41 protein-coding genes and 1 pseudogene (1 of these 42 only partly in view) are annotated in these 49024 nt (G+C 70.7%); 27 read left to right on the top strand and 15 right to left on the bottom strand.

Going from position 1 to position 49024, the window contains the following annotated elements:
• Together H4281_RS46660 and H4281_RS34035 are read right to left on the bottom strand one after the other, a co-directional pair.
• Window positions 1-137, bottom strand: a pseudogene (locus H4281_RS46660) (flavodoxin-dependent (E)-4-hydroxy-3-methylbut-2-enyl-diphosphate synthase); the annotation flags it as partial.
• The gene (locus H4281_RS34035) at window positions 134-1894 is read right to left on the bottom strand and encodes a 1-deoxy-D-xylulose-5-phosphate synthase (RefSeq protein WP_182894940.1); all 1761 of its coding nucleotides are present in this window, start codon (window positions 1892-1894) and stop codon (window positions 134-136) included. The pseudogene H4281_RS46660 and the gene H4281_RS34035, both read right to left, overlap by 4 nt.
• 216 nt (window positions 1895-2110) lie before the next feature.
• Here H4281_RS34035 and H4281_RS34030 point away from each other — a divergent pair, with 216 nt between their 5' ends.
• Both H4281_RS34030 and H4281_RS34025 read left to right on the top strand, forming a co-directional pair.
• Entirely contained in the window at window positions 2111-3148 is a 1038-nt protein-coding gene (locus tag H4281_RS34030; RefSeq protein ID WP_182894939.1) for a polyprenyl synthetase family protein, read from the top strand.
• Window positions 3139-5613, top strand: a complete 2475-nt coding sequence (locus H4281_RS34025; protein ID WP_182894938.1) for a hydroxymethylglutaryl-CoA lyase-like TIM-barrel protein — start codon at window positions 3139-3141, stop codon at window positions 5611-5613. The genes H4281_RS34030 and H4281_RS34025 overlap by 10 nt, the downstream gene beginning before the upstream one ends.
• Window positions 5614-5759: 146 nt before the next feature.
• Here H4281_RS34025 and H4281_RS34020 read toward each other — a convergent pair whose 3' ends face one another.
• Both H4281_RS34020 and H4281_RS34015 read right to left on the bottom strand, forming a co-directional pair.
• Window positions 5760-6311, bottom strand: coding sequence for a hypothetical protein (locus tag H4281_RS34020; protein WP_182894937.1), 552 nt, complete (start codon window positions 6309-6311; stop codon window positions 5760-5762).
• 109 nt (window positions 6312-6420) lie between these two features.
• The gene (locus tag H4281_RS34015) at window positions 6421-7593 is read right to left on the bottom strand and encodes a cytochrome P450 (protein ID WP_182894936.1); all 1173 of its coding nucleotides are present in this window, start codon (window positions 7591-7593) and stop codon (window positions 6421-6423) included.
• A 213-nt stretch (window positions 7594-7806) separates the two neighbouring features.
• On the opposite strand from H4281_RS34015, the gene H4281_RS46655 reads away from it, so the two are divergent.
• The 3 genes from H4281_RS46655 to H4281_RS34000 all read left to right on the top strand — a co-directional run bounded on the left by H4281_RS46655 (window position 7807) and on the right by H4281_RS34000 (window position 11672).
• The gene (locus H4281_RS46655) at window positions 7807-8829 is read left to right on the top strand and encodes a ketoacyl-ACP synthase III family protein (protein ID WP_182894935.1); all 1023 of its coding nucleotides are present in this window, start codon (window positions 7807-7809) and stop codon (window positions 8827-8829) included.
• Between the two features lie 2 nt (window positions 8830-8831).
• On the top strand, window positions 8832-9749 hold the full coding sequence (locus tag H4281_RS45870; RefSeq protein WP_237599384.1) for a helix-turn-helix domain-containing protein: 918 nt from the start codon (window positions 8832-8834) through the stop codon (window positions 9747-9749).
• A 132-nt stretch (window positions 9750-9881) separates the two neighbouring features.
• The gene (locus tag H4281_RS34000) at window positions 9882-11672 is read left to right on the top strand and encodes a dihydroxy-acid dehydratase domain-containing protein (protein ID WP_237599385.1); all 1791 of its coding nucleotides are present in this window, start codon (window positions 9882-9884) and stop codon (window positions 11670-11672) included.
• A gap of 12 nt (window positions 11673-11684) precedes the next feature.
• On the opposite strand, the gene H4281_RS33995 is transcribed toward H4281_RS34000, so the two are convergent.
• Both H4281_RS33995 and H4281_RS33990 read right to left on the bottom strand, forming a co-directional pair.
• Window positions 11685-12230 carry a DUF2165 domain-containing protein gene (locus H4281_RS33995; protein WP_182894934.1) on the bottom strand — a complete coding sequence of 182 codons (546 nt, stop codon included), beginning with the start codon at window positions 12228-12230 and terminating at the stop codon, window positions 11685-11687.
• Between the two features lie 157 nt (window positions 12231-12387).
• Complete coding sequence (locus H4281_RS33990; protein ID WP_237599387.1) at window positions 12388-13149, bottom strand: hypothetical protein; 762 nt, start codon at window positions 13147-13149, stop codon at window positions 12388-12390.
• 284 nt (window positions 13150-13433) lie between these two features.
• On the opposite strand from H4281_RS33990, the gene H4281_RS33985 reads away from it, so the two are divergent.
• Window positions 13434-14159 (top strand): alpha/beta fold hydrolase, encoded by a 726-nt coding sequence (locus H4281_RS33985; RefSeq protein ID WP_182894933.1) that lies wholly within the window; start codon window positions 13434-13436, stop codon window positions 14157-14159.
• Between the two features lie 475 nt (window positions 14160-14634).
• The gene (locus H4281_RS33980) at window positions 14635-16089 is read left to right on the top strand and encodes a trypsin-like serine protease (protein ID WP_376771987.1); all 1455 of its coding nucleotides are present in this window, start codon (window positions 14635-14637) and stop codon (window positions 16087-16089) included.
• A gap of 48 nt (window positions 16090-16137) precedes the next feature.
• Here the strand turns inward: H4281_RS33980 and H4281_RS33975 are convergent, their stop codons facing one another.
• The gene (locus H4281_RS33975) at window positions 16138-17673 is read right to left on the bottom strand and encodes a S8 family peptidase (RefSeq protein WP_182894932.1); all 1536 of its coding nucleotides are present in this window, start codon (window positions 17671-17673) and stop codon (window positions 16138-16140) included.
• A gap of 255 nt (window positions 17674-17928) precedes the next feature.
• Here H4281_RS33975 and H4281_RS33970 point away from each other — a divergent pair, with 255 nt between their 5' ends.
• A complete protein-coding gene (locus H4281_RS33970) occupies window positions 17929-20793 on the top strand; it encodes an ATP-binding protein (RefSeq protein WP_220508215.1) in 2865 nt (954 codons plus the stop codon).
• Window positions 20794-20956: 163 nt separating this feature from the next.
• On the opposite strand, the gene H4281_RS33965 is transcribed toward H4281_RS33970, so the two are convergent.
• Window positions 20957-21352: a peptidase inhibitor family I36 protein gene (locus H4281_RS33965; protein ID WP_182894931.1), complete on the bottom strand. Its 396-nt coding sequence runs from the start codon at window positions 21350-21352 to the stop codon at window positions 20957-20959.
• 558 nt (window positions 21353-21910) lie between these two features.
• Between H4281_RS33965 and H4281_RS33960 the strand changes: the two genes are divergently transcribed.
• Entirely contained in the window at window positions 21911-22420 is a 510-nt protein-coding gene (locus tag H4281_RS33960) for a hypothetical protein (protein WP_182894930.1), read from the top strand.
• 18 nt (window positions 22421-22438) lie between these two features.
• On the top strand, window positions 22439-23476 hold the full coding sequence (locus tag H4281_RS33955; RefSeq protein ID WP_182894929.1) for an outer membrane protein assembly factor BamB family protein: 1038 nt from the start codon (window positions 22439-22441) through the stop codon (window positions 23474-23476).
• On the opposite strand, the gene H4281_RS33950 is transcribed toward H4281_RS33955, so the two are convergent.
• Window positions 23409-24599 (bottom strand): hypothetical protein, encoded by a 1191-nt coding sequence (locus H4281_RS33950; protein ID WP_182894928.1) that lies wholly within the window; start codon window positions 24597-24599, stop codon window positions 23409-23411. The two genes, H4281_RS33955 and H4281_RS33950, sit on opposite strands and share 68 nt — an antisense overlap.
• 98 nt (window positions 24600-24697) lie before the next feature.
• Window positions 24698-25183 (bottom strand): GbsR/MarR family transcriptional regulator, encoded by a 486-nt coding sequence (locus H4281_RS33945; protein WP_182894927.1) that lies wholly within the window; start codon window positions 25181-25183, stop codon window positions 24698-24700.
• Window positions 25184-25287: 104 nt separating this feature from the next.
• Between H4281_RS33945 and H4281_RS33940 the strand changes: the two genes are divergently transcribed.
• Window positions 25288-26841, top strand: a complete 1554-nt coding sequence (locus tag H4281_RS33940) for a GMC family oxidoreductase (protein ID WP_182894926.1) — start codon at window positions 25288-25290, stop codon at window positions 26839-26841.
• Window positions 26838-27770, top strand: coding sequence for an aldehyde dehydrogenase family protein (locus H4281_RS33935; protein WP_182894968.1), 933 nt, complete (start codon window positions 26838-26840; stop codon window positions 27768-27770). The genes H4281_RS33940 and H4281_RS33935 overlap by 4 nt, the downstream gene beginning before the upstream one ends.
• Before the next feature lie 78 nt (window positions 27771-27848).
• Here H4281_RS33935 and H4281_RS33930 read toward each other — a convergent pair whose 3' ends face one another.
• Window positions 27849-28562 carry an ankyrin repeat domain-containing protein gene (locus H4281_RS33930; protein ID WP_182894925.1) on the bottom strand — a complete coding sequence of 238 codons (714 nt, stop codon included), beginning with the start codon at window positions 28560-28562 and terminating at the stop codon, window positions 27849-27851.
• A gap of 398 nt (window positions 28563-28960) precedes the next feature.
• Between H4281_RS33930 and H4281_RS33925 the strand changes: the two genes are divergently transcribed.
• Together H4281_RS33925 and H4281_RS33920 are read left to right on the top strand one after the other, a co-directional pair.
• The gene (locus H4281_RS33925) at window positions 28961-29944 is read left to right on the top strand and encodes a S1 family peptidase (protein WP_182894924.1); all 984 of its coding nucleotides are present in this window, start codon (window positions 28961-28963) and stop codon (window positions 29942-29944) included.
• Between the two features lie 238 nt (window positions 29945-30182).
• The gene (locus H4281_RS33920) at window positions 30183-30461 is read left to right on the top strand and encodes a hypothetical protein (RefSeq protein ID WP_182894923.1); all 279 of its coding nucleotides are present in this window, start codon (window positions 30183-30185) and stop codon (window positions 30459-30461) included.
• 116 nt (window positions 30462-30577) lie between these two features.
• On the opposite strand, the gene H4281_RS33915 is transcribed toward H4281_RS33920, so the two are convergent.
• The gene (locus H4281_RS33915) at window positions 30578-31588 is read right to left on the bottom strand and encodes a LysR family transcriptional regulator (protein ID WP_312872232.1); all 1011 of its coding nucleotides are present in this window, start codon (window positions 31586-31588) and stop codon (window positions 30578-30580) included.
• Between the two features lie 7 nt (window positions 31589-31595).
• On the opposite strand from H4281_RS33915, the gene H4281_RS33910 reads away from it, so the two are divergent.
• The 5 genes from H4281_RS33910 to H4281_RS33890 all read left to right on the top strand — a co-directional run bounded on the left by H4281_RS33910 (window position 31596) and on the right by H4281_RS33890 (window position 37413).
• Complete coding sequence (locus tag H4281_RS33910) at window positions 31596-32363, top strand: enoyl-CoA hydratase/isomerase family protein (RefSeq protein WP_182894922.1); 768 nt, start codon at window positions 31596-31598, stop codon at window positions 32361-32363.
• A gap of 10 nt (window positions 32364-32373) precedes the next feature.
• Window positions 32374-33927: an acetate--CoA ligase gene (locus H4281_RS33905; protein WP_182894921.1), complete on the top strand. Its 1554-nt coding sequence runs from the start codon at window positions 32374-32376 to the stop codon at window positions 33925-33927.
• Between the two features lie 13 nt (window positions 33928-33940).
• Window positions 33941-35242 carry an MFS transporter gene (locus tag H4281_RS33900; RefSeq protein ID WP_182894920.1) on the top strand — a complete coding sequence of 434 codons (1302 nt, stop codon included), beginning with the start codon at window positions 33941-33943 and terminating at the stop codon, window positions 35240-35242.
• Between the two features lie 96 nt (window positions 35243-35338).
• The gene (locus H4281_RS33895; protein WP_182894919.1) at window positions 35339-36031 is read left to right on the top strand and encodes a helix-turn-helix transcriptional regulator; all 693 of its coding nucleotides are present in this window, start codon (window positions 35339-35341) and stop codon (window positions 36029-36031) included.
• 68 nt (window positions 36032-36099) lie between these two features.
• Window positions 36100-37413 (top strand): amidase family protein, encoded by a 1314-nt coding sequence (locus tag H4281_RS33890; RefSeq protein ID WP_182894918.1) that lies wholly within the window; start codon window positions 36100-36102, stop codon window positions 37411-37413.
• Between the two features lie 12 nt (window positions 37414-37425).
• Here H4281_RS33890 and H4281_RS33885 read toward each other — a convergent pair whose 3' ends face one another.
• Together H4281_RS33885 and H4281_RS33880 are read right to left on the bottom strand one after the other, a co-directional pair.
• Window positions 37426-38424 (bottom strand): serine hydrolase domain-containing protein, encoded by a 999-nt coding sequence (locus tag H4281_RS33885; RefSeq protein ID WP_182894917.1) that lies wholly within the window; start codon window positions 38422-38424, stop codon window positions 37426-37428.
• Window positions 38414-39223: an IclR family transcriptional regulator gene (locus H4281_RS33880; RefSeq protein ID WP_182894916.1), complete on the bottom strand. Its 810-nt coding sequence runs from the start codon at window positions 39221-39223 to the stop codon at window positions 38414-38416. The genes H4281_RS33885 and H4281_RS33880 overlap by 11 nt, the downstream gene beginning before the upstream one ends.
• Before the next feature lie 70 nt (window positions 39224-39293).
• Here H4281_RS33880 and H4281_RS33875 point away from each other — a divergent pair, with 70 nt between their 5' ends.
• The 5 genes from H4281_RS33875 to H4281_RS33855 are packed head-to-tail and all read left to right on the top strand — an operon-like array spanning window position 39294 to window position 44275.
• Complete coding sequence (locus H4281_RS33875) at window positions 39294-40838, top strand: ABC transporter substrate-binding protein (RefSeq protein ID WP_312872231.1); 1545 nt, start codon at window positions 39294-39296, stop codon at window positions 40836-40838.
• Window positions 40835-41806: an ABC transporter permease gene (locus H4281_RS33870; protein WP_182894914.1), complete on the top strand. Its 972-nt coding sequence runs from the start codon at window positions 40835-40837 to the stop codon at window positions 41804-41806. The genes H4281_RS33875 and H4281_RS33870 overlap by 4 nt, the downstream gene beginning before the upstream one ends.
• Window positions 41803-42687, top strand: coding sequence for an ABC transporter permease (locus H4281_RS33865; protein WP_182894913.1), 885 nt, complete (start codon window positions 41803-41805; stop codon window positions 42685-42687). The genes H4281_RS33870 and H4281_RS33865 overlap by 4 nt, the downstream gene beginning before the upstream one ends.
• On the top strand, window positions 42684-43481 hold the full coding sequence (locus tag H4281_RS33860; protein WP_182894912.1) for an ATP-binding cassette domain-containing protein: 798 nt from the start codon (window positions 42684-42686) through the stop codon (window positions 43479-43481). The genes H4281_RS33865 and H4281_RS33860 overlap by 4 nt, the downstream gene beginning before the upstream one ends.
• The gene (locus tag H4281_RS33855) at window positions 43478-44275 is read left to right on the top strand and encodes an ATP-binding cassette domain-containing protein (RefSeq protein ID WP_182894911.1); all 798 of its coding nucleotides are present in this window, start codon (window positions 43478-43480) and stop codon (window positions 44273-44275) included. Before H4281_RS33860 ends, H4281_RS33855 begins: the two co-directional genes overlap by 4 nt.
• Before the next feature lie 2 nt (window positions 44276-44277).
• Here H4281_RS33855 and H4281_RS33850 read toward each other — a convergent pair whose 3' ends face one another.
• Window positions 44278-45207: an ROK family protein gene (locus H4281_RS33850; RefSeq protein WP_220508213.1), complete on the bottom strand. Its 930-nt coding sequence runs from the start codon at window positions 45205-45207 to the stop codon at window positions 44278-44280.
• Window positions 45208-45248: 41 nt separating this feature from the next.
• Between H4281_RS33850 and H4281_RS33845 the strand changes: the two genes are divergently transcribed.
• From H4281_RS33845 to H4281_RS33835, 3 genes are all read left to right on the top strand, one after another.
• Complete coding sequence (locus tag H4281_RS33845) at window positions 45249-46001, top strand: creatininase family protein (protein ID WP_182894910.1); 753 nt, start codon at window positions 45249-45251, stop codon at window positions 45999-46001.
• Window positions 45998-47125 (top strand): mandelate racemase/muconate lactonizing enzyme family protein, encoded by a 1128-nt coding sequence (locus H4281_RS33840; RefSeq protein WP_182894909.1) that lies wholly within the window; start codon window positions 45998-46000, stop codon window positions 47123-47125. The genes H4281_RS33845 and H4281_RS33840 overlap by 4 nt, the downstream gene beginning before the upstream one ends.
• Window positions 47126-48127: 1002 nt before the next feature.
• Window positions 48128-49024, top strand: partial view of a CaiB/BaiF CoA transferase family protein gene (locus H4281_RS33835; RefSeq protein WP_182894908.1) — the 5' portion only. The gene runs 324 nt beyond the window's last position; the window shows 897 of its 1221 coding nt (coding positions 1-897); its start codon is at window positions 48128-48130; its stop codon lies beyond the right edge, outside the window.

Raw genomic sequence — 49024 nt, 5'->3', positions numbered from 1 at the left:
GGCGTCGTGGTCATCGACTGCACCGAGATCGGGTGGTCGCTGCCGACTCCCACCGACCCCACCATCAGCTGGCGGGTCTTGCGACGCTCGGCGAGAACGGGCGGGGGCAGAGCGGGCATGCCCAATGCGACGGTCACTCGGACAGTCCTTTCTCGACAGTGCGGCGGCATGCCTCGACGATGGCATCCGCGGTGAGCCCCAGTGCGGTCAGCAGCCGGGTCCGTTTGGCGGGTTCGAGGAACTGCTGGGGAATCCCCAGCCCGGTCACCGGAACATCCGAACCGGCGTCCTGAAGTGCCTGTGCCAGCAGGGTTCCCGGCCCGCCCGCGCGACCGCAGTCCGCGGCCACCACGACCGCGCGATGCGCCCGCGCCAGCGCGACCAGGGCCTCGGGCACCGGCTGGATCCAGCGCGGATCCGCCACGGTCGCGCCGATGCCGAGCTCGGCCAGCCGCGCCCCGGCCTCCACCGCGGGCCCGGCGAGCGGGCCGATGCCGACCACCAGCACGTCCTCGCGGACGCCGCGGCTGAGCACGTCGACCGGCCCGTGCCGTTCGATCGCCTCGATGTCCGGACCCACCGCGCCCTTAGGGAACCGCACCACGGTCGGCGCGTCCGCCACCTCGATCGCCTCCCGCAGCTGGGTGCGCAGCTGCGCGGCGTCCCGGGGAGCGGCCACCCGGAGACCGGGAACCGCTTGCAGCAGCGTCAAATCCCACATGCCGTTGTGGCTCGCCCCGTCGTCGCCGGTCACCCCCGCGCGGTCCAGCACGAAGGTCGCGCCCGCGCCGTGCAGGGCGACGTCCATCAGCACCTGGTCGAAACAGCGGTTCAGGAACGTGGCGTACACCGCCACCACCGGATGCAGGCCGCCGTAAGCCAGCCCGGCCGCTGCCGCCGCCGCGTGCTGCTCGGCGATCCCGACGTCGAAGCACCGGCCGGGGTATTGCTCGGCGAAGGGAGCGAGCCCGGTCGGCCCCCGCATGGCGGCGGTGACGGCGACGACGTCCTCGCGCTCGTTGCCCACCTTGATCATTTCGTCGCTGAACACCGAGGTCCACGACGGGGGAGAGGCGGGAGCCGCCCCGGTGCCGGGATCGAACGGCCCGATCGCGTGGTGCCGGTCGACCGGGTCCTTTTCGGACGGTGCGTACCCGGCGCCCTTGCGGGTCACGCAATGCACCACCACCGGCCGGTTCCGGCCCCGGGCTTCCCGCAACGCGGTCTCCGTCGCGGCGATGTCGTGCCCGTCCACCGGGCCGAGATAGTCCATGCCCAGCGCGGAGAAAACGCCGCCGTCGCCGGGACCGCGCCGCAATGCCGCGAGATGACGGCCGAGCCCGCCGACGGTCGGGTCGTACGCGCGGCCGTTGTCGTTCAGCACCACCACGACCGGTCGCTGGGCGCCGGCGATGTTGTTCAGCGCTTCCCAGGCCATTCCGCCGGTCAACGCGCCGTCGCCGACCACGGCGACCACGGCGCGATCCGCGATGTGCCTTACCTCGTAAGCCCTGGCGAGACCGTCCGCCCAGGAAAGCGCGGCGGACGCGTGGGAATTCTCGATGACGTCGTGGCCGGATTCGCGGCGGCTCGGATAGCCGGACAGCCCGCCCTCGGCCCGCAGCCCGGCGAATCCGTCCTGACGGCCGGTGAGCATTTTGTGCACGTAGCACTGGTGCCCGACGTCCCACAGCAGCGTGTCGCACGGCGAATCGAAAACCCGGTGCAGGGCGAGCGTCAGTTCGACGACCCCGAGATTAGGCCCGAGATGCCCGCCGGTCCTGGCGACCGCGGAGACCAGGAACTCGCGGATTTCCCCGGCGAGCGCGCCGAGTTCCGTTCCGGACAGCCCGTCGAGATCGCGCGGTCCCCGAATTCTCTCCAGCAAAGCCATGCGTCGTCCTCCTCGAGACGACCGGCAACGTACGGCGCCGTCCCGGCGGGCGACAAGGCTCCGGAGAGGCCCGCTCAACGTATCCGCAACACCGTTCCGCCGCGCTGTTGAAGCCTTGTTGATCCGGCATTGAGGACGGCCCCGAGGCCTTGTCCGCGGGCGCGCGGGCTCCCTACCGTCGGCGAGCACGGGGGAAATCGTCGGAATGGGACGGTCATGGAAAGCACATACAGCACCGGGAAACGGGATTTCGGCACGGCCATCCTGGACCGTTCCGACCGCATCGACCACCTGGTTTCGCTGGTCGGCAAACAACTGGAGAACAGCTGGGACGCCGAAGGCGCGCATCTCGCCCGGATCTGCCACTACGCCTTGGTGCCCGGCGGGAAACTGTTCCGGCCGCTGCTGCTGCTCGAATCGGCGGGTGCGGTCGGCGCGGACGTCGAGCAGGTGGTGCCCGCGGCGGCAGGCGCGGAAGCGGGCCACGTGGCGAGCCTGATCCACGACGACATCATCGACGGCGACGCGATGCGCCGCGGCCGCCCGTCGGTGCACGCGGCTTACGGCCGCGACGACGCGATCGTGGCCGGCGACGCGCTGATCTTCTATTTGTTCGCCGCACTCGGCGAATGCGGGCAGCGCGGGGTGCCGGACGAACGCGTCGCGCGCGCGATGACCGCGGTGGCCGCGGCCGGGATCGACCTGTGCCGCGGGCAGAGCATGGAAGCCGAGCTGTGCGAGGGCTACGTCTGCGACGTACCGTCCTATTTGGAAATGATCCGGCTGAAGACGTCGGCGTTGTTCCGCGCGGCGTGTGCCAGCGGCGCGATCCTCGGCGGCGGCCCGCCGGAATGGTGCACCGCGCTCGCCGGCTACGGCGAACTGCTCGGCTCGGCTTTCCAGATCCACGACGACCTCCTCGCCTACACGAGCGACGGCGACGCCATGGGCAAAGCGGTCACCAGCGACATCGCCAACCAGCGCTTGACCCTGCCGTTCCTGCTCGCCCGCGAACTCGGCGGCGAGGCAGTGTCCGCGGAACTCGACCGCCAGCTGCGCGGCACCGGCGACCCGGCCGCGCGCCTGGCCGCGGTTTCCGCGCTGGTGCGCGAAGCGGGCGGAGTGGAGGCGGCTGCCGACGCCGCCCGCGGATATGCCGTCCGCGCCACCGAAGTCCTCGACGTGCTGCCCGGCACTCCGAGCAAGGAAACGCTGTCCTACTTCGCCCAGGCGACTGTGAACCGATGCGGCTGAAAGAGATTCTCTTCGCGCACGTCGAGACGTGGCGGCCGTACACCGCTTGTTACGTCGGCCTGGTGGGACTGGCCGGCGCCGCACTGGCCGATCCGGGCGCGTCGCCGGTGCGGTTGCTGTGCGCCTGGGCGGTGCCGACGGTGGGCTGGCTGGCCGGGCTGTACGGCGGCGACTACTTCGACCGGAACCTGGACGCGACCGCGAAACCGCATCGGCCCATCCCGTCCGGCCGGATGCGCCCCGGCACCGCGCTGGGCATGCTGATCGGGCTGACCGCCGCGGGCGGGATCATCGGGCTCGCGGTGAACTGGCGGACGCTAGGCCTGGTCCTCGTCGCGTTGCTGCTCGGCATCGCCTACAGCAGCTTCTTCAAAGGCCGCGGACTGGCCGGAAACGCGGTGCGAGGGCTCATTTCGGCCTTCGCCTGCCTGTTCGGGGCAATGACCGTAGCCGACCTCCCAGCGGCTGCGGTCCTCCCGCTGGCGGCGGCTTTCTGGTTGCACGACACCGGATCCAACCTGGTCGGCGCGCTGCGCGACGTCGACGGCGACCGCGAAGGCGGCTACGCGACCCTGCCGGTCCGGCACGGGCTGACCGTCGGCGTCCGGGTAGCCACCGGCACGATCCTGGTCGCTTATCTGTGTGCGGTCGCGCAGTTCGCGGTCTCGTCCGTGACTGTTGCCGCGCTCGTCGTGTTCGCCGCGGCCGCCGCAGCCGCGGTATCCGCTCTCGCTCCATTGTGGACCCGAGAGGTGACCCGGCTGCGGGCGTACCGGGCGCATACCGTGCTGGTGCTCGAACGGGTCCTGCTGGCGGGCGCGTTCGTGACACTGGGCTGCGGTCTCGCGGTCGGTGTCCCGATCACCTTGGTCGCACTGGGCTGCGCCTGGGGCAGTCAGCGGATTCTGCGGGCGCGGCACGAACTGGGCAGCGCCGCGGAGTCCACTGTGGATGCCGAAGCGGTATTGGCTTTCGTGGACCAGCAGTTGGCCGAGCTGACCGCCCGCGGAACCGGAATGCGCGCACTGAACGGCTGGGCGCGGCTGATCGAGGTGCGGCTGTCCGAACCGGACCTCGTGATCGTGTTGTGCACTGCGGACAACGCCGTACGACGGCTCTGCACCGACGAGGCCGAGCCGGAGCTGCCCCGGCTGACGATCACCACCACCGGTGCCGTGTTCGCGGCGATTTTCCTCGACGGAACCAGCAATCCCCGACGCGCGTACCTGACCCGTGCGTTGCGGATGGACGCGCCAGCCCGCGACATGATGCTGCTCAACCAGCTGTTCAACGAATTCCGCGGACCGCGCGGGCGAGCCGTCGCCGTGCCGCGGGAACCGCTGCGCACCGGGCGGCTGCCGGAACGCGTGGTCGTCAGCGACACCACGCTGCGCGACGGCGAGCAGATGCCCGGGGTGGCGTTCCGCCCGGACCAGAAACTCGAACTGGCCAGCCGGCTGGCGGCACTGGGCATCCCGATGATCGAAGCGGGCTTCCCGGTGGTGTCCGAAGAGGAGAGTGCCGCGATCCGCGCCATCGTGGACGCCGAGCTGGACACCGTGATCCAGGTGATCGCCCGCCCCGCCGACGCCGACGTGGACGCCGCGCTGCACAGCGGGGCACACAGCGTCGCGGTCTTCATCGGCACGTCGGAATCGCATTTGCGGCACAAACTGCGCATCGACCTGGACGAGCTGAAACGGCGGGTGGACCGCGCGGTGCGCCGGGTCAAGGCGGCCGGACGGCAGGCGGTGTTCGCCGCCGAAGACGCCACCCGCACTGACCCGGACGTCCTCACCGCGGTGTACGAGGCGGCCGCCGACGCCGGCGCGGACGCGCTGGGTCTCGCGGACACGGCGGGCATCGCGCAGCCGTGGACGATGCGGGAGCTGGTCGAACGGGTCGGCGAGAGCTGCCCGCTGCCGCTGGCCGTGCACTGTCACAACGACCTCGGCCTGGCCACCGCGAACTCGCTCGCGGGCCTGCTCGGCGGCGCGTCCGGGGTGCAGTGCTCGGTGCTGGGCATCGGCGAACGGGCCGGGAACGCCCCGCTGGAACAGGTCGTCATCGCGCTGGAAGCGGCGATGGGGCACTCGACTGGCCTAAACCTCCCGCTGCTGGAACCGCTGGCGCGGCACGTCGCCGGGCTGATCGGCGACCGCGTGCCCGCGTACGCCCCGGTCGTCGGCGCGCACGCGTTCGTGCACGAAAGCGGCCTCCACGTGGACGGAATCTCCCGCGACCCCAGCACTTACGAGCCGTACCCGCCGGAACTGGTGGGCAGGCAGCGCCGGATCGTGCTGGGCAAGCACTCCGGCCGCTCGGCCGTGACGGCGGTCGCCGCCGAACGCGGCCTCGCGGTCGACGCCGCCGACATCGACGCGGTGCTGGCGGAACTCAAACGCGGCGCGGTCGGCACGGACCGGGTGGCCGAGCTGCTTGCCCGCGCCCGCCCAGTGGCCTGAGGCCAACCCGCCGCGAGCTCGCCGTCGCGCCGCGGCGCGGAGCGAAAAATTAGTGAGGGCTGAGGGAATCAGATTCGCTCAGCCCTCACGTACGTCACCCGGAACCACGTGGCTGGGGCCGGGTGCCGAGCCAGGAGTTCCCGCGCTCAGCCAGCGTGCCGGACCCGGTCGGAAGACTTGCCCTTCTTGGCGTCCTTCTTCGGCGACAGGCTCAGGTTGAGCCCCATCCGGCGGGCGCGGGGGAGGACCACCGAGGCCTCGCCGAGGAAGGTGAGGCCGAGCAGGATGCCCACCAGGTCGGTGCCGCCCGCGATGTCCGCGTGCCAGTGCTGGGCCAGCAGGACCATGCCGACGCGCAGCGGGATCAGCGAAAGCCAGATGGTCACGGTGAGCCAGTTGTACTTCTGGTGCGGGAGGCCGTCCTGCTCGTAGAGCCGGATGGTGGCGCCGCGGCCGAGGCCCTCGCCGTAGGAGGCGAGCACGAAGACGCCGAACAGCTCCCAGTCCAGCGTGCTCGCCTTGGCGACGTCGCCCGCGGCCATGTAGATGCCGATCGCGAAGCAGACCACCGGGAGTATCAGCAGCCGTTTCGTGGACATCGGCGTCCCGCGCAGCCTGCGGATGATCGACCAGACGATGTAGGCGCCGCCGGCCACGAGGGCCACGATGTTCGAGATCTTGTCCAACGTTTCCCACATCGCGCAATCCGTTCCTCGGGATGGGCACCACGGTAGGCAGCGCACCCCCGGGCGGGCATCCACCCGGGGGTGCAAAGGAGGGTGGAATCCTCGGGTCGGCCGGCCCGGCTCACCAGCCGACGGCGAGTTCGGTCACCCCGCCGGTGACCGAGTCGGCGCGGCGCCGCGGCGCGTCCCCGTCCTCGGCGAGGTGCAGTCCGGGAAACCGTTTCGCCAGCGCGCCGAACACGGCCCGCAGCTCGATCCGGGCGAGCGTGTTGCCCACGCAGTAGCGCATCCCGTGCCCGAAGCCGAGGTGCGGATTGGGCGAGCGGGCGATGTCGAATTCGTCCGGCCGCTCGAACACCCGCGGATCCCGGTTCGCCGCGTGGTAGGCGAGCAGCACCGCGTCGCCGGAGGCGATGGTCGCGCCGCCCGCCGTCAGGTCCTCGGCCGCGTACCGCACCGAGCCCCCGGTGTCCTGGATGTTCGTCACGACCATCCGCAGGACCTCTTCCACCGCTCCGGCGACCAGCCCGGGATCGGCGGTCAGCTTCGCCCACTGCGCGGGGTTGCGGGCGAACAGCACGGTGCCGAGGTCGATCCGGCTCATCGTGGTCTCGTACCCGGCGAACAGCAGCGCGGCCGCGAGCCGGGCCGCTTCCGGCAGCTCCACCCCGCCGGCCGCGGCCAGGTCGGAGAAGACGTCCTCGCTCGGCTCGCGCTTCTTCCGCTCCAGCAGTTCGGCCATGTAGACGCCGAACTCGATCTGCGCCGCGCGGCCCGCTTCCGGATCGCCGGTGCCCGACAGCCGCGACGTCCACGACCGGAACAGCTCGTAATCCTCGTGCGGCGCCCCGACCAGCGTGCAGATGACCATCGCGGGCAGCCGCTGGGACAGCCCGGCGTGCAGGTCGGCGGGCGGCCCGGGGAGTTCGTCCAGCAGCGCGTCGACCCGTTCCTCGACGCTTTCCTGAAGGGCCAGCATCCGCTTCGCGGAAAACGCGGGCGTGAGCAGCTTGCGCATGCGGCGGTGCCGCTCCAGTTCGCCGTCGAACTCCTCGGTCGGACCGCCCTGCACCACCGAATCGTTGATCCGCGCGGCCGATTCGGGCGTCCGGTGGCCGCGCCGCAGCACCGTGCTGGAGGCGAGGTCCCGCACGAGGTCGTATCCGCACACGAGCCAGGCCTCGTCCCCGGCGGGCGTGCGGACCTTCGTCAGCGGCTCTTCCTCGAGCAGGCGGTAGTACCGCGGGGCCAGCCTGGACAGGTCCTCGCTCGGCGGAAACGGCAATTCGTACACGGAACCTCCCGGTCGCCCACGGCAGTGGGAACTGCGGACGGGCCCGGAAATCCGGCCCCGTGCTCCCTCCTACCAGCCGGTCCGGTCGGCGCACAGCCACCGCGGCCGGAGCGTCCACACTGGCTCAACGCCGCCCCAATCACCGCGCCGTACGGTCGGTTCGTCCAAGCGTGGCGCGGGGTCCGGCCCTGCGCCGGGGAAGGGAGCGACCCGGTGATTTCGTGCCCCCTGTACGTCGCGGGCGTCGGCACCTGCCTGCCGGACCGCGAAACGGCCGAGGAGGCCGTCGCGGCGAACCGGTACGACGCCGAGTCGGCACAGACGGACGGCGTGCTCTCCGCGTGCGTCGAAACCGAGCGGTACCCGGCGGAAATGGCCGCGATCGCCGGACGGGGCGCGCTGGCCATGGCAGCCGGCCGCGACTTCGGCACGGTCCGCGCGGTGTTCCACTCCTACGTCGACTACCAAGGCGCGCACTACTGGCAGGCCGCGCCGTATGTCGCCCTGCACACCGTCGGCCGGGACGTCCCGTCGTTCGACGTGGTCCAGGAATGCAACGGCGCGATGGGCGCGCTCGAACTGGGCCGCCGCTTCGTGACCGGCCCGGACGACGCGGTGCTGGTGACCACCGGCGACCGTTTCGACAGCCCGTGGGTCCGCCGCTGGTACGGCGACCAGTCAGTGCTCGCCGACGGCGGAAGCGCCCTGCTGCTGAGCGGTTCCGGCGGATTCGCCCGGATCCTGTCGCTCTCGACGATGGCCGACAACTCCCTCGAAGGCGAAGCCCGCGGCGGCGGATTCGCCGGCGCGCAGCAACCGCCGGTCGACTTCGACGCGATGCGCAAACAGTTCCACGCCAAGGACTTGCCGATGCTGGAGCACTACGGCCGGATGGCCAAGCTGTTCGGCGCGTCCCTGCATCGCGTCCTCGACGAGGCAGGCGTCACCGCGGCGGACTTGGCGTTCGCGATCCCGGTGGTGACCACCGCCGCCCGCGCCGCCGACATCGCCGACCGGTTCCTCGGCATCCCGCTGGACCGCACCAACTGGGAGTTCGGCCGCACCACCGGCCACCTCGGCACCGGCGACCAGTTCGCCGGCCTGCACCACCTGATCAGCACCGGCCGGGCCCGCAAAGGCGACCGCATCCTCCTCCTCGGCGGCGGGACCGGCTACACCATCACCTCGGCTGTCCTGGAGATGGTGGAAGACAGCCCGGACCCCGAACGGGCCTGACCATGCCCGACGAGTCCCGGCTGCTGGGCACGGCTCGCTGCGCGGGAGAGCCGCGTGGTCCCGCTGACGCGGGCCGCCCGGCCGAGCCGACCCGTGACGCCAGCAGGGTCCGCTCGGCTTCCGGAAGCCGCCCGGACGACCGGATCCGCCGGTCCGGCGGGGGTCGCTCAGCAGTCTCGGCCCGCCCGGCTGCTCCGGCCCGTCCTGCTGAGCCGAACCGCCCGTCCGATCGGACCGACCCGGTCAGCGCAGGACTGACCGCGCTTCCCCTGCTCTACTCCCGCTGCGAGGCCGCCCTGCAGCCCGGGCGGACCGGCGGGGCGGTGCGCGAGCATCCCGGCCGGCGGGGGACCGGCCTTCCGTTCCGGGAGGCCGCCTTCGACGCCCGCTCCCGGATTCTCGGGGTGCTCGCCTCCTGGGCGGGACTGGTGGCCGCCGAACGGCACGTCCCGGCGCCTCGGCGGAACGTGCCGGAGCTGGTCCGGTTTCTCGCCGCGCACCGGGACTGGCTGGCCGGGCATCCAGGCGGCGCGGACTTCCTCGACGAGCTCTCCGACCTCGTCTCCTCCGCGACCGCGGCCCTGGACGACCCGCGCCCCGCCGTCCCGGTCGGGAGCTGCCCGGTCGGCGGCTGCCGCGCCCCGGTGCACCTGCGGCCCGCCACCGCCACGGTCGCCTGCGAGGCCGGGCACGACCTGCCCCCGGCGGACTGGCTGGACGTCCGCACCCGCGACGACCGCCGGCGCCGCACCGTCCCCACCAAGGAAGCCGCGCTCGCCGTCGGAGTGCCCGAGGCGACCGTCCGGCAGTGGGCCCGCCGGGGCAAACTGACCCGCTACGGCTCCGCCCGCCGCGCGGAGTACTGCCTCGACGAACTGACTTCTCTCCGTGCGGGACAGGCCCGCTCGGACGCGGGCTGACCAGCTGCCTGCCGCGACGTCCGACCGGCCCTTGCGGTCGAAGCCGTCCATTCCGTTCCGCTGGCCGTCCGCGTGCCCGTCGCCCCGCCCGAGCTGCGCGCCCGGCCGGATCTGCGACGATGGGGGCCGATCGTGTCGACGACGGGAGCGCTGATGGACGAGTCGAGCCGCCGGGATGTGTGGCGTCCGGGCCAGGACTGCCAGGCGGTGGCCACGGCCCGGTCGCTGGGCCAGGACGTGGACAAGATCCACGGGGACGCCTGGGGCGTCGTGGGCACCCTGGGCGACAGCGTCTGCTACATCGGCGTCGCGGACAAGGTCGAGGCGATCCACGATGCACTGGGGCGCCGGATCCGCGAGCGCGACCTGCCCGTCCGGCTGCTGGCCCCGAACTATTCGGGCGGGATCTCGGACGGCCAGCGCAACGGCACGCCGCAGATGCGGTATTCGCTGATCGGCCGCGAGACGACGAACGACGGGCTGTCGCTGCATTTCGAGGGCAGCGAGATCCGGGGAGCCGTCGCCGTGGTGGCGTGCGACAAGCCCCCGGTCGGGGCCACCGCGGCGATCCTGGAGCGCGACGTGCCCGCAGTGGTGCTTTCCGACGGGTCGATCCGGCCGGGCACGGACCCCGAAACCGGGGAGCGGATCGACCTGGTCAGCTGCTTCCAGGTCGCCGGGGACCCGGACGCGGCCAAACGCGAGCGGTGGGCGCGCAACGCGTGTCCCGGGCACGGCAGCTGCGGCGGGATCTTCACCTACAACACGATGCAGTCCTTCATCGCCGTGCTGGGGCTGGAGCCGCTGCACATGGTGTCGCCCGCGTCCGAGGATCCGCGCCGGACCGAGGAATTCCCGGAGCAGATCGTGGACTGCCTGGAAATCATGACGCAGCGCGGAATAACGCCGCGCCGGCTCGCCGCCCCGGCTGCCTTCCGCAACGCCGCGGTCGTGGCGATCGCGCTGGGCGGCTCGACGAACGTGGTCCTGCACGCACCGGAGATCGCCCGCGCGGCCGGCCTCGACTTCTGGTCCGACGTCATGACGCAGGAGGAGTTCAACCGCCTCTCCCGGAACGTCCCGGTGCTCGTCGACGCCCGTCCGTTCGGGCAGTACAGCATGGTGGACATCGACGACGCCGGCGGCCTCCAGGCCGTGGTGGCGGAACTGCTCCGGCACGACCTGCTCGACGGCTCCGCGCTGACCTGCACCGGCGAGACGCTCAGCGAACAGGTCGAACGGCTCGCCCCGCCCGCCCCGGACGGCCGGGTGATCTTCCCCGTCGCGGAGCCGTTCAAGCCCACCGGCGGCCTGCGGCTGCTGTCGGGCAACCTCGCCCCCGACGGCGGCGCGGTCATCAAGCTGGCCGGGGTCGAAACCGGCGTCGTCGACGGCCGGTTCGAGGGACGGGCGCGCGTGTTCGACAGCGAGCAGTCCCTGCTGCGGGCGCTCGTCGAGACGCCGGACGAGTTCGCGGACCGGGACATGGTCGTGATCCGCTACGAGGGCCCGCGGGGCGCGCCGGGCATGCCCGAAATGCTCGACCCGACCTCCCGCATCACCGCGCTGTGCCGTCGGAAAGGCATCTCCATCGCCTTGATGACCGACGCGCGGTTCTCCGGCGGATCCGTCGGATTGGTCATCGGGCACGTCGGCCCGGAAGCCGCGCTCGGCGGCCCCATCGCCCTCGTCGAAGACGGCGACACGATCACCGTCGACCTGAACACCGACACTCTCGAATGCGCCGAACTGGCCGACCCTGGTGTCCGGCAGGCTCGCCTGGAGACGTGGCGGCAAGCGGCCGAGTCGAACGGCGGTGTCCACCCGCTGGTCCGGCCGGTGACGTCCCGGCTGCTCCGCCGCATGCGCGCATTGGCTGCCTCCGCGATCGACGGCGGCGGAATGTCGGAGGTCGTTTCCTGAGTCTCGCGTTCGTCAACTGGAACTGTCATCCGGTACGTCCGCCGCGCGCAGTGAACCTTTCGCGGCGAGATGGGTGACCACGAGGCCGAACGAGGCGATAATGAGGTTGTGCACGGCGGGCTGAAGCCCGTTCCACTTGCTCGATTGCCACATTTGAAACCATTCTCCGCCGATCGCGATGAAACCGACCCCGAAAAGCGTCAACTGCATCACCCAGCCGACGTTGGACAGCTGTTTCGCCGTTGTCGGCGGTCGACCGGCCAGGTGAGCCCGCATCCATGCGGCGAACCCGGCGACGAGCGCCAATGCGGTGAGCAGTTCCCATGCGATGATGGCAATATAGGCGGCGTCAGCCAGGCCGGGGCTGGTGATGGCGCGCCACATCATGTTCGGCGACTGAAATGTAGTGTCCATTGCGAGTACGTGCCGGACGAATTCCTGATTTGTCGCGAAGTCCGTGATGTTGCCTATGCCGACAAGGGTCATCTGCAGGGCTGTCATTCCGGTGAGAACCGTGGCCGCCGCGGCAACCGTTCCGATCCTGCTGAAAAATCTCATACCCGGATATTACTCTGATTAGCATGAATTGTTCAGGCGTTTTAGCGAAGCGCGAAGTGCGGTCGCGAAGGCCCCTGCCGCGAAAACGAAAGCCTCCTTGCTCGCAACGGCAAGGAGGCCTTCATCCGTCCACTGGGGACTCAGGTCGCGCGAGACGTCAGCGGCATTTCAGGACGCCGTCGGAGATCGCCACGCCGCCGACAGTGCCGTTGGCGGCAGGGGTGAACTCGAATCGCCAGCCCGGCTTCTCCGCGATGGGCAGCTCGAACCGCCCGGCCTCGCCGAGCTTCAGGCCGCGCGCGTCGTACGCCTTGTGCAGATCCGCCAGCGACGATCCGACGCCGATGCCCTCCGCGGTCTTGGCGTCGGGCGGCGCGCCCAGTTCGTGCAAGCCGTTCTTGCCGAACGAGGCGCCACCGGCCGCGGCGAACGCCTTGTCGCGCTCTTCCCGCTTGCCCGCCAGCGCGACGCTCGCCTGCGCGGAGTCGGCCGCCAGCTGGGCCGCCTCCGCGTCCTTGGCGGCCGCTTTGGCCAACTCCGCGGCGGATCGGCCCGTGTTCTGCTTCGCGTCGTGGTCCGCCGCGTCGGACTTGGCGTAGAGATCGTCGGCCTTCCGCTGTGCCTCGGCCTCGGCCGCGAGTCTGGCCTGGTCCGGCGCGGGACCGCCCTGCCAGCTCAGGACCGTGCAGCCGTCCAGCATCGACACCGGCGCGTTCGCGAGCTTCCCGGTGGCGAGCGCCGCTTCCTTGGCCATCCCCGGAGCGATGCCGCGATAGCCGGCCGCGCCGAAGACCTCGGCGCGCGCTGCGGTGGTTTCCGACGGAGCCGCGGCCGGCTGCGACGAACACGCCGCCAACCCGCCGACAGCGGCGAGCGCCGCGGCTGTGCGGCAGGCGGACAGGACAACACCCTTGTGCATCTGATTCCCCTCGTACCGGACCCGCTCTTTGGGGGTCGTCGTTCCCGGTGCACCGAGATATCCGACAACCTACCGGAACCGGACGACGCCTCCCATCGATTACCGGACGAGGCGACGGATGCGCTGCTCGGCCTGGGGACCGGTCCCGCGCCAGCGCGCTAGCCTGCGAACCGCAACGATTTGATCTCGCCGCGGCGAAAACGAATTTCCGAGAGCATTAACGCGACGCATTTCGTACAGCTTCTTGCGGTCCTCTGCCGCCACCGACAAACGAAGGCCCCATCATGACCACATTCGTTCTCGTGCACGGCTCCTGGCACGATGGTTCTGCCTGGGACGCAGTCGTTCCCCGGCTGAAAGAACTCGGTCACGTCGCCTATAACCCCACTGTCGCCGGTCACGGCAAGGGCGCGGACAAAGCAGTCAGCCACGACGACTGCGTCCGGTCCGTCCAACGGTTCATTGTGGACAATGAACTCGCGGACGTCGTGCTGGTCGGCCACAGCTTCGGCGGAACCGTGATCGCGCGAGTCGCCGAAGAGATCCCGGAACGACTGCGCCGCCTGGTCTTCTGGAACGCGTTCGTGCCGCTGCCGGGCACCCGCGTCGAGGAAGATCTCCCGCCGCGCTACCGCGAATTGTTCGCCCGCCTGGCCCGCGAGTCGGGCGACAACACCGTGACGTTGCCGTTCCCGATCTGGCGGGAGGCGTTCATCCAGGACGCCGACCTCGACACCGCGACGGCCGCCTACCAGCACCTGTCGCCGACGCCGTACCAGCCTTTCCTCGACCGCCTTGAGCTGCCGAGATTCGCCGGGCTGGAGATCCCCAAGAGCTACCTGAACGGCACCGACGACACCGCGCTCCCGCCCGGCGATTGGGGCTGGCACCCGCGGATGTCCGGACGGCTCGGCCTCCACCGGCTGGTGCGACTGCCCGGCAGTCACGAGGCGGTCTTCACCAATCCCCGGCTGCTGGCCGAAAAGCTCGTCCACGCCGGGAGGGACTGACGCGCGCAGCCGTCAGCTCCACGGCTGGCTGAAGAACACGTACCCACGCTGGGCGCCTCCCGGCCGGACCGCGCCCCGCTTGCCCCGGCGGGCGGCGGTCGGCTGCCCCTTGCGGCCGACATCTTGGCGGCCGCGATCAGCCCCGCCGCGAGCAGAACGATGACGACCCCGCCCAGAATGACGAATGCTTCCAGCATGATTTCCCCCTCTGCCGATTGTTCTCCCTCATGGTCCGATCCCGTTACTCTATGCCGCCCGGGAGCCGACGGCCGAAAACTTGAGGATTGCTTAGGCTCGGTTGAGCGGGATTTAGGGTCCGCCAGGAATATTCCGGGGGGTCGGCTGCCCGGCGTCGCGCTGCCGATCACCGCACCGCGCCGAGATAGATCCGTACCCATACGGTCCGGTTCCCGGATTGCTACCGCCTGCCCGGCCGTCGGAAGGTGACTTTCCCGTCCCAGGAAAGGAAACCTCCGTGAACAGACCCCACCGGACGCTGGGCTTGCTGGCCGCCGGGCTGGCCGTCCTCTCCGCCCCGCTCCTCCACGGAACAGCACAGGCAGCGGCCCCGGACGCCACCGCGGTGGCCCCGACCGGCGACACGCACATCCCGCCCGCCATGCGGCCGCAGTTCTACCACGGGCAGGACAGCTCGGTCGCGGAGTTCCCGTTCATCATCGCGGGCCTGCGCGAGGGCGGCACGCGTCCGCAGGGCCAGACCTGCACCGGCTCGGTCGTCGCGCCGCGCAAGATCCTCATCGCGGCGCACTGCAAGGCCGCCGAGGGGAAGAAGACGTTCCTGTACGGCCTCGACGACCTGAACGCGAGCGGCGGCACCCGGCTCGGCGTCGTCAGCTACGAGACCCACCCCAAATACGTGAACTTCGACCAGGGCTACGACGTCGCGATCGTCACGACGGACGCGGACATCCCGGTGCCGAACGGCCAGTACGCCAAGGTGGCCACCTCCGCCGACACCGAACTCAGCAAACCCGGCAAGAACGGCGTCGGCGTGGGGTACGGCAAGAAGGACTTCAACGACGACTCGCGGGACGTCACCGTCGACAAAGCCACCCTGCCGATCCGCGAGGGCTCGAACTGCCAGGGCGTCGGAGCCGGTTTCCAGGACGCCACGATGATCTGCGCCGGCTACTCCAACGGCGACCCGACGATCCTGCCCGGCGACAGCGGCGGCCCGCTGATCGTGGACGGCAAGGTGGCCGGCGTCGCGTCGTGGAGCCGCAGCGACTTCAAGTGGTACAGCGTCTACGGCAGGCTCGACAACGACATGGGGGACTGGGTCGCCGAGCAGATCGGGAACGTCGGCAACGACAGCTTCTCCCTCGGCGTCAGCCCCGGTTCGGTCCAGGTCGATCCGGGCAAGTACATCTCGACCACAGTCACCAGCCAAGCAGGAAAGAACGGCGCCGAGAAGGTCGATCTCACCGCGTCCGGGCTCCCCAGCGGCGCGAAAGCCACCTTCCAGCCCGCCAGCATCACTTCGGGCGACGCTGCCAAGCTGACCATCGAAACCGCGGCCAGCACTCCCGAAGGTTCTTACCCCGTAACGATTTCCGGCAAGGGCGCCACGGACACCGCCACCGCGAAGCTCACGCTGACCGTCGGCAAGGGCGCCCCGACCGGTGACGTCAAGGTCACCGTGACGCCCGGAAGCGGCTCGGCCGGAGCGGGTTCGTTCAGCAACGTGACCGTGTCGGCGACCGGCGGGACGGGCTCGCTCAAACTGTCCGCGTCCGGTTCGGGGCTGCCGATCGCCCCGTTCTTCACCCCGCAGACCGTCTCCTCCGGCGGCAGTTCGACGATGCAGGTGCTCGCCCCGTTCCAGGCGGGCACGTACCCGATCACCGTTACCGCCACCGACGCGAACGGCAAGACCGGCAACGCCACTTACACCCTCACGGTCCGGTGACCGCACGGTGCGCCGCGGCCAGCAGGACCGCGGCGCACCGTTTTCCGGTCAGAAGGTGATCGAGAATCCTTCGATCGAACCGGTGTCGAACCGGTTGACGTCCTTGACGCTCAGCTTCCACGTGCCGTTCGCCGTTTCCGCGGAGGCGTCCACGGTGTAGGTGGCGTGCACGCCGGTCGCCTCGCCGATTCCGCCGGATTTGCGCAGCGAGTACACCTTTCCGCTCGGGCCGACGAGGTCCACCGCGAGGTCCGCGGTGTAGGTGTGGGCGATGTCGACCTTCACCGGAAGCGTCGCCGCCGCCTTGCCGTCGCAGCTGTCCTGGGTCACCGAACTGGTCACCGCGGCACCGGCGTCCGGAATGGCCACCGGGGCGGTGTTCGACTTGACGCCGCACTTCGGGGCGGGCCCGGTGCCGCCGATGAACGAGACGTTCAGCAGTTTGTTCGGCGAACCGCTGCCCGCGTTCTTGACCATGCCGTCGACCGCGCCGGACACCAGGGCGTCCTGCGTCTGCTGCGCGGTGGCGCCCGGGTTGGCGGCGAGGTAGAGCGCCGCCGCGCCGGTGACGTGCGGCGTGGCCATCGACGTCCCGCTCATGTTCGCCGTGCTGCCGCTCGACAGCCCGAGGGACGTGATGTTGTTGCCCGGCGCGAAAATGTCAGTGCAGGAGCCGTAGTTCGAGAACGACGCCCGGTTGTCGTTCTCGTCGGAGGCGTTCACCGTGATCGCCTCCGGCACGCGCGCCGGGCTGGTGTTGCACGCGTCGGTCGAGGAGTTCCCGGCGGCGACGGAGTAGACGACGCCGGAGGCGATGGACTTCTTGATCGCGTCGTCGCCGACCCCGACCTGGTCCATGGTCAGGCTCATGTTCGCCACGGCGGGCTTGGCCGCGTTCGCGGTGACCCACTCCATCGCGTCCACCGCCGCGGAGTCCGGGCCGTTGCCGGAACAGTCGTTGCCGAGCACCTTGAGCGCGACGATCTTCACCTTCTTCGCCACGCCGTAGGTCTTGCTGCCGATCGTGCCCGCGGTGTGCGAACCGTGCCCGTTGCAGTCGATGCCGTCGCCGCCGACGAAGTCCTTGCCGACGCTCGCGCGCCCCTCGTACTCCGGGTTGTCCGGCTTGATCCCGGTGTCGAGGTCGTAAGCGGTGACGCCCTCGCCTGCGTTGGGGTAGGCGTACGCGTGGTCGAGCGGCAGGTTTTTCTGGTCGATCCGGTCGAGTCCCCAGGTCGGGTTCTGCTGGCTGCCCGCGATCCTGGCCGTGCCGTCCTCGTAGACGGTGCGCACGGCCGGATCGGCGGCGAGCCGGCGCGCCTGCTGGTCGGTCATCCCGCGCACGGAGAACCCGCGGAGCGCGACCGAATAGGTCGAGCGGACCTCACCGCCGTAACGCTGCGTGAGCGAAGCCGCCGAGGACTGCCCGCCGTAAGCGTCCTTGAGCACCACGATGTACTGGTCGCCGTAGTGCTGTTTGGCCGCTGCCACGGTACCCTCGGCCGCCTGTGCCGCGCCCGCCGTGCCCAGCGCCGCCGCGCCGAACACGGCGAGCGCCAAGGCCGTCGTTGCCTTTCCGCGCATCTGGAACTCACCCCGAAACGTCTCGATTTCCTGTGACGGAGAGCCACAGCGCCACCACTCTTCGGCTGCCCGCCCGCTCCGAACAAGCGAGGCTGCGGTCCGTAGGACTACGTAACTATTGGCCTGCCGCCGCCCGTCCTACGAAAGTCCGGTAACCGGCCGTGCGGGTTCCGTGAGCACCCGCCGCGACCTAAACTCCGTTCACACGACAGGACGATTTGGGTGCTGTGCCGCTTTTTCCGGAATCGGGAGGCCATGGTGCGCGACGACGCCGCGGCGGACGCCACCGTGCTCGTCGGCCGGGCCGAGGAACTGCGCTCGCTGGTCGCGGCCGGCCTCCGGCCGCCGTCGATCGTGCTGGTCGAGGGCGAGGCAGGCGTCGGAAAGACCCGGCTGGTCACGGAATTGCTCCGGCACGACGAGCTGACCGGACGCCGGGTCCTCACCGGGTGCGGGCAGGCGATGCGCGAGCCGTTCCCGTACGGCGCGGTGCTCGAAGCCCTGCGCGACGCCGGCCGCTACCTGCCCGACGCGCGCCCGCTCAACGGAGTCACCGGCGCACTCCGCCCGTACCTGCCCGAACTCGGCGCATACCTGCCCGCTGCACCTCCCTCGCTGGGCGACCGCCGAGCCGACCAGCATCGGCTCTTCCGTGCGGTCCGCGAAGTGCTCGACGCCCTCGGACCGGTGCTGCTGGTCGTCGAAGACCTGCACTGGTGTGACGACGGATCGCGCCGGCTGCTGCGGTTTCTCCTGGCCGAGCCGCCTCGGAAGACCAGCCTGCTGCTCACCTGCCGCGGAGCGGAGGCACCGGGCGGCCTCCCGCTCGGCAGCGCCTTCCGTCCCGCGCCCGCCGCGACGAACCTGGTCCTGGAACTGCGACCCCTCGACACCGAACAGACCGGGTTGCTCGCCAGCGACCTGCTCGGCGCCAGTGTGTCCGCCGAGTTCACCGCGGAGCTGCGTGAACGCACCGCCGGCATCCCGTTCGTCATCGAGGAAACCGTGCGCACGCTGGACCCGCAGTCGGCCGCGAACGCCGACCGCATGACCGCGCGCCGCGTCCTCGACAGCGTCGCCGTGCCCGCGCGCCTCCGCGAAGCCGCGCTCGAACAGCTTTCCGCTCTTCCGGTGCCCGCGAGACGGATCACGGAGACCGCCGCAGTGCTCGGCGTGCCCGCGTCCGCGCGCCTCCTCGGCGCGTTGGCCGGGCTGCCGCCACCGCGGGCGAGACAAGCTCTCGTGCTCGCCCTTGAACGCCAGGCACTGGTCGAACTGGCGGACTTCCACTACGGCTTCCGGCACACCCTTGCGCGACAAGCGGTGTACGACGCCATCCCAGGCCCACACAGGCAAGAACTGCACAGACGCGCCCTTTCCCTGCTCCGCGACGAGATCCCGGTGCAGTACGCCCAGCTGGCTCAGCACAGCCGAAAGGCAGGCGCGCCAGCCGACGCGCGACGCTACGGCGAGGCCGCCGCAGCCGCCGCGACCTCGGCCGGCGACCTCTCCACCGCGACAGACCTGCTGTGCACCCTGCTCTCGGAACCGGGCCTCGATTCGTCCGATGTAGACCGAATGGCCGTGAAACTGAGCGAACTGGCCAATTACGGCACCGCCCAACACGAGGTAGCAGGCGCACTGGAACGCCTGCTGTCCGACGACCGGCTGTCCCGCACACACCGCGGCCAGATCCGCCTCAGCCGCGGCCTGCTGCTGATCCGCCAGGCCGGCAGCATCGAAGCGGCGCGCACCCAGATCGAACTCGCCGTGCACGACCTCGGCCACCGCCCCGATCTAGCCGGCCGCGGCGTCGCGGTGCTGGGCCAGCCGTGGTTCGGCGCCACCCCGGTCGCCGAGCACCTGCGCTGGCTGGACCGGGCGGACGAGGTCATCGCGAACACGACCGACCGCACCCTCGTCCTGACCCTCCTGGCAAGCTGCCTCCCGTCCCGGCTCCAGCTCGGCGACCCCGGCGCCTTGGCAGCGATGGATTCCGTCCCGACCGCGGTCTCGTCGCCCGAACAGCAACGCCAACTGGCCCGGCTGCACGCCAACGTCGCCGACGCGTGCGCGTGGATCGGCCACCACCGACGCGCGGGCAGCCTGGTGCGCAGCGCGATCGAACTCGCCTCGAACTGCGCCGCGCCCTACCTGATCGGCATCGCACGCTCCACCGGCGTCCACGCGGACTGGCTCACCGGCAAATGGGCCGGCCTCGACGACAAGGCCCGCTCGCTGCTGGCCGAATACCGGCAACTGCTTCCGATGAGCGGCGAACTCTCCCTGGTGCTGGGCCTGCTGGCGACCGCCAGGGGAGAATGGGACCGAGCCACCGCCCATTTCGCCGCGGTCGGCCCCGACGAACCGGAAAACGCGGTGACCCCGGTAGTGCTCGCCGCACACGCCGGAATCGCGAGCATGCTGCTGTCGCACTCCGACGACGAAGCAGCCGCAGCCCGCGCCGGCCTCGGACTGGACTTGTTGCGCGCCAAGGGAGCCTGGTCCTGGTCCGGCGAACTGCTGCCGGTCGCCGTCGAGTCCTGCTGCCGCATCGGCCGCACCGGAGCCGCCGCCGCACTGATCGGCGAGGCCGCCCAGAAGATCCGCGACCTCGATGCCCCGCTGGCAGCCGTCTCGCTGCTCTTTTGCCAAGGCGTCCTTTCCCTGCACCGCCACGACCACTCTTGCGCAGCGAAATTCTTCCACGAAGCAGCCGACGGCTACGACCGCCTGCCCGCCCCGTATCCCGCTGCTTTGGCCAGAGAACAGCAAGCGCGAAGCAAACTAGCGATGGGCGAACCGGGTGCCGCGGATGCTTTCCCAGCGCTGGCAGAGGAATTCGCGGATCTAGGCGCGACCCGGGCCGCCGCCCGCTGCCGCCACACGCACCGTGCGACCGGCGCAGTAGCCCCGTCCCGGCGCGGCAGACGCGGTTATGGCAACGAGCTGTCCCCTCGAGAGCAGGACGTCGCGCGTTTGCTGGCGGATGGTCATACGAACCGGGAGATCGCCGAGGTGCTGTTCCTTTCGCGCCGCACGGTGGAGCAACACGTTGCCAGCGTGCTGCGGAAGCTGAAGGTCGCTTCGCGGGGTGAGCTGACTACTGCTGCCCGGTGACCCTTCGCCCGGCTCGGGTCCGGCTAGCCGAATGCTGCGCAACCGTAGCCAGGTCCCGGAATTCGCAGCCTTTGCGAAGCGAGAAAATGCATTTTTCACGAATTCCGGAACGGGCCGGTCGGCCGGAGTCCGACTCGCAACCAACCGGCTCGTTCGGGTGATCTCAGAACTTTATCGAACGTATTTGATAGGAACCCTGAAGATTGCCGCCGTGCCCGGGTTTGGTGCTGCCGACCCGATGGTGGTAGTTGGTTCCGGTGTAGTAGGTCGCCTTCTTGCCGTTGCCGTTCCAGACCGAGAGCACGTTCTTGCCCTGCCGGATGAACGAGCAGCGGTCGGCTGTGTTCGGCGTGTTGTCCCGGTACTGGCAGCGTGCTCCGCCGCCGTTCCAGCCGCTGTACATGCAGAAATACCCGGCGGAGCAGTTGTAGGCGGCGATTTCCGCGCCCGGGGCGGAGCTTTCCTGTGCGGCGGACGCGGGAATCGCGGCGCCGAGCGCCGCGACGAGTCCCATGGCTCCGAGCATGGCCGGTGCTGCGACCCGGAAAATGTTGCGCATCGCTTTAGCTTCCTTTCTTGGAGCTATCACGGATTAGGGATGGCGTTGTGAAGTGAACTGTCGAACGAGAACGCTGTCTCGATTATGGTCGGTTTTCGCTTCGCGGCAAAGCGGCATTCCAGTACGTCGTGCCTTGGCGGCGAGGGGTGCAGTTCCGGAAACAATCGACGACCATGCGCGGAGTGCGTCTGCGCACTCCGCCGGAATACTCCGGTCGAGCGCGTCAAGCGTCGAGACGGGGGTTCTGGTCGTGAGTGGTCGCCTCGCAGGAGATGAGAACGGCAGAATGGCGCGGCTCGCGGTGTCAGCGGCGGCTGCCCGGCCGGAATCGATCCGCCGTCATGGCGTTCAGGTGCGCTGAGATTGGAGCGAAGGCGATCACGGACGCGGAGATCTGAGGGATTCCGCGTCCGCGCTGCCCTGGAGCGGGGCAGGGGAGGCACCGATGACGATTCCGTGCACCGCGGCGCTGGGCGGCGGGCATCTCTTGTCGCTGTGGCGAAGCGTCCTGCGAACCCGGTCCCAGGGCGTCTTCGTCTGCGGCCGACACCGTGGAGGGTGGCCTGGCTCGCGGTGGGGGCATTCGCCGGGCCGTTGAACGCTCTGGGAGGCGGTCCCGGGGAAACACCACCACTGGAGCCGGAGCATGAGCGAGCAAGCTGTCGGAGGCAGATCGAGGCATTCCGCCAGTCGGACGAACTCTTGGCCTGGTCCGTGGACCTTCCCTCCGGGGCCAGCCATCACACCCTGGAGACCGTGCTCGGCATGGACGATTTGTCCATGCCGGAGGGCTATCCGATCTCGGTGAGACAGGTTCGCGCGGTTTTGGACTACTTCGACGCACTGGCAGACACCGCTGGTCCGCTGGACGACGGCAACTTCGGTTACTTCATCAGCGCTTTCGCCGACCAGGGTTCGACGAAGCCGGATTCAAGCCCGTCGGCGCAGCGCAACGCGACCGACGGGTGCAACCACTCTCCAGAAGGGTTCATGCTCCACCCGAGACGGCTGGCTGCCACGGAAACCTGGTCCGCGGCGCGACGAATGCGGTTGCCGGCCGCCACGTGATCGTGATGGTCTGACGCTGTGATCGAAATCGGATGGGAACGACCGCTGCACCAACGCGGCGTTGCCTCGGGCCTCGCGGTGACAAGCGGCGAGGTCATCGTCCACGAGCGCAGCACCAGGCTCGTGAGCCTCGACCCAGCAGCCGGCTCGGTACGGTGGGATGTCCCCGTCGGCACGCGGCCGCGTGCGGTCGTCATCGCCGGTGATCGTTGCCTGGCGATCCCGCAGGACCACCCTCGACTGTCCTGTTTGGACCTCGCGACCGGCAGGCGGATCTGGTCCGCGGACATCCCCGCTTTCTCCGGACATCTGGTCGTTTCGGCGAACGTCGTGCTCGTCGGCGGCTGGCGCGGCTACACGCCGCTCCGTGCGTTCGATCTCGCGACGGGGCAGCTCCGCTGGGGGACCGAGCGGCGAATCCGCACCGTGCTGCCCGTGCCCGCTGGCAACGGGTTCCTGATCGGCCAGCCACAAGACACCCGGGTCCGCTTGATCGATCGGCACGACGGCCGGGAACTGTCCGCGTGGCGGCTGCCGGAGCCGCTCGCGGACAACGACGCCGGATCCGTTGTCGCAGAGGCCGGGCCCGGCCGTTTCCTGCTTCGCTGCGGCCGACGCGCACTGGCTGAGATCGTCCTGTCGGCCGATCAAGTCCGGGAGTTCGCACGGGCCGAGACCGACCTCGCGGCTGCGGCACCGGAACAAGCAGCAGGGTTGCTGTGGCTGCCCGAGCTCCGCGGCGGCTACACCGTGGTGGACTCCGCCGTGGGACGTCCGCAGTGGCGGGTCGATGTCGGGGAGAGGCTCGTCGGCCGGGTCGTCCCGACAGCCGACGGCTGCCTGGCGGCCAGCAATTCCGGGATGCTGTTCCACCTGGCTTCCGACGGACGGCTCACCGAGCGCACCAGCGTGGCACGACGAATCTGGGCGCTGCGCAACGCCGCGGCTGATCAGCTGTTCGCGGTGGCCAAGGGCAGCCTGCTCGCCATCAGCGCCCGCCGCTGTCCAGCTCGTGCAGCTGGCGATCGGACGACTGGAAGATCAGCACGTTGTTGATGTTCACCGTCCACTCGTTGACGAACCTGTCCGGACGGAAGAAGGGCAGCCGGATCTCCTGCATCCTCGCGGCGAGCATGCCGCTGGCGACGCCGGTGAACGCGGGCTGTCCGGGCATCACCTCCGCCATCGCCTCGTCCGCAAGGACCAGCCCGGGCCGCAACGACACGATCAGGGCCGGGGACACGGGAAAGTCCGACCGGACAAGCACTTCCACTTCGAACCCGGGCGGCCGCTCCGGCGGCCCGGTCCGCGCGAGCTTGGCGGCGACCAAGGCGGACGCGGCATCGGGCGGGGCCGGCGACCGCACGCCGGGAACCGGGGTGGGCTCGCCGAAGGCGACCGTCAGCGGGCCGAACCGCAGCGGTCCGGGTCCGGTCGGCCGGACGACCACCTGCGCGGTGCTCGCCAGCCGGTCGTCGTCTTCGTACCCCGCGGGCAGGAGCAGGTCCACGTCGATTTCCGGCCCGAGGTCCTGGCCGAGCCCGCGCGCCAGGGCCTCGGATTCGGCGAGGAGGTTGAGGGCGAGGTCCACCACGCCGTCGACCGCGTCGACGATATCGCTGCCCAGCGTGTCGATCCGTTCCTCGCGCCTGCCCCGCAGGCCCAGCCGCGGGACCTGTTCCCGGGCCTTCTCATAGGCTCGGGGTCCGAAGAGCGGAAGAGCCTCGGTCAGCGCCCGGAACGCCGCCTCGTTCACCGTGTCCAGCGCCGCGGGCACGGTGTCGGGTCGGCCCGCGGAGAGGGAGCACAGCGCCACATACCGCTCGGCCACCGCGATCTGCAGCGGGGACTTGGCGGAAGCGGCAGCGGCGGCCTCGCGGAACAAGTCACGGGCACGGGCCAGTTCGGCGGCCCGGGACGTCGGCTCGGGTGCGGTGCTCGCGTCGCGCAATGCCCGCTGACCGGCGCCCAACGCGATCGTGTACCGCTGGTCCAGCAACTCTTCCAGCTGGCGGTCGATCCCGGCCAGCTGCTCGCTGAGGCGGTCTTCGCTGGCCACCAGTTCGCCCAGCAGCTCCGAGGCCAGGCCGCTGAGCTCGTCGTTCCCGGTGAGCGCCCGGATCAGCTGGGAAGCGCCGTACTTCGCGGCGATCGTGGCGATCGCGGTCAATGGCTCCACCCGTCACACCTTAAGCCCAGGACGGTGCGAGCCGCCCCGGAACGGGACATCCGGCCGCAGGGCTTCGACGCGGTGCGGCAGGAGGGGCGCTGACCAGGTCAGGCGCCGGTCTCGGTTCGACGGGCGTACTCGGCCAGGAGCGCTTCGAGCTGTTCGGTCATGAAGACGTAGTAGTCGCGCATCTGCCGCAGCCGGCCGCGTTGCCCGGCTGCCAGGTGCTTCCCGCGTTCCTGCGCGTTCTCGGCCAGTTCGAGCAGTTCGCGGGTCGCGGTCACCTGGTGCTGCAGGCAGCCGAGCCAGGCGTCGTCGCGCCAGCGGTAGACGAACTGGCGGCTCCCGGGGTTCTTGGCCCGCTCGACGACGCCGTTGACCATGAGCAGCCGCGTCATCTCGGACACCGACCCCTTGCTCGCGTCGAGCGCGTCCTGGAGTTCGCCGAGGGTCAGGGGTTTCTCGCTGAGCATCAGCACGCCGCTCGTGCGGCCTGCCATCGGCGGCCAGCCCATCGCCCGGCCGATGCGCAGGCCGAAGTCCTCGACGAGCGCGTTCTCGACGGGCCGGTCGTCGCCTGCGGGCACGGTCATCGGCACCTCACTGTAGCTCAGGAAAAACTGAACGTTCACTCTTGACTGAACGTAGCACCGGGCAGCATCCTAGCCGCCACGAAGACCGGCGAAGGAGCAGGCACATGGCGGACAGCGGCTGGGACCTCATCGTGGTCGGCGCCGGATCCTCGGGAGCGGCACTGGCGGTGCGCTCGGCGGAGCGCGGCAAGCGGGTCCTGCTGCTGGAGGCCGGCCCGGACTACCGCTCCGCGGAGATGCCCGAGGCGTGGCGCTCGCCCAACCCGATCGTCGCGCTGCTGCACCCGACGGCGGCCGAACGCATGGTGTGGCAGGGCCTGGACTCTACTCGGACGGACAAGCAGCCGCCGGCGCTGTACTGGCGCGGCCGGGGCGTGGGCGGCAGCTCGTCGATCAACGGCCAGATCGCGATCCGCCCGCCGATGGCGGACTTCGCCGACTGGGCGCTGCCCGGCTGGGGGCCGAGCGAGGTGTTGCCGTACTTCGCGAAGCTGGAGGACGACGAGCTCTTCGGCGACGAGCCCTACCACGGCCGCGGCGGCCCGACTCCGATTTATCGCACACCACAAGAGAATTGGGGTGCGGTCGACGCCGCGCTGCACCGCTCGGCGACCGCGGCGGGATACGGCTGGGCGCCTGACGTGAACGCCCCGGAGGCCACCGGCGTCTCGCCGTATCCGATCAATTCCCGTGCCGGGCGGCGCGTTTCGGTCAACGACGCCTACCTCGAGCCTGCCCGGGCGCTGCCGAACCTGACCATCCGCGGGGACGCGCTCGTCGACCGGGTGCTCTTCGACGGCAGCCGCGCGATCGGCGTCCGCGCAGTCCTCGGCGGGACCGCCACGACGGAACTCGCCGACACGGTCGTGCTGAGCGCGGGCGCCATCCACACGCCGGCGATCCTCCAGCGCTCCGGCGTGGGACCCGCGGGCCTGCTGCGGTCGCTCGGCATCGACGTCCGCGCGGACCTGCCGGCCGGCCGCGGTCTGCAGGACCATCCGATCGCGATGATCCAGCTCCCGCTGACCGAGGCGGCGGCGATCAAGACGCCGGACGACCGGCACACCAACGTCTGCGTCCGCTTCACCAGCGCTGCCGGCTCGCCCGAGGGCGACCTGATGTTCGTCTCGATGAACCAGAGCGTGCTCGCCATGGCGTTCGCGGACACCGGGGCCGGTGCGGGCGCGTACGGGGTCTGGCTCAACCAGAACTTTTCGCGCGGCGAGGTCAGCCTCGTCTCCGCCGACCCGGACGCGCAACCGTTGGTGCGCCAGCGAATGCTCTCCGACGAGCGTGACCTGCCGCGGCTGCGCGCCGGCGTGCGGGCGCTGGCCGAACTGGCCCGCGCCGACGAAACCGCGCCGATCCTCAGCGGTTCGCTGGAGAGCGCGAACAAGGAGCTGTTCGCCGCGCTGGACAACGACAGCGAGCTCGACGACCACCTGCTCGCCACCGCGGGCGACTCGCAGCACGCCACCAGCACGTGCCGGATGGGCGACCCCGGGCACCGCGACACCGTGGTCGATCCCGACTGCCGGGTGCTCGGCTTCGACCGCCTGCGCGTGGTCGACGCGTCGATCTTCCCCTCCGTTCCCCGGGCCAACACCAACCTCGCCGCGATCATGGCCGGCGAGCTGATGGCCGACCGGCTCGACTGACCGAGGAATCCCATGCGGACACTGCGGAACCGTCCGAACGCGGGCCGCTTTCGGTGGTGCGCCTGCTCGAACTGGCCGAACTGCCGCCGGGCGTGGTGAACCTGGTGCTCGGCGACGCTCGCGCCGGGATCCCGCTTGCCGGGCACGAGCAGATCCAGCTGGTGCACTTCACCGGTTCGGTCGCCACCGGCAAACGCGTCGGCGCGGCGGCGGGGGAGCGGCTGCACCGCGCGGTCCTGGAACTGGGAGGCAAGGACCCGGTCGTGGTCGACGCCGGTGTCGATCCGGTCGCCACCGCCCAAGCCGTCGCGTTCGGCGCGTTCATCAACACCGGCCAGATTTGCACGTCCATGGAACGGATCTACGTGCATCGTGACGTCGCCGAACCGTTCGTCGAGGCGCTCGTCGCCGCGGCCGAAAGCTTCCCCGTCGGCAACGGTCTCGACGAGGGCGTCGTGCTCGGCCCGCTGGTCGACCAGCGGCAGCGGGACATCGTCGTCCGGCACGTCGAGGACGCGGTGCGGAAGGGTGCGAAGGTCCGCGCCGGCGGGATTGTCCCCGCTGGCAAGGGTTTCTGCTACCCGCCGACCGTGCTCACCGAGGTCGACGACTCGATGCTGGTCCTGACCGAGGAAACCTTCGGCCCGGTCGCCCCGGTCGTCGTCGTGGACGCGTTCGAGGAAGGACTCGAACGCGCTTCCCAGTCGGAATACGGCCTCGCGGCGACGGTCTACACCGACGACCCGGACCACATCGCCGCCGCCGCGCGCATCCCGGCCGGTGTCACCTGGGTCAACCAATGGCAGGGCGGCGGCCCCGAGCGGCTTTACGAGCCCGCGCGCGACAGCGGCATGGGCGCGACCGGCGCGCGCGCCGCATACGACGCCGCGACGCGACCGTCCTCAGTGCACATCGCGGCGGCTTCGTGAAGAGGCGACTGAAGAACGACGAGTTGCGCGTTTAACGTTCTTTCGGTCAAGTGCCAGGCGGTCCGGCTAGCCCGGGAGTCAGTCCACGGTGTCGGCAGAGGCGCGCAAACCCAGTCCGGTCAGCCACTCGATCAGGTTCGCGCGTTGAGTGCCGTCGCTTGCTGCCGCGTCGATCAGGGTGCCGCGGCCGTATTCGGGCGTGAACGTCACGTCGGCGCCGAGTCCGATCAGGCGTTCGGCTGCTCGTCGCTGTCCGCCCGCGCAGGCGTGCCACAACGCCTGATCGAGCGCCTCCTGCGCCGGTGCGCTGTCGGCAATCAGCTCTTCCATCCGGTCGAGCAAGCCGAGCGCGGCCGCGTGCCAGAGCTTCTCGACCCGCGCGCCCCGTTCCACGAGCAGGCGTGCGACATTCCAGCAGGCGTAGCCGATCGCGTTGTCGAGCGGCGTGCCGATCGATCCGCCGGGCGCCTCGATGTCCGCGCCCGCGTCGATCAGCACCCGGGCGACGGCGGCGTCGTCGCTGCTGGCCGTCCAGTGCAGCGGAGACTCCCCGCCGTCCGGACGCGCGTCGACGTCGGCTCCCGAGGCGATCAACAGTTCGGCGACGCGCGGCCCGTTGGGGAAGTAGCCCGGCCAGTCGCTGACGACGTGCAGCGGCGTGCGCCCGCGGGCCGGGCCGCCCAGCGGGCAGGTGGCCAGTTCGGGATCCGCCCGCAGCAACTCTGACAGCCGGTCTGCGGCACCTTCCCGGATGGCGACGTAGGTGCTGAGCTGGTCCTCGTCTGTCGGCATCGCGATTCCTCTCGACGGCCGTGCGCCGGCACAGCCTACCCGAGTGTCCCAAGTGGACACTCGGGTACGCCTGCCGGCCGAGCACGGCGGCAGCTGCCGGGCTGCGCTCGTCACCGTCGCTCCGCCGTTCGGGTGCGGGATTGCGGCAAACGTGAACCTACCTTCGTCGGTGTCGCGCCGCCCTGAAGCTGTTCGAGAATCACAAACCTGAGGTTGATCACGTTCCGTTTCAACGAAGAGACGGTCCGGACCGCCCGAACTGGAGGCTCATGGTCCCGATCCGGTCACCCGACGCGCCAGGGAGGAGATGCCTCCGCAGTCAGCCGAGCACAGCACCGAATCCGGGCTTCCCGTTCGGTGCACGTCCTTTCTCCCCCCTTCCGCGCAGGAGGAAACACATGCGATCGACACGTTTCAGGCTGAGCGCTCTCGCCATCGGTTCGTTCGGCGCGCTGGCCCTTTCCGTGACCACCGTGCCCGCAGCGTCCGCGGCGGCGACACCGGCCGCGGTCATGAACAGCCTGGGCTCCGCCACCGGCGGGCACTACCTCGACGACAGCGGCGCTTCGGTCGTCACTGTGCTGAACAACGCCGACGCGGCCAAGGTGCGCGCGTCCGGCCTGAACGCGAAGGTGGTGAAGTACAGCCTGGGCCAGCTCGGCTCAGTCAAACAGCACCTGGACGCCACCGGCGGCGTGCCCAGCGCCGGCTGGGGCCTCGACCTCGCCCGGAACCAGGTCATCGTCGACGTTTACGACGCCACCCCGAAGGCGCAGAAGGACGCGCTGGTCGAGACCGCCCGCCAGTACGGCGACATGGTCCGCGTCGAACACCATCCCGGTGCGATGTCGTTGTTCATCAAGGGCGGCGACAAGATCAGCAACGGCCAAGCGTCCTGCTCCAACGGGTTCAACGTGGAGAAGGACGGCAAGAAGCTGCTCCTGTCCGCAGGCCACTGCGAGAAACTCGGCGGCGGCGGTCCGTGGAACGACGGCAAGACCGTCGACGCGGTGTTCCCCGACGAAGACAACATGCTCGTGGAGAACGCTTCGGGCGAGGGTCCGAGCGAGATCAACGACGGCACCAAGATCACCGAGTTCGCCGACGCGACGGTGGGCGAGCAGATGAAGCGCGCCGGGATCACCTCCGGCGTGACGGAAGGCAAGGTCACCAAGGTCGACTACACCTTCGAAGCCGAGGGTTACACGGTCTACCACGAGTTCTGCACGACCGCCCACTCCGACCACGGCGACTCCGGCGGCCCGGCCTACGACGGAGGCAAGGGCCTCGGCACCCTCTCCGGCGGAGACACCCAGACGTCGTGCTTCTTCCCGGCGACGCTGTCGGCCAAGAGGTATGGCGTGACGCTGCCCAAGTCCTGACCTGAGGCTGCCGTCGGGAGGTGCTGGAGACAGTCCTCCCGACGGCATTCCCGCGCGCTCCGCGTGCGGGGCGCTGATTCAGGTCCGGCTGGAAACCGGTATTGCTGCGTATGCAGAGCGGTTTCCGTTGCTGGTCGCGGTTTGTCAAGCGTTAGCGCCGGTCAGGGTGCTCAGCCGAGGCAGGTGAATTTCTCCTGGTGCCGGTGGTCCGTCAGGGACTGCTGAGAGGAGATGCCTGATGTCGGTCCGCGATGCGGCGCTTCGGGAGCTGAACCGCCGAATCGCTGAAGCAGCGAACGTGCCCGCACGAATCCTCGACCCGGATGCGCTACTCGCGGCCAGCGCGCTGCTCGGCGCGACCGCTCCCTACCCCGACGCGAACGCGGCTATCGCCCTGGCCCGCTACCGGTGGGCATGCGCCACCGCGCTCACCGCCACGGCCACGCGGGACGGCCGCACGTTCACAAGCCCTGCTCTGTCTCGCTGTGCACCCCGGCCGCTGAAGGATCGCCCATGATCGAAAGCTGCGGCAGGCTGTGCGGTCAGTGCGCGCCGCGGAACCGCGTGACACCGATCGGGAATCACCGGCAGTTTTCCGCTGCCCCGCCCCTGAGCGGCACGCGCCCCCCCCCATCAGTCCACAATAGACAGACTGTGCCCGGCAGCGCGAAGAGCTTCCTCCGCCGCCGCGGCGAATCCGGCGATGACGTCGTTCGCGCGCGTCGGCACCCACACGACCGAACTGGACCAGCGCAGCCGGTCCTCGTCGAGGGGGCGCCAGGTCAGCCCGGCGGGCAGCGGGTGCTCTTCGTTGAAGTGGACGCCCATTCCGGCGAGGACCAGCCCGTGGGTGAAGTTCGGGTTGCGCGCGTGCCGGATCGCGCCGGGGAGGAAGCCGTTGTCGCGGCAGATCGCGAGGATGTGATCGTAGAGCCGCGGCGCCATTTCGCGCCGGAAGACGACGAGCGGGACGCCGTGGAGATCGCGCAGCCGGACCAGTTCCGATCCGGCGAGCCGGTGTTCGGCCGGCAGCACCACTCCGAGCCGCCGCGACAGCACCGGCCCTGATTCCAGTCCGACCGTGTCGGACGGGTGCCGCACGATCCCGACGTCGAGCGTGCCCTCCCGCAGTTGCGCGATCTGTTCGTCGGTGCTGACTTCGTGCAGCTCCAGCAGCACGTCCGGGGCCTGTGCGGCGAAGCGGGCGGCGATCGTGCGCAGGACCTCCGGCGCGGTGTCCGGCGGGATTCCCGCGCGCAGCGTGCCCGCCGTGCCCGGGAGGATCCGGCGCATCGCCTCGCGCGCCCGGTCGACGCCGTCGAGCACCGGCCGCGTGTGTTCCAGCAGCAGAGCGCCCGCTTCGGTGAGCCGCACTCCGCCGCGCCCGCGGTGGAACAGTTCGACGCCCAGTTCCCGCTCGAGATCGCGGATGCGTTGGGACAGCGGCGGTTGCGCCATGTGCAGCCTGGCCGCGGCCCGGCCGAAGTGGAGTTCCTCGCTCAGGACGACGAAGTACCGCAGATGCCGCAGCTCCATCCGCGGCACCATATCAACCCGATATCGCGGGAGGTCGTACTTGGTGTTGGCCACCGCGGTCCGCCGCCTGTTCTTCTTGTCCGCGACGGGGACGACGAACGGAGGCACGCCGGATATGACCGAAACCGTATTGCTCGAGCGCAGGGACGAGATCGCCGTCCTGACGCTGAACCGGCCGGAGAAGCTCAACGCGTGGACCCACGCGATGCGGGAGCGGCTGATCGGGCTCTTGCGCGAGGCGGACCGGGACCCGGGCTGCCGCGGGGTGGTGCTCACCGGGGCCGGGCGGGCGTTCTGCGCGGGCCAGGACCTGGAGGAGACCGCCGCGATCGACCCCGGCGACCACGCCGCCGCGGAGGCCTGGATCGACGACTTCGACCGGTTGTTCCGCACGGTGCGGGAACTGCGCAAGCCGACCGTCGCCGCGGTCAACGGGGTCGTCGCCGGCTCCGGGTTCCAGTACGCGCTGCTCGCCGACCTGCGCATCGGGCACGCCGGGGTCACGATGGGGCAGCCCGAGGTCGCCTCCGGGATCCCCAGCATCACCGGGATCTGGGCGATGTGGGAGATCCTCGGCCGCGCGAAGACGACTGAACTCGTCCTGACCGCGCGGCTCGTCGACGCGGAAGAAGCGCAGCGCCTCGGCCTGCTCACCCGGCTGGTCCCCGAGGACGAGGTCCTGGACGCGGCCGTCGCCCAGGCGCGCGCGATCGCCGAGCTGCCGCCCGGCGCGGTCGCTCTGACGAAGGCCCGGCTTCGCGAGCTGGACGACGACGCGCTGGCCGAGGCGGTGATCGCGGCGAAGAAGATCCACGCGGACGCCTACGCGACGGGGGAGCCGCAGCGCGAAATGGCGCGTTTCCTGTCCGGCAAGCGGCGCTGAAGGCGGCGGGATGAGCTACGAGGAACTGTTCGAGGGGCAACGCTGGGACGTCCCGGACCGCTACAACATGGCCGCCGACGTGGCCGACCGGCACGACCGGGCCGCCGTGGCGCTGATCTTCGAGGACCACGCCGGCACGCACCGCGAGGTGGCGTGGGGCGAGGTGCAGGACCGCTCGCGCCGGATCGCCGCGCACCTGGGGAATCTCGGGGTGCGGCCAGGGGACCGGGTCGCGGTCCTGCTCCCGCAGCGGCCGGACACCCCGGCGGCTTACCTGGGCGTGCTGCGCACCGGCGCGATCCTGGTGACCATGTCCCTGCTGTGGGCGGACGACCCGATCCGCTACCGGCTGGCCGACTCGGGCGCGACCGTGCTGGTCACCGAGCGCGCCGAGCTGGGCCGGGCGGGCGAGTTCGCCGGGCACGTCGTGGACGTGGACGATCCGGCGATCGACGAGCTGCCGCCGGTCTTCGCCACGGCGGACACCGCGGCCGACGATCCGGCGCTGATCTTCTACACCTCGGGCACCACCGGCCAGGCCAAGGGGATCGTGCACGCCCACCGGACCTTGCTGGGGCACAACGAGTTCCGGTACTGCCACGACCTCCGTCCCGGCGATGTCTTCTACGGGGCGGGCGATTGGGCGTGGTCGATGGCGAAGCTGCTCGGCCCGCTGCGGGCGGGCGCGACGCATCTGGTCTACCGTCCGGCGAGCGGGTTCGACGCGGCCGGCCTGCTGGACGCCATGTCCCGCAACGCGGTCACGACCGCGCTGGTGAATCCGACGCTGCTGCGCAAGATGGCCGCAGACGTGCCGGACGCGGGCCTGCGCTACCCGCAGAAGCTGCGGGTGGCGTGCTCGTCGAACGAACCGCTGACCGCGGATCTCCTCGCGTGGTTCACCGAGCAGTTCGGCGTTCCGCTGCTGGACTACTACGGCTCGACCGAGTCGTATCCGCTGGTCGGCAATTTTCCCGGCGTGGCGGTGAAACCGGGTTCGATGGGCAGGCCGCTGCCGGGCTGGGACGTCGCCTTGCTCGACGCGGACGAACAGCCGGTGCCCGTCGGCGAGGCCGGCGAGATCTGCCTGCGCGCGCGGTCGAACCCGCAGTACCCGCTGGGGTACTGGAACCGGCCGGAGGACTCGGCGGCGGTGTTCGGCGGCCGCTGGTACCACACCAGCGACCAGGCGTTCGCCGACGAGGACGGCTACTTCTGGTTTCTCGGCCGCATCGACGACGTGATCAAGACGTCCGGCTACCGGGTCAGCCCGTTCGAGGTGGAGCACGCGTTGCGCGCGCATCCGGCGGTGGCCGACGCCGGAGTGGTCGGCGTGCCGGACCCGGTGCGCGGCCAGGCGGTCAAGGCGTGGGTGCAGACCGCGCCGGGGCACGAACCCGGCGACGCGCTCGCCGACGAACTCCGCGCCTTCGCCAAGGAACGCTATTCGCGGTTCGCCTACCCTCGCCACATCGAGTTCGTGGACGTGCTGCCCCGCTCCGCCACCGGCAAGATCCGCCGGGCCGATCTCCGGGGGCGCGACCGCGCTCCCGGCGCGCAGTGAGGAGGAGACGGCCATGACCGTCCGGACGGAACAGCCCGCGGCCGCTCGCGCCGGCAGGCGGAAAATCGTGCTCGCGTCGGCCATCGGCAATTTCACCGAATGGTTCGACTCCGCGGCCTACGCGACCATGTCCTCGACCATCGCCGCGGAGTTCTTCCCCCGGCACGACCAGACCGCGGCGCTGCTGGCGACGTGGGCGATCTTCGCGGGCGGATTCGTGGCGCGGCCGCTCGGCGCGGCGTTCTTCGGGCACTACGGCGACCGGATCGGCCGCAACCGGATGCTCGCGCTGAGCGTGCTGGTGATGAGCGGCGCGACGTTCCTGATGGGTGTCCTGCCGACGTACTCCGCGATCGGGGTGGCCGCGCCGATTCTGCTGTTCGCGTTGCGGACGGCGCAGGGATTTTCCACCGGCGGCGAGTACACCGGCGCGTCGGCGTTCATCATGGAGCACGCTCCCGACGGCCGGCGCGCCCGGTTCGCCAGCGCGGTGCCCGCGACCGTCGGCCTGGCCAGCGTCGCCGGCTCGGCCGTCGGCGTGCTGCTGACCTCGACGCTTTCGGCGGACGCGCTGCACACGTGGGGCTGGCGGGTGCCGTTCCTGCTGGCCGGCCCGCTCGGCTTGATCGGGCTGTACCTGCGGCGGAGGGTCGAGGACAGCCCGGTGTTCCGGGCACTGGCACGGGAGGAGTCCGTGCAGCGCAAGCCATTGCGCGACGCGGTCCGCTCGCACAAGCGCCAGATCTGCACGCTCTTCGGCTACAGCATCACCAACGCGATCGCGTACTACTTGATGAGCAGCTACCTGATCAGCTACATGGCCGACGAACTGCGTTACTCGCGCACGCAGGCGCTGACCGCCAGCGTGGTATCGATGGTCTGCTACAGCCTTGCCTGCCCTCTCATGGCTTCGGCGAGCGACCGGTTCGGACGCAAACGGATGCTGCTGGCGGCGTGCCTCGGATTCGTGGTCTGCACCCTTCCCGCGTTCGTGCTGATGCGTACCGGATTCGCCGGGGCGCTCGCGGGAACCACGGTGCTGGCGGTGCTGGTCGCGGTGATCGGGACGTCGAACGTGCCGGCGATGGTGGAGATGTTCCCGGGCCCGGTTCGCGCCAGCGGCTCGGCGATCGGCTACACCGCGGCGTACGTGCTCTTCGGCGGGACAGCCCCGTTCGCGGCCACCTGGCTGGTGTCTCTCACCGGCAGTTCGCTGGCTCCGGGCTGCTATCTGATGGCGATCGCGGTGGTTTCCGCGCTGGTGGTCAGGTTCGCGTTCCGGGAGACGAAGAACCTGGATCTGGCGAGGAGGTAGGGCGGCATCGGCGGCCCCGTACACTCTCGGGCGAGCAAGGAGCCGACGGAGCGGTGCCGGCGTCGCGCTCGCTACCCCGCACCGGAGCGAGGCAGTATGGGCCAGGAGTACGCACTGACGTGCGAAGCGATCGATGTCGTCCTCTCGGACTCGCCACAGAAGACGAAGCGCCTCCAGTTGGGCGAGGTCCTGCGCCGCATGCTGAGGGCGGACGTCTTCGCCTCCTTCGTCTGCGATGCGTCCGGGCCGTACGCCGACCCGGTTCAGCTTGACCTCGGCGACGACGCGCTTCGCGCCTACCACCGGCATTTCCGGCACGTTGACGACCTGACCCCGGGGCTTTTCGCGCGGGGGAGCGCTTCGCGAGTCAGTCCGGGCACCGGGGTCTGCGCGGAGTTCGTCCAGGACTTCCTGCATCGCGGCGGCATGTACCACGGCATGAACTACTTCCCGGCCGGCGCCGGTCCCGGTTCGGTGGATCTGCGGGTGTGGCGGGGACGTGACGGCCGCGCGTTCACCGAGGCGGACGCGCGGGTGTTCCGGTCTTTCGGGGACCTGGTCGCCCGGGTCTGGCCCCGGGAGGCTCCGTCCGGGCAGAAGCCGCTGTCCCGGCGCGAAGCCCAGGTGGCTGCGCTGGTCGCGGACGGGTACAGCGACAAGCAGATCGCCGCGGCTCTCGGCATCGCGCCGCCGACCTTGCGGACGCACCTGAGCAACGCGTTCGCCAAGACCGGCGCGCCCAACCGCGCTGCGCTGGCGGCGTATCACCTCCGCCATCATCAGAATTGACGATGGCGGCGAACACCCGGCGGGCCGAGACTTCCGGACAAGCCTCATTCGCCGCAAAGGAGCCCCGGATGCCGCTTTCCGCCGCCCTCGCCCGCGCTTCCGTCCTGGACCCGGTCGAACGACCGGAACCAGGGGAGTGGACGCAAACCTGCACTGCCGAGGAAATCGCCGCCCAGTCGCCGTTGGCGGGCGGGAAGCCGTATCCGCTCGCGGTGAAAGCGAATATCGCGGTGCGCGGACTGCGCCGGTCCGCGGGGTGCGAGCTGCTGGACCTCGGGCCGGAGGAGGCGGACGCCCCGGTTGTCGCGCTGCTGCGCCGCTCCGGCGCGGTGGTCGTAGGCATGGCGAACATGCACGAACTCGCCTTCGGGATCACTTCCCGGAACGCGTCTTATGGCGCGGTGCGCTTGCCCGGCCGTCCGGATCGTCTGGCAGGGGGTTCCTCGGGCGGCAGCGCCGCGGTCGTCGCGCGCGGCCATGCCGAGGTCGCGCTGGGCACGGACACCGGGGGCTCGATCTCGATCCCGGCCAGTCTGTGCGGGGTCGCCGGGTTCCGTCCCAGCACCGGACGCTGGCCGACCGCGGGCATCGTCGGCCTGTCGTGGACGCGGGACGCCCCCGGGGTCTTCGCGCGGTCGGTGCGGCGCCTCGCCGAGCTCGACCTGGCGATGCTCGGCGGAGCGACGGCCGAGGACGCTTCGCGGCCGCGGATCGGAGTGCCCGCGGAACTGGTCCGCGAGCTGCACCCCAGTACGCAAGCGGCGGTCGATTCGGCCTTGGACGCGCTCGCGGACACTGTCGAGCTGGTGCCGGTGACGCTTTCGGAGGTGTGGGAGCTGACCCGTGCGGCGGCTATGCCGATCGTCTGCTGGGAAGCCCGCCGGCTGCTCGGCGACGTCGCCGCCCGGGCCCTGGGCCTGAACGCGGAGCAGGCGTTCGCCCGGCTGGCCGCGGAGGTGCGCAGTCCTGATGTCCGGCAGATCCTGGAAGCGGAGCTGGAGTCCCCGGTGCCGCCCGACGCGTACGCGATAGCCCAGCAGCAAACCGAGCAAGCGCGAGCGTGCTACGCGGAACTGCTGCGCAAGCACGCACTCGACGCGCTCGCATTTCCCGCCACGCCCGCGCCAGCACCGCCCGCCGACAGCGACGGGCCGGTGGAGCATCTGGGCAGCCGCATCGACGCTTTCGAGCTGTACACCCGGAACACAACGCCGGGCGCGATGCTCGGGGCGCCCATGGTCACCTTCCCGCTGGCCATCCCCGCGGAAGGTCTTCCGGTCGGGCTGACCGTCCAAGGAGCACGGTTCGACGACCGCCGGGCACTGCGCCTCGCCGAACGCATGGCGGAAACGCTGGCGAACACCGACGACCCGGCCGGTTGACTGGGTTCCGCTCTACAGCCGCACAGCCGCGGAGTGGAATTCTCGGCGCACGGTTTCGATTCCGGGCGTCGTGCGGGTGGGGTGGACCCGGTTGGTGAGGAGCACGTAGTACCGGCCCCGGCCGGGTTCGAACCACACACTGGTTCCGGTGAATCCCGTGTGCCCGTACGAATCCCGTGCCAGCTCGGTGCCCACCGGGGAGCCGGGCACGTCCAGGCACTGCCAGGCGAGACCGCGGCGCGGGTTCAGCCCGGGGGTCTGGCAGGCGATCATTTCCGCGTGCGTCCCGGGTTTGAGCAGGGGAGCGGCGCCCGCGGCGAGAAGCTGTGCCCAGCGCTCCATATCGGACAGGGTGGAGAACAGCCCGGCGTGGCCGCAGATTCCGCCCAGCACCACGGCGTTCTCGTCGTGCACCTCGCCGCGGACGACGTGGCCGCGCCACGGGCAGTCCTCCGTAGCGACAGCGTCCGGCACCGGCCCGAAGCCGGTCGCCGCGAGGCCGGCCGGCTTGCTGACCAGGTCGGCGACGAGCTGGTCCAGCGGTGCGCGTCCGGCGGCTTCGGCGACCAGGCCGAGCAGGATGAAGCCCTGCGACGAGTATTCGACCTGGCCGTCCGTGCGGCGCGGTCCGACGCGGATGGCTTCGAGCAGGTCCGAACGGGTGGAATGGGTGCGCCACAACGGAGTTCCGCCCGGAAGCCCGGACGTGTGCGTCAGCAGCTGCCGGACCGTGATCTCGGCGGGGTACGACGGCAGGTGCCGGGAAACGGGATCGTCGAAGGACAACGAGCCGCGGTCGGCGAGCGCGCCGACGACCATCCCGATGACCGGTTTGGTCACCGAAGCCAGATCCCATCGGCTGTTCTCGGCGACCGCGGGGCCGTCCCGCCAGAGCGTGCCGAGCAGACCCCGGTCGAGCACGCCGTCCGCGGTGCCGACCGACCACGCGGCGGCGGAATAGACGCGATTCTCCCGGCCGCGCGCCAAGATCTCCGCCAGCTCAGTCCTCATCGGGCGCCAGCCGGACCGGCGCACTGCTCAGCGCCGCCGAAACCCGGTTCGCCGCCTCGGCGACGAGCGGACCGAGCGTCGGGAAACTGTCGGGCGGCAAGGTGAACGTCAACCCGGCCACGCTGACCGCACCCGCCACCTGTCCGTCCGCGGCCAGCACGGGAGCGGCGACACAACGGACGTGCTGTTCGTGCTGCTCGTCGTCGACGACGTAGCCAAGAGTGTCCACAGTGGTCAGAGACGCCCGGATTTCCGCCGGGTCCGTGATTGTCTTAGGCGTGCGGGCGCGCAGCGGCGCGGCGTCGAGCACGGCCGCGACTTCCGGCGGCGACAGCCGGGAAAGGATCGCGCGGCCGACACCGGTGCAGTAGAGGGGAACCTCGCCGCCAGGACGGGTGTTGAGCCGGTACGCCTGGTCCGGTTCGAGCTTGTCCACGTACACCGCGCGGTCCGCGTGCCGTACCGCGTAGTGGACGGTGTGCCCGGTCCGCCGCCGCAGGTCGGCGAGGATCGGCCGGATCGCCGGACGCGCCGCGAGCACCGCCGCCGACATCCCCAGCAGCCGCGGTCCGACGGTGTACCGGCCGCCGCCGAGCCCGGCCGCGAAGCCGGCTTCGGCGAACGTCTGCAGCATCCGGTGCGTGGTCGGTTTCGGCAGGTCGCAGGCCTCGGCGAGGTCGGCGAGCCGGTGCGGCCCGCCCGGTCGCGACAGCGCGGCGAGGACCTCCAGGGCCTTGTCGACGGCACCGCGGGGCTCGGCCCGTCCGGTGCCGGACGAACCGTTGACAGCGTTCTTCACGCCGCCTACCTTAGCGCAATCCCGTTCCATCTGACGGAATGAGATGTCACCCCACGGAAAGGAAGATCCCGTGGCCCCACCTCCCCGCCTGTCCCGCCGCACGGCGCTCCGGCTGACCGGGCTGACGCTGCCCGCAGTCGCCCTGCCCGCCGCGCTCACCGCGTGCGGCACCGCGACGGGCAGTCCCGGCCGCGTGCTGCGCGTCGCCCAGACCGCCGACCCGAAGACGCTGGACCCGCAGAAACAGGGCGATCTGACCTCGATGAACGTGCTGGTCAACCTGTTCGACACGCTCACCACGCGCGGGCCGGGCAACCAGCTCGCCCCCGGCCTCGCGCTGTCCTGGTCCCCGCTCGACCGGCTGACCTGGCGGTTCCGGCTGCGGCCCGGCGTGCGCTTCCACAACGGCGAGCCCTGCGACGCGCACGCGGTCGCGTTCAGCGTGCAGCGGCTGCTGGACCCGGCGACGAAATCGCCGATCGTCGAGCTGCGCTACGTCAAGAAAGCGACAGTCGCCGACGACCTGACCGTCGACCTGCACCTCAGCGAACCGGACCCGATCCTGCCGGCGAAGGTCTCGCTGTTCGGCGGGGTCGTGGTGCCCCCGGGCTACCTCCGGCAGGTCGGCAACGCCGGCTTCGCGAAGCATCCGGTCGGCACCGGGCCGTTCACGTTCGTCGAGTTCCAGCGCGACCACCAGACGCGGATGCGCGCGAATCCCGCGTACTGGGACGGGAAACCGGCGTTCGACGAGCTGGTCTTCCTGCCGATGCCGGATCCGTCGTCGGCGCTGGCGTCGCTGCAGAGCGACCAGGTCGACATCGTCGCGAACCTGACCCCGGACGCCGCCTTGCAGATCCAGGGATACCGCGGCGTCGAGATCCGGCACTGCCCGGGCATCCGCACGTCGTACCTGTCGCTCGACACCACCGCCGGCCCGCTGCGCGACGTGCGCGTGCGCCGGGCGCTCAACCACGCCGTCGACGTGCCGCTGCTGATCAAAGCGGTGCTCGACGGCAAGGCCCGCGAGGTGCCGACGATGTTCCCGCGCGAAGCGTTCGGCTTCGACCCGTCGATCCGGCCGTACTCCCGCGACGTCGGCCTCGCGAAACGGCTCCTCGCCGAGGCCGGTTTCCCGAACGGCTTCGACACCACGCTCACCGCGCAGACCGCCGACGCCAACACCGCCGAGGCGATCTCCGGCCTGCTCGCCCGCGCCGGGGTGCGCGCCCAGGTGGAACTGGTCGACCCCGGCACCTACAGCAGCCGGCTGACCTCGAACAACCGCGGCGCGCTCGGCCCGATCTACCTCGCCGCCAGCACCGGCTGGACGCTCGACGCGGAAAGCCTCGTGCAGTCCAACGTCCGCCACGACCGCAGGCAGAGCCGGTGGCGCAACGCCGAAGCCGACCGGCTCGTGGACGTCGAGGAGCAGTCGCTCGTGCCCGCCGACCGGCAGCGCGCGTTCACCGGCCTCCAGCATCTGCTGAACCAGGAGGCTCCGTTCGTGTTCCTCTACCAGATCGACACGATCTACGCGGTCAACACGCGACCGCGGTGGCAGCCGGGCGTCGTCGGCCTGCTCGCCATGGCCCGGGCGCAGGTGGCCTCGTGACCGCCCCGGCCGTCCCCGTCTCCCGTCCGGCCGCGGCCGGGACCGGCGTGCTGCGCGCGGTCGCGACCAAGGTGGCGACCGCCGTCGTCGTGCTGTTTTTCGTGGCCACCGCGGCGTTTTTCCTCGTCCGGCTCTCCGGCGACCCGGTGAAGCTGATCCTGCCGCCGGACGCGACCGCGCACCAGGAAGCGACCCTGCGGGCGAGCCTCGGCCTGGACCGGCCGCTGCTCGCGCAATACCTCGACTACCTCGGCGGGCTGCCGCGCCTGCGGCTGGGCACGTCGCTGGTGTACGACCAGCCGGTCTCGGAGGTCCTGTTCTCCCGCGTGCCGGCGACGCTCGAACTCGCCGGGGCCGCGCTGCTGGTCGCGCTGGCGATCGCTGTTCCGGCGGGCACCTACGCGGCGACGAGGCGGGGCCGCGCGGGCGATTCCGGCGTGATGACGGGCGTCCTCATCGGACAGTCGACGCCCGCGTTCTGGGTCGGCATCCTGCTGATCCTGGTGTTCGCCGTGCAGTGGCAGGTGCTGCCCGCGTCCGGGTACGGCGGGCTGGAGCACCTGATCCTGCCCGCGGTCACGCTCGCGGTGTACTCGGTCGCGGTGATCGCCCGGCTGCTGCGGTCGTCGCTGATCGACGTGCTCGGTTCGGATTTCATCCGCACCGCCCGGGCCAAAGGCCTCGGCACCGCGGGAGTCGTCCTCTCGCACGGCCTGCGCAACGCCGCGCTGCCGGTGGTCACCGTGGTCGGGCTCGAGGTCGGCACCCTGCTCGGCGGCGCGATCCTCACCGAGCAGGTGTTCTCCTGGCCGGGGCTGGGCCGGTTGACCGTCGAGGCCATCCAGAACCGCGATTTCCCGCTCGTGCAAGCGGCCGTGCTGTTCTTCGCGGCCACGTTCGTCGTCGTGAACCTGCTTGTCGACCTGTCCTACACGCTGCTCGATCCGAGGGTGCGGGTGACCGCATGACCGCCGTGACCGCAGCCGTCCCGACCGCCCGGCCCAGCGTGGTGCGTGCGGTACTGCGCAACAAACTGGGCGTCGTCGCGATCACCGTCCTCGCGCTGATGGTGCTGGTCGCGGTCTTCGCGCCGCTGATCGCCCCGTACGATCCGGGCGCGCAAGATCTTTTGGTGCGGCTCCATCCGCCGGCCTGGGCGCACGGCGGCTCGTCCGCGCATCTGCTCGGCACCGACCAGCTCGGCCGCGACATCCTGTCCCGGCTCTTTTACGGCGCCCGCGTTTCGCTGCTCGTGGGCGCGTGCGCGGCGCTGCTGGCCGGGCTGGTCGGCGCGGCGATCGGGCTGGTCGCCGGCTACCTCGGCGGCTGGTTCGACCGGATCCTCATGCGGATCGCCGACATCCAGCTCGCGTTCCCGTCGATCCTGCTCGCGCTCGCCGTCGTCGGCTTCCTCGGCTCCGGGCTGTGGTACGTCGTGCTGGTGCTCGGCTTCACCGGCTGGGTGTCCTACGCCCGGGTCATCCGGTCCGAGGTGCTTTCCTTGCGCACCAGGGAGTTCGTCACCGAGGCGCGGGCGATCGGCGTGCGCGGCGGGACGATCATGCGCCGGCACCTGCTGCCGAACGTGCTGGCCCCGCTGGCCACGATCGGCACGCTGCACGTCGCCGCGGCGATCGTGGCCGAGGCCTCGCTGAGCTACCTCGGCCTCGGCGTGCCGAAACAGACCGTGACCTGGGGCGGGATGCTCAGCGACGGCCAGCTGTACCTCGGCACGTCGTGGTGGGTCGCGGTGTTCCCCGGACTGGCGCTGATGCTCACCGCGCTGTCTGTCAACCTGACCGGCGACGTCCTGCGCGACGTCGCGGACCCGAAGGCGTACCGCTCATGAGCGCTCTGCTGGAGATCGACGACCTGCGGATCGAATTCCGCCTCGCGACCGGGACCGTGGTGGCCGCCGACGGCGTGAGTTTCGCCGTGGAAGCCGGGGAAACCCTTGCGGTGGTGGGGGAATCGGGCAGCGGCAAGACCGCGACGGCGCTGTCGGTGCTGCGGCTCAACCCGGAACCGCCGTGCGTGTACGCCGGGGGAGAGGTGCGTCTCGACGGACGCGACGTGCTTCGCTTGCCGGAGAAGGAACTCCGGCGGATCCGCGGCAACGACGTCGCTATGGTGTTCCAGGACCCGATGACCAGCCTGAACCCGGTCAAGCGCGTCGGCGCGCAGGTGGCCGAGGTGCTGCGCCGGCACCAGGGCGCGACGCGGGCGCGGGCGCGCGCGGCGGCGGTGGAAGCGTTGCGGGAGGCCGGGATTCCCGATCCCGAGCGACGCGCCGGCCAGTACCCGCACCAGCTCTCCGGCGGGCTCCGGCAGCGCGTGATGATCGCGATGGCGCTCGTCGGACGGCCGCGGGTGCTGATCGCGGACGAACCGACGACGGCGCTGGACGTGACCGTGCAGGCGCGGATCCTCGACCTGCTGGTCGGCCTGCAGCGCAAGCACGGCATGGCGATCGTGCTCATCACGCACGATCTGGGCGTCGTCGCCGAGGTCGCCGACCGGGTCGTGGTGCTGCGGTCGGGACAGGTGGTGGAGACCGGCGACGTGGTCCCGGTTTTCGAGCAGCCGCAGGAGGACTACACGCGCGAGCTGCTGCGTGCGACGCCGAAACTGGAGCGGGTATGACGAACCTCGTGGAGATGCGCGGGCTGCGGAAACAGTACGGCGCGCTGGCCGCGGTGGACGGCGTCGATCTCGACGTGCGCACCGGGGAAACCCTTGCCGTGGTAGGGGAATCGGGCTCCGGGAAGACCACGCTGACCCGGCTGCTGCTGCGGCTGGAGGAACCGAGCGCCGGTTCGGTGCGCTTCGCCGGCGCGGACCTGTTCGCGATGCCCGCCGCGCAGCTGCGGAAAGCGCGGCGGGAGATGCAGGTGGTGCTGCAGGATCCCTACTCCAGCATGAATCCGCGGTGGCGGATCACCGACGTGGTGGCCGAACCGCTGGTGACGCACGAACGCGGGATGCGCGGCCGGCGCGGCCGGGCGAAGCTGCGGGAACGCGTCGGCGAGCTGCTCGCCGCCGTCGGGCTTTCGCCGCGGATGCAGGACCGCTACCCGCACGAGTTCTCCGGCGGGCAGCGCCAGCGGATCTCGGTCGCACGGGCGCTGGCGGTGCGGCCGCGGCTGGTGGTGCTGGACGAGCCGACGAGCGCGCTGGACGTCTCGGTGCAGGCGCAGGTTCTCGAACTGCTCGCGGACCTGCAGCGCCGGTTCGGGCTGACGTACCTGTTCGTGTCGCACAACCTGGCCGTGGTGCAGCAGATCGCGGACCGGGTGGCGGTGATGCGCGCCGGGCAGGTGGTGGAGCTCGCCCCGGCGGACCGGCTGTTCCGCGCGCCGGAGCACGAGTACACGCGGACCCTGCTGGACGCGGTGCCGAACCCGGACCCGCGAGCCCGCCGGCGGGTGGCTTCGTGAGTTCAGAGCTTCGACAGGACCAGACCGGCGCCGCCGAGAAGGGCGACGTCGTCGGCGGGGCTCTCGTTCACGACCACCCGCGGCGGTTCGGCGCCGGTGGCCCACGACGAGTCCTCGCGCAGCCGCTGCTCGATGCGGGCGCGGAACGGGTCGCCGCCCTCGGCGGCTTCGCCGTGCAGGACGAACAAACCCGGGGCGAAAAGCTGCTGGATGTTCACCAGTCCGAGCGCGATGTTGCCCGCGTACTCGTCCAGGAGCGGGTCGCCGGCGAGTTCGCGCACGGTCCGCGCGGCGAGTCCCCGCCGCTGGGCTTCGCCGCGCAGCCACGGCGTGGTCGCGACGGTTTTCCAGCAGCCGCGCGCACCGCAGGTGCATTCGCGGCCGCTCGCGGCGACCGTCATGTGCGCGCCGCTGCGGCCGCCGGGCGGGGCGAGGACTTCGCCGTCGAACAGCAGGCCGACGCCGAGCACTTCGCCGGTCGAGACCGACGCGAACGTGCTGCGGCCCTGGCCCGGCCCGAACCAGCGGTCGCCGAGGACCTGCAAGCGGGCGCGGTGCTCGACGTGGACCGGGACCCCGGCCAGGCCGCCGAGCACCTCGGCGATCGGGTAGCCGTGCAGCGCCGGCACCTCGTGCACCTCGATGATCGTCCCCGAGCCGGCGTCGACCAGCCCGGCGGAGGCGACGCCGATCGCGGCCGGCGCGGTCGGGAACCGGGTCGCTTCGGCGAGCGCGGCCGCGATGCCCGCCGGGGCGGCGGTGCGCGCGTAGGTCGCTTCGGCGCGCCACCGCACCCCGCCCGCGAGATCCAGCAGCGCGGCGCGGACGCGTCCGGGGAGCAGTTCGACCGCGCCGAGCACCGGCCCGGCGTCGGACGGCGCCGCGACCGGCGCGGGAACCAGCCGCAAGGCCGGGCGTTCGCCGGAATCCATGCGGTCACGATGCCACGCGCCGCGCCGAGAAGGGAGGCCACATGTCCGAACTGACGCGAATGACCTGGCAGGAGACGCGCGCCGCCGGGCGGTCCGCGATCGCGGTTCTGCCGATCGGCTCGCAGGAACAGCACGCCGGGCACCTGCCGATGGGCACCGACACGATGCTCGCCGAAGCGGTCACCGACGCCGCGCTGGCCCGGCTGGGCGGCGATCCGGAGGTGGTGCGGCTGCCCGCGCTGCCGTTCGGCCACAGCCCGCACCACCTGTTCGCGGCAGCGGTGTCGCTGCGCGCGTCGACGCTGCAGGCGGTGCTGGACGACCTGCTCGACTCGCTGGCCGCCAGCGGATACCGGCGCGTGCTGATCGTCAACGGCCACGGCGGCAACGACGAGATCATGCGGCTCGCGGTGAAGCAGTACGTGCTGCGCGCGGACGTCGCGCTGGCCGCGTGCTCGTACTTCTCGCTCGGCGACGGCCAGTCGCCGGGCCACGCGGGGATGTTCGAGACCTCGCTCATGCTCGCGGCGCACCCGGATCTGGTGCGCACGCCGGAGCCGCGGCCGGTCGTCGACCCGCCGCCGCTGTTCTCCGACTCGCCGTATCCCGGGCTGACCGTGGAGCGGCACGGCGAATGGGCCCGCGCCGGCGGGACCACCGACGACGCCGCCGCGGCCACCGCCGCGCACGGCGCGGAACTGCTCGCCGGGCGCAGCGCCGCGCTCGCCGAGGCGATCCGGGCGTTCGACCGCAGCACCCGCGACAGCCACGCATCCACCGAAGGGGCGCGATGAAGATCACCGACGTCGACGTGCGGGTCGTCAACCTGCCGCTGACCAACCCGTTCACCAGCTCGTTCGAGACGAAGACCGGCGAAACCCGCACCGTGGTGCGGCTGCGCACGGACACCGGGGCGCAGGGCTGGGGCGAGACGATGTGGGGCCGCCCGGTCGCCGAGCTGACCCGGAAACTGGGCGCGGAGATGATCGGGACCAGCCCGTTCGCCCTCGAAGCGTTCCACCGCCGCCACCACATGGTCCCGTTCTTCCACGGCTACCTCGGCTATGCCGCGCTCGCCGCGCTGGACGTGGCGTGCTGGGACCTCATCGGCCGCACGACCGGCCAGCCGGTAACCGATCTTCTCGGCGGCCCGGTGCGCACCGAGGTGCCGATCACCGCGCTGATCACCCGCGCCGACGCACCCGGCGCGCAAGGCACGGAACTGGCTCAGGGCCTGGCCGAGCACGCAGCGAAAGTGGTGGCCGAAGGCGGTTTCACCGCCGTAAAGCTGAAGGGCACCCGGGACGTGCGCGGCGACGTAGAGATCCTGCGCGCGCTGCGCAGCGCACTGCCGGACGTCGAGCTTCGCGTCGACCCCAACGCCGCGTGGTCAGTGCCCGACTCGATCCGCGCCGGGCTCGCACTGGAGGAACTGGACCTGGAGTACCTAGAGGACCCGTGCGTCGGCATCGAAGGAATGAGCCAAGTGCGCGCGAAAGTGCGGATTCCGTTGTGCACCAACATGTGTGTCGTCCGCTTCGAGGAGTTCGCCCCGGCAGTGCGCCTCGGCGCGGTCGACGTGATCCACGGCGATGTGTACAAATGGGGCGGCATCTCGGCCACCAAGGCGCTCGCCGCGCACTGCGAAACGTTCGGCCTGGGCATGAACCTCCACAGCGGCGGCGAACTCGGCATCGCGACCGCCGCACACCTGGCGGTCGTCGCGAGCACGCCGGTGCTCTCCCGCGCGATCGACAGCATGTACTACCTGCACGCGGACGACATCGTGGCACCGCTGCACCTGTCGAACGGCCGCTTGACGGTGCCGTCCGGGCCGGGGCTGGGGGTCGAGGTGGATGAGGAGAAGCTGGCTTTTTACGCGGCGAAGAACGAGAAGGAGGGCGATCTGACCGGCTGAGGGCCGTCGGAGACGTGAACCCGGTCCGGGATGATCGGTTGCGTCGGGCCTGGTAGTGGGCCTCGGGTCGAGAAGGCGAAACGGTGGACGGGCTTGCGGACACTGTCCGGTGCGCGATGACCCAGACCGCATTCCGGTCGAGTTCACGGCGTGGCCCCCGAGCTCTTTGGAGCCTCAGGCCCGGCAGCCGCCGGGTTCAGCATGGTTTGCTCCGCATATCGCGGTGGTCCGGATATCGCGGTGGTCCGGCGATCGTGCGTCGCCTTACGTGGCCAGCCATCCTCTGTGAAGGTGGGTGCTCGAATATCTGGAATCTCTGACGCCAAGATGGGGGCGAGTCACCGTCCTCGAGTGCCGACGAGCAACCGAATCGCGAGCCCCAATGCTTTCGGGTTCCAGTGCCGCCGAAAGTGTTCAAGGCTGAACCAGAGCGGTGAAAAACCGGCTAGCCGTGCGGGCACCTCGCTGCCTGCTGCTGATTCACCGGCAACGCCGGCGACGCTGACCAACCGCATCCAGAAGGCGAGGCTCAAGCAGCGGCGGCAGGGCGGGGGCTCGCACTCGCGGTTCATCCGGCGCGGCCCGTTGCCAGGGCGGCGGACGTTCGGTGAGTCCCCGCTGTCCGTCGACGTGATCGGTGGGCAGCGGTGGCCCTCGGCTTCTTTCTGGTTTTGCTCGGCACTGCGCGCCACTCCTTGCCGGGTAACGGGTTCGGCTCCAGTCCGTGTCTCGGCTGGCCGTGAACGACGAGATATCGGACTTTCACTGGAGGCGGCTGTCGGAGCCGGTGAGGGTGGATATGAGCTCGCTGGATGCGGAGATCGCCAGACGCGTGGGACAGCACTCGACAGGCTCAGCCCTCGACACGGGCGGACTCCGTTCGCCACCGGGGGAGATCTGCGGATGCGCCGGTCCGGAAGAGCCGAATGATAGGCAGCCGCTATCGACATGGGCGTTATTCGGTCCTGGACGTCGGCGGGTGCTGGGCGTTTCGCTGGACGCATGACTGTGTCACAGGCGCCGCTGGCAGGTGTCCGGGTCGTCGACTTCGGGCAGTACATCGCCGCGCCCGGGGCCGCGCAGGTTCTCGCGGATCTCGGTGCTGAGGTGGTCAAGGTCGAGCAGCCGGGGGGAGATCCCGCTCGCCAGGTCGGTAGTTACGGCGAGGCGATGCTGCGCTGCTATAGCCGGCGCAAGCGCTCGATCGCGCTTGACTTGAAGAACCCGGCTGGGGCGGAGGTCGCGCGCAGGCTGGTCGCGTCCGCGGACGTGGTGGTGCAGAATCTGCGCCCGGGAGTGCTGGAACGGCTCGGGTTCGGGCCGGCGCGGGTGCGGGAACTGAATCCGCGGGTCGTGTATTTGTCGGTGACCGGGTACGGGAGTGCGGGGCCGTCCAAGGGACGACCGGGGTACGACATCGCGGCGCAGGCCGAGAGCGGGATCATGGCGATCACCGGCGAAGCGGACGGGGATCCGCAGCGGGTCGGTTTCACCGTCGTCGACGCGGCCGCGGCGAGCAGCGCCGCGCAGGCGATCCTGGCGGCGCTGTTCCGGCGGGAGCGGACCGGGAAGGGCGACGACATCGAAGTGTCGTTGATCGACGTCGCCATTCACCTGCAAGGCACCGTCTGGGCGGAGTACGAGCAGACGGGGGTGGTGCCGGCCCGCAAGGGAAACGGGCAGCCGACGCTGGCTCCGGCCGCAGATCTGGTGCGCACGAAGGACGGGCACATCGTGGTGTCCGCGTATACCGAATCGCATTGGCGCAGGCTCTGCGAGCTGCTGGGCCGGCCGGAGTTGGCCGACGACGCGCGATTCGCGGACAACGCTGCGCGGGTCGCCAACCGGGAGGCGCTGGCGCGGGTGCTGGCCGACGCTCTGGCCGCCTGCACCAGCGAG

The sequence above is a fragment of the Amycolatopsis dendrobii genome, from assembly GCF_014145675.1.
Taxonomy (GTDB): domain Bacteria; phylum Actinomycetota; class Actinomycetes; order Mycobacteriales; family Pseudonocardiaceae; genus Amycolatopsis; species Amycolatopsis dendrobii.
This window is presented reverse-complemented; position numbering and strand designations above follow the sequence as displayed.

Coding starts and splice junctions, on each gene's coding strand:
- H4281_RS34035 (WP_182894940.1), bottom strand. CDS start 1,894: ATGGCTTTGCTGGAGAGAATTCGGGGACCGCGCGATCTCGACGGGCTG.
- H4281_RS34030 (WP_182894939.1), top strand. CDS start 2,111: ATGGAAAGCACATACAGCACCGGGAAACGGGATTTCGGCACGGCCATC.
- H4281_RS34025 (WP_182894938.1), top strand. CDS start 3,139: ATGCGGCTGAAAGAGATTCTCTTCGCGCACGTCGAGACGTGGCGGCCG.
- H4281_RS34020 (WP_182894937.1), bottom strand. CDS start 6,311: ATGTGGGAAACGTTGGACAAGATCTCGAACATCGTGGCCCTCGTGGCC.
- H4281_RS45870 (WP_237599384.1), top strand. CDS start 8,832: ATGCCCGACGAGTCCCGGCTGCTGGGCACGGCTCGCTGCGCGGGAGAG.
- H4281_RS33995 (WP_182894934.1), bottom strand. CDS start 12,230: ATGAGATTTTTCAGCAGGATCGGAACGGTTGCCGCGGCGGCCACGGTT.
- H4281_RS33990 (WP_237599387.1), bottom strand. CDS start 13,149: ATGCACAAGGGTGTTGTCCTGTCCGCCTGCCGCACAGCCGCGGCGCTC.
- H4281_RS33985 (WP_182894933.1), top strand. CDS start 13,434: ATGACCACATTCGTTCTCGTGCACGGCTCCTGGCACGATGGTTCTGCC.
- H4281_RS33975 (WP_182894932.1), bottom strand. CDS start 17,673: ATGCGCGGAAAGGCAACGACGGCCTTGGCGCTCGCCGTGTTCGGCGCG.
- H4281_RS33970 (WP_220508215.1), top strand. CDS start 17,929: ATGGTGCGCGACGACGCCGCGGCGGACGCCACCGTGCTCGTCGGCCGG.
- H4281_RS33965 (WP_182894931.1), bottom strand. CDS start 21,352: ATGCGCAACATTTTCCGGGTCGCAGCACCGGCCATGCTCGGAGCCATG.
- H4281_RS33945 (WP_182894927.1), bottom strand. CDS start 25,183: ATGACCGTGCCCGCAGGCGACGACCGGCCCGTCGAGAACGCGCTCGTC.
- H4281_RS33940 (WP_182894926.1), top strand. CDS start 25,288: ATGGCGGACAGCGGCTGGGACCTCATCGTGGTCGGCGCCGGATCCTCG.
- H4281_RS33930 (WP_182894925.1), bottom strand. CDS start 28,562: ATGCCGACAGACGAGGACCAGCTCAGCACCTACGTCGCCATCCGGGAA.
- H4281_RS33925 (WP_182894924.1), top strand. CDS start 28,961: ATGCGATCGACACGTTTCAGGCTGAGCGCTCTCGCCATCGGTTCGTTC.
- H4281_RS33920 (WP_182894923.1), top strand. CDS start 30,183: ATGTCGGTCCGCGATGCGGCGCTTCGGGAGCTGAACCGCCGAATCGCT.
- H4281_RS33910 (WP_182894922.1), top strand. CDS start 31,596: ATGACCGAAACCGTATTGCTCGAGCGCAGGGACGAGATCGCCGTCCTG.
- H4281_RS33905 (WP_182894921.1), top strand. CDS start 32,374: ATGAGCTACGAGGAACTGTTCGAGGGGCAACGCTGGGACGTCCCGGAC.
- H4281_RS33900 (WP_182894920.1), top strand. CDS start 33,941: ATGACCGTCCGGACGGAACAGCCCGCGGCCGCTCGCGCCGGCAGGCGG.
- H4281_RS33895 (WP_182894919.1), top strand. CDS start 35,339: ATGGGCCAGGAGTACGCACTGACGTGCGAAGCGATCGATGTCGTCCTC.
- H4281_RS33890 (WP_182894918.1), top strand. CDS start 36,100: ATGCCGCTTTCCGCCGCCCTCGCCCGCGCTTCCGTCCTGGACCCGGTC.
- H4281_RS33885 (WP_182894917.1), bottom strand. CDS start 38,424: ATGAGGACTGAGCTGGCGGAGATCTTGGCGCGCGGCCGGGAGAATCGC.
- H4281_RS33865 (WP_182894913.1), top strand. CDS start 41,803: ATGACCGCCGTGACCGCAGCCGTCCCGACCGCCCGGCCCAGCGTGGTG.
- H4281_RS33860 (WP_182894912.1), top strand. CDS start 42,684: ATGAGCGCTCTGCTGGAGATCGACGACCTGCGGATCGAATTCCGCCTC.
- H4281_RS33855 (WP_182894911.1), top strand. CDS start 43,478: ATGACGAACCTCGTGGAGATGCGCGGGCTGCGGAAACAGTACGGCGCG.
- H4281_RS33850 (WP_220508213.1), bottom strand. CDS start 45,207: ATGGATTCCGGCGAACGCCCGGCCTTGCGGCTGGTTCCCGCGCCGGTC.
- H4281_RS33845 (WP_182894910.1), top strand. CDS start 45,249: ATGTCCGAACTGACGCGAATGACCTGGCAGGAGACGCGCGCCGCCGGG.
- H4281_RS33840 (WP_182894909.1), top strand. CDS start 45,998: ATGAAGATCACCGACGTCGACGTGCGGGTCGTCAACCTGCCGCTGACC.